Below are 57,671 nucleotides of genomic sequence, written 5' to 3'. Positions count from 1 at the left end.
CGAGGAGCAAGAGCAGAAGGAGACGGTGGGTGCATGGGCGGGCCGGACCCAAAGGGCCGGGTGGCGAGGCCGCCAACGTCCGGCCGCCCCGCCCGCGCCGCAAGGGCGGGGCGGCGAGCGGTCGCGGGGCGTCGGCGGACGGTCACGAGGCGGCGCCGAGCGGGGCGGCGCTACTCGACCTCGAACCGGCCGCCGGGGACCGCGCCGGCGACGGTGATCCGGCTCCACGTGCCGCCGCCCAGCCCGCTCGGCGAGTCGACGCCGCAGGCGCCCTCCAGGGTGAGGCCCGCGTCGCTCGCGTTGAGGTCGACGGCCACGCGGAGCCGGCCCACGCTGACCACCCCGCCCCTCTCGCACGTCGCGCGGAGCCGCCCGCTCTGGTTGGGCGTGAGGCTGGCGTCGCTGAGCCGGTACGTCCCAGACACCGTCGCGCCCGTGCTGAGCGGCTCGTCCAGGCGGAGCCGGCCGGTCGAGACGACCGCCCCGCCCTCGTCGCGGAACGTGACGTCGACCGCCGTCTCGTCGGAGGCTGAGTCGCACCCGGCGGCGAGCGAGACGAGGACGAGACCGGCGAGGAGCGCGCGCATGGGCGGGGCGGGGAGGTGCCGACGGTACCGCCGCCCCGCCCGGGCGACAAGGGCAGATCGCCCGGCCCAGCCGCCGCCCCGCCCCCGGGAGATGCCGAGACGTTGGGGCGGGGCGGCCCGCTACAGGTCGAGGACCACGTCCGACGTGGGGGCCTCGTCGTCGGGAGACGTCTTGGGCGCTCCCGTGAGCGCGGCCGGGTCGGGCTCGGCGGCGGCGGCCTCCTCGGGGTCGTCGCCCGGCACGTCGGGGTCATCGGTGTCGGCCGTGGCGAACTCCTCGGTGAACAGCTCCCACACGGTCAGGAAGAGGCCAGCCACGACCGGGCCGATCACGAGGCCCGAGACCCCGAACGTGCCCAACCCGCCCAGCGTCGAGAGCAGGATGACGTAGTCGGGCATGCCCGCGTCGCGGCCGACGAGGATGGGCCGGAGCGCGTTGTCGACCGTCCCCATGATGCCGGCCCCGACGCCGATCAGGATGAGGCCCTCGACGACCTGTCCGGTCAGGAGGAGGTAGAGCGCGACCGGCCCCCAGACGATCGTGGCGCCGATGGCGGGGATAAACGACAACACCGTCATCACGACGCCCCAGAGCACGGGCGACCCCAGCCCGAGGAGCGCGAACGTGACCCCGCCGATGGCGCCCTGGACCGCCGAGATCACGAACGTGCCCTTGACCGTCGCCCGCGTGACAGCGACGAACTTGGTCAGCAGCCGGCGCTCGCGGGGGTCGCCGAGCGGGAGCGCGCGGATGAGCGTGTTCGTCAGGCGGTCGCCGTCGCGGAGGAAAAAGAACAGGACGTAGAGCGTGACCGCGAGGAGCAGCACGAACTGGAGCGTCTGCTGGCCCACGGAGAGCAGGCGCGTGGCCAGCCCCTGCCCCACCGCGAGGGCCGCCTGCGCCGCGTTCTCGCGGATCCGGTCGAAGTCGACGCCCAGCTCCTCGGCCCGCTGCGTCAGCTCGGGGAGCAGCTGCTCGGCCGTGTGCAGGGGCTCCGTCACGTTGATGTCGCCCGACACGACCCGGTTGTAGAGGCCCAGCGCCTCCTGCGTGACCGCCCCGCCCAGCACCACGAGCGGGACGATGACGAGCACGAACACGATGAGGAGCGTCGTCAGCGCGGCCAGCGAGTTGTGCCCCCGCATCCCCCGCCGCACCCACTGGAACAGCGGCGTAAACAGGATGGCGAGGACCGTCGCCCAGAACACGGGGAGCAGGAACCCCGAGAGCGTCCACACGAGCGCGGCGGTGACGAGGAGGACGAGCGCGATAAACGCCCGGTTCTCGAACGAGCGGAGGAGCATTGAGACGGGGCGGGCGGGGCGGCCCAGCGGGAGGGGGCCGCAATATCGCTGACGGGCGGCAGGGGTTTCACCTGATGCTTCACTCAATATGCGAAGACCCCTTGACGGGACGCGTTCTGATCCCTACGTTCAGGCATCGAGCGAGGTCGAGCCTGGCGATCTGTCCGGGGGGACGACAACCGGCACGACCCGCCCGCTCCGCCCCGACTGGCGTATGCCGGTCGGGGCGTTTTTTGGTCCCGACCGGTGACGCTCTCGCACCCGCACGGGCGGGGCGGCGAGCGAGCGCCCGGCCTCGCCCACGCGCCACCGGGGCGGGGAGGCGTAACCCCGGACCGCCCCGCCCGTCAGAGCCCGCACGCCACCGCCTCGCCCTCGCGGCCGCCCCGCCATGCGCCTCGCCCTGCTCTCTGCCCTCGCGCTCCTCGCCGCCGCCTGCGCGCCGGAGCCGTCCGACGTCACGCCCGACCCGAGCGCCGACGCCGCCCCGCCCCCGGCCGACGCCGCCTTTACCGACGCCCCGCCCCCGGGCACGGAGCAGCTCGTGATCACGAGCACGGACGGGGTCCTGACCCTCGGGCTCACCGACCGCGTCGTCTTTTTCCACCTTTCCGACGCGCAGCGCGCCGAGATCGAAAAGGACCTCGCGGCCGAGCTGGAGACCGAACGGAGCGGGGTGGGCGGGTTCATCGCCGAGACCCTCACCGACGCCGTCGGCGGCGTGCTCGACCGGGCCGTGCAGCTCCCGGTCGACGAGGTCCGCGTGGTCCACGACGGCGACGGCCGCCTCGACATCGAGTCCCTCGACGGCGAGGGGAGCGGGACGTTCCACACCGGCGACGACGGCGGGCCGCCCGCCTTCGACCCCGCCGACGCCGAGCGGTTTGTCGAGGCGTTCGAGCGCGTCCGCGCCGGCCGCTGACCCGCCCCGCCCTACGCCGCGGGCGGGGCGGCCAGGCGGTAGTGGAGGCGGAGGAACACGCGCCCGCCCAGCCGCAGCGTGTGGTCCGTGCGGACCCCGTCGCGGGCGGGGTACACCCGGACCGTCTCGCGGAGCGAGCGGACGGCCCGGCCCCACACGCGGTCGCCGTCGTGGACGGTGAGGTAGAGGCCGGGGTCGCCCCACGCCGCCCCGCTGGAGACGAGCCGGAGCGCGCCGCCCTCGCCCACCTCGGGCCGCAGGAGCACGGTACACGCCCCGTTCGGGAGCGGGAACACCACGCGGACGCACGGGGCGGGGTGGCCGGGCACGCGCGCCGCCGAGTACGCCCCGACATAGAGCGAGCGGCCCGTCGCGCGGAGCGTCCGCACCCACGCCGCCATCGCCACCCCGCCCCCCGGGCGGACCAGGTGGAGCACGCGCGAGGTGGTCCCCCGGCTCGTGTCGAGCGCGCCGAGGGGGAGGTTGAGCTGGTCGAGCCGCCGGCTGAACAGCGTGGCGACGAGGCCGCCGAACGGCCGGAACAAGCCGCTCCACTCGGCCCACGCCTCGACCTCGTACGCCGACGTCCGCCCGTAGAAGTCGCGGACCGACGCGTCGACGGCGCCCGCGTCGAAGCCGGGGCCGGAGAGCGCGTCCAGGGACGGGAGCAGCCTGCGCGCCGCCCCGCCCGCCTCGGCGCCCAGGCCCTCCTCGACGCTTAGGCCGTTCGCGGCCGCCCACGCCTCGAAAAACTCCTCGCCGATCCCCGAGGGCTCGCCCGTTGGCCCGTCCAGCCACGGCGTCTCGGCCAGGTCCACGCGGCGCCCCGTCGCCTTGACCCACTGCTGCGTCGTCCAGTCGACGGCGGCGCCGCGGCGGTCGCCGAGCCAGAGGGCGGGGCGGGGCGGAGACGGCGGTGCCGCCTTTCCCCTCTCCTCTCGGCCGCCCTCCGGGGCGGGGCGGTCGGTCACGGGGCCTTTTTGCGCGCCCGGCTCCGCGGCTCCGGCCCGGCCTCCACCACGAGCGGGGCGGTCTCGGTCCGCCCCGCCAGCGTCACCTCGACGACGTACTCACCGGGGATGAGGGTGAACGCGCCCGTGTCCTCTCCCGGCTCGTGGTCGTCGCCGAGCGCGCGGTCGGCGCGGAGGTCGTAGGCGAGCAGGTTGATCCCGGGCTCGGCCGCGTCGTCCATCTGGCGCACCACCCCGCCCTCGGCGTCGAGAACGCGGACGCGGGCGGTGCCCGTCACCGTCGTGGTGTAGCCGATCTGGACCGACGGCTCGCGCGGGTCGGACCAGGTGTAGCCGCGCGAGCCCCAGCTCTCGTTGTGCGTGAGCGTATCGGGCGCAAACACGTGCAGCGCAGAGGATTGCACCGCCGGCGTCATCTGCTGGACGAGGCCCACGTCGACGATCCAGATCGACCGCCCGTGCGTGCCGACGACGAGGTCGGCCTCGCGCTCCTGGACCACCAGGTCGTGGACCGGCGCGTACGGGAGGGCAGGCGAATCGGCGCCGGAGTCCGGTCCCATGAACGGGCCGCGGTCACCGTCGCCGGGGGCGGGGCGGGCGCGCTGGCCGTGGAAGGCCTGGAACGAGGCGCCTCGGTCGAGCGAGAGGTAGAGCCCGCCGTCGGTGCCCACATAGACGACGTCCGGGTTCCTCGGGTCCTCCGTGGCCACGTTGACCGGCTCGGCGGGGAGGTCGAGCCCGACACGCTGCCACGTCCGCCCGAGGTCGTCGGAGGCGTAGACGTAGCTCTCGAAGTGGTCCCAGCGGTAGCCGTTGAGGGCGACGAGCAGGCGGCCGCGGTCGTGGCCCGAGAGCTCGACACGGCTTACCCAGAGGTCGGGCGAGAGCCCGGCCGAGCGGTCCTGCCACGTCCGCCCGCCGTCCTCGCTCACCCAGACGTGGCCGTCGTCGGTGCCGGCGGCCAGGAGCCCGAACTCGAGCGGCGACTCGTGGAGCGAGGACAGCGTCCCGAACGGGACATCGCCCGGCGTGCCGCCGCCCGTGAGGTCGTCCGAGAGCGCCTCCCACGTGTCGCCGCGGTCGAGCGAGCGGTGGACCTTGTTCGACCCGAAGTAGAGGACGTCCGGGACGTGGCGGCTGAGCCAGATCGGCGCCTGCCAGTTGAACCGGAGCGGCCGCTCGCCCAGCTCGTGCTGCGGCACGACGCGCTCGGCCTCCCCCTCCCCGCTCCGGTCCGTGCGGAAGTAGTTCCCGAACTGGAAGCCCGTGTAGACGGTCCCGTCGCGGTCGTCGACCTGGATCTGCATGCCGTCGCCGCCCATGATCCGGTGGTAGGGGTACTCGCCCTCGGCGAGCCACCCGCGCGACGCCTCGTAGGTGCTCGGGCCGACCCAGACGCCGTTGTCTTGGAGCCCGCCGTAGACGTTGTACGGCTCGGCGTCGTCGACCTGGACGGCGTAGAACTGGCCCACGGCCGGCGCGTTCAGCTTCGACCACGTGGCGCCGCGGTCGTAGCTCACGTTGAGGCCGCCGTCGTTCCCCGAGATCATGTAGCCCGGCCGCGTCCGGTCGAACCACAGCGCGTGGTGATCGACGTGGACCTGCGGCGCGTCGGCGCGCGCCCACGTGGCCCCGCCATCGGACGAAGCCACGAGCGGGACGCCCAGGACGTAGAGCCGGTCGGGGTCGTCGGGCGCCACGCGGAGGACGCCGAAGTAGTAGCCGTAGCTGTAGAACAGGTCGTCGAGGAAGCCCTCGTGCGTCCGCGTCCACGTCCGGCCGTGGTCGTCGGAGCGGTAGACCTCGGCGCCGACGACGGGCGTGTCGAACAACTGGGCGTTGGCGTCTTCGAGGAACCCCACGAGGTCGGCCGGCTCGATCCGCCCCGCCCGCACCATCTCCAGGATGGACTCGGCGGTGTAGCTGTAGGGGACGTTGTTGGCGTCGAGGAACGCGTTGAGGTCGTCCTCGGCGAGCGCGAGAAAGTCCTCGGTCGAGATGGCGCGGAGGAGGTCGCGCGTGACGGCCGGCGCGTCCTCGTCCGGCTCCTCCTCGGGCCGCCGCGCCTGGTTGTCGACGACGGCGAAGAGCGCCCCGCTCGGGTGCGCGTCCAGGCCGATCCGCCCAACGTCGGCGCCGGTCGGGAAGCCGGAGCCCTCGACGTTCAGGCGCGCCCACGTCTGGCCGCCGTCGGTCGAGCCCCAGAGGCCGGACCCCGCCCCGCCCTCGCGAAAGTCCCACGCCCGGCGCGCGCGCGTCCACGTCGCCGCGTAGACGCGGTCGGGATTGGTTGGGTCGAGGACAATGTCGATGGCGCCCGTGTCGTCGTCGAGGGCCAGGACGTGGGTCCACGTCGTCCCGCCGTCCTCGGTCCGGTAGAGGCCGCGCTCGGGGTTCGGCGAGTACAGGTGGCCGACCGCGGCCACGAGCGCCACGTCGGGGTCGGCGGGGTGGACGACGACGCGGCCGACGTGGTGGGTCTCGTCGAGCCCGAGGTGCGCCCACGTCCGGCCGCCGTCGGTCGACTTGTAGAGGCCGCTCCCGGCGTACGACGACCGTGACGAGTTCGACTCGCCGGTGCCCACCCAGACAGTCGGCCCGTCGCCCTCGGGGTCGCGCCAGTCGACGGCGATGTCGCCGATCGTGATCTGGGGCATGTCGTCGAAGAGCGGCTCGAACGAGCCGCCCGCGTTCTGCGTCCGCCACAGGCCGCCGGACGCGTAGGCCACGTAGAAGTCGCTGGGGTCGCCCGGCTTGCCCTCGACGTCGGTCACGCGCCCGCTCATGACCGTCGGCCCGACGGACCGGAAGGGGACTTCGGCGACCGCCGAGCGCCGCGCGAGATCGGCGCGCACGGCCGCGGCCCGCTCCCGCTCGGCGGCCGGCGTCGGCGCGACGGCGTTCACGCCCGGCACACCGGCCGGCGCGAGCCGCACGGGGTCCGTGTTCTGAGCCGCCACGGGCGGGGCGGCGACGACCAGGGCGGCGAGGGCGAGCGCCAGCGGGCGCCCAGTGGAAAGCGAAAACGGCATCGGGGCGGGGCGGGGTGTGCGTGAACGATAACGCCGGGCGGGGTGGCCCCGGCGGCGCTCGTCTTCCCACGGCCTCTCCAGCCCGCCGACGGCGCGAGCGGCCACCCCGCCCCGCCCGGACCCAGCAAAACGCCCCACCCCGCCCGGCGCATGGGGCGGGGTGGGGCGGGGCACCTGGCAGGCGCGGCGGGCTAGTTCCGGCGGAGGCCGAGCGTGAGCGCGAGCGCCGCGCCGAGCGCGAGGCCGGCCGACGCGAGCGGGTGGGCCTGAAGCTGCGCCCACGGGCTCGACTGGAACACGTGGCCGTCGACGGCGCCGTGGACGCGCCCGCTGCCAGGTACGGGCTCCTGGAGCGTCCCCGAACGGTCACCGGTGTATGGGGCGTCGCCCTTCTGCTGGTCGAAGAACGAGGCCTCCATGAGCTTGTCTGTCAGGCGCGGGGCGATCGTCCCCAGCACGGTCAGCGCGCCGTCCTTGGCGCCGACGGTCACGTCGCGGACCGGGCGCTCGGCGGCCGAGAGGATGGCGCGGGCGACGGTCTCGGGCGCGTAGGCCGGCGTGGGCAGGGCGGCCTCGCGGTCCATGTAGTTGGCCGCGTGCTCCGTGTACGGCGTGCCGGTGGCGTTGGGCTTGATGAGCGTCACGCTCACCGCCAGGCCCTCTTTCTCGAGCTCCATGCGGAAGGCGTCGGTGAACCCCTTGACGGCGTGCTTCGAGGCGGAGTAGTGGCCCTGGAGCGGGATGGCCCGGTCGCCCAGCACGCTCCCCACGTTGATGATCGCCCCGCCCGTGCCTCTGCGCGTGCGGAAGTGCTCGGCCGCGACGAGGCTGCCGTGGACGGTCCCCCAGTAGTTCGTCTCGAACAGCTGCCGCGCCGACTCCTCGGGGACGTCCTTGATCTCGCCGTAGATCGAGACGCCGGCGTTGTTGATCCAGGTGTCGAACCCGCCGAACCGCTCGGTCGCCGTCTGGACGATGAGGTCGAGCACGGCGCGGTCGGCCACGTCGGCGGCCATCGTCTCGACGTCGGCGCCGAGCGCGCGGCACCGCTCGGCGGCCTCATTGAGGTCCTCGGGCGCGCGCGCGACGAGGAACAGGTCGGCGCCGCGGCTGGCGGCTTCCAGGGCGGTCGCGAGGCCGATCCCGGACGAGGCGCCGGTGATGACGAGGGTCTGCTGGTCGAGGGGCTTGAGCGAGACGGACATGGGCGAGGGGGAAGGGAGGAGAGGTCGAACACGGTTGGACGGCCCCGCCCCGCCCCACGGTCCGCCCCGCGCGGGTTCTTCAGGGTTCTCCCACCCCGCCCAGGCGCGAGCCGGACGGGCGGGGCGGCATCGGACGGGGCGGCTACGGGCGGGGCGGCGCCTTTCTCTGACCGCCCCGCCCACCCGACAACCACCCCTAGCCCCTCTTGGCTGCGCCGACGCTGCGCGGTGTCCAGGAGGGGAACTACCGACGTCCTTCGTGGGCCTCGACGACTTCCATACCGCCCCGCCCAGATGTGGACGGGGCGGGCGGAACAAACCCGGCACCACCCCGCCCGCGCGCCCATTTCCCATTTCCCATTTCCCATTTCCCATTTCCCATTTCCCATCATCCCGTCGATTGCATGGCCGCCGCGATGCCATTGACCGAGACCAGCAGCGCCCGCCCGATCTCGTCGCCGTGGTCGCCGCCCCGCCAGCGGCGCATGAGGTCGAGTTGGACGAGGTTCAGCACGTCCGTCGCCGGGTTGCGGTAGCGGATGGTCGCCGCGATCGTCTGGCTCTGCGCGAGCAAGGTGTCTTGCCGCGTCACGCGGAGGAAGGCGGCCTCGGCGCGCTCGTACTCCGTCTCGACGTGCTCGAACGGGGCGGGGTGGGCGCCCGCGGCCTCGGCGAGCGCGCTGTAGCGGCGGCCGACCACGAGCCGCGCGCGGGCCAGTTCGCGCATGGCGTTGCCCGAGACGGCCTGGAAAAACGGCCACTCGGCCTGGAGCCGGCGGAGAAGGTCGAGGTCCTGGCCCGAGATGGCCTCGGCGAGCGCCGTGCCCGCCCCGTACCACCCGGGGACCGTGTAGCGCGGCTGGGTCCACGAGAACACCCACGGGATCGCGCGGAGGCCGGCAAAGTCCAGGTCCGCCGCCCCCTTCCGCGAGATGGGGCGCGACGCGATCGAGAGGTCCGCGATGTGCTCGATGGGCGTGGCCGCGACGTACCACGGCCAAAAGTCCGGGGCGTCGATGAGGTCGCGGTAGGCCGTCATCGCGCGGTCGGCGAGGCGCTCCATGAGGTCGCGGGCCGCCCCGCCCTGCGGCCCGTCCCAGACCTCGGCGCCCTCGTCCGGCGCGTCGGCGAGGGCGCCAATCTGGGCGTGGACGATCTGCTCGAGGTGCCGCCGCGCGATGCCCGGGAGCGCGTAGCGGAACGAGATGACCTCGCCCTGCTCGGTAAACCGGATGCGCCCCGTCTGCGCCTCGGGCGGCATGGCGCGGATGGCCTGCCCCGCCCGCCCGCCGCCCCGACCGACGGTCCCACCCCGCCCGTGGAAAAAACGGAGGTCGACGCCGTGCTCGCGGCACGTCCTGGCGAGCGCGCCCTGCGCCTTGTGGAGCGACCAGTTGGCCTGCCAGTAGCCGCCGTCCTTGTTCGAGTCTGAGTAGCCCAGCATGACCTCCTGGAGCCCGCCGCGCGCCGCCAGGTGGGCGGCGTAGACCTCGTTCTCGAACAGGGCCGCGAGGAGCGCCGGCCCCGCCTCCAGGTCGGCCACCGTCTCCAAGAGCGGCACGGCGTCGACGGCCGACTCGACGGTCCCGTCCGCGTGCCGCCGCCACAGGCCGACTTCTTTGGCGAGCAGCAGCACCTCCAGCACGTCGCTTACCGCGTCCGTCATGGACACGATGTAGGAGCCGATCGAGTCGGGCTCCTGGTCCAGCGCCGCCTTCGCCACGCGGAGCGCGCTCAGCACGCGGTCGGCGTCCGGCCCCACCGCCCCGCCCAGGCGGATAAACGGGCGCGGGTTGTTCAGCTCGCGCGTCAGGAGCGCCACGCGGTCGTCCTCGCCCAGCGCCGCGTAGTCCGGCTCGACGTCGGCGCGCCGCAGGAGGTCGGCGACGGCCGCCTCGTGCGTGGCGCTGTGCTGCCGGAGGTCGAGGGCGGCCAGGTGGAACCCGAACGTCTCGGCGCGGACGCGGGCGTCGGCTAGCCCGCCCGTCTCGGCCAGCGCCCCCAGCCCGGCCGCTTCGAGTGAGCGCGCGATGAGGTCGAGGTCGGCCCGGAAGTCGGCGGCGCTGTAGTCGGGCGGGGCGGCGCCCGTCCGCCGTTGCCCCGAGCCGCCCTCGGGTAGCGCGTCGAGGAGGCGGTCGAGCGTCTCGGCCATCTGCATAATCTTCAGGCGGACCGGCTCGTGCGCGTTCTGGCGCCACCGCCGCTCGGGGAGTTGCACGGTCTCGCGCGCGGCCTCGACCGACGCCCACAGCTCGTCCGGGAACTCGGCCTGCTGGTCGCTCACGGACAGGTCCAGGCGGAGCGCGTCGAGCGCGCGGCGGTGGAGGCGCAGGGCGTCCTCGCGGTGCGCGCGGAGCGTCCACGCCGTCACCTCGGCGGTCACGTTGGGGTTGCCGTCGCGGTCGCCGCCGATCCACGAGCGGTAGCGGAGGACGGGCGGGAAGGACAGGCCCTCGGCCCCGTAGACGTCCGCGAACGCCCGCCGCAGGTCGGCGTGGATGCGCGGCACGACGTCCCAAATCGACGTCGCCACGAAGTAGAGCCCGTGGCGGACCTCGTCGCGCACGGTCACGGCGGCGGGGCGGACCTCGTCGGTGGCGAGCAGGAGCCGGAGCCGGCCCAGCGCCTCGGCCTCGGCGGCGTCGGCCTCGGCCGGCGTGAGGGCCTGGCCCGACCCGGCCGACGTGAGCCGGTCGAGCGCAGCGGCCGCCCGGTCCTGGTGGTGGAGCACCGTCCGCCGCCGGGCCTCGGTCGGGTGCGCCGTCAGCGTGGGCTGGATGTCGAGCCGGGCGACGAGCGCCCGCGCCTCGTCGAGCGACCGCCCCGCCCGCTTCAGGTCGGCGACCGCCTCCATCACCGACTCGCCGCGCGGGTCCTCGGCCGTCGCGCCCACCTCGCGCTCGCGGTTGACGCGGACGATCTCGATCTGCTCGGCCTTGTTGACGAGGTGGAAGTAGGCCGTCAGCGTGCGGAGCACGCCGGCCAGCGCCTCGACGGACGTCTCGGCGACGGCCTCGGCCACGCCGTCGAACGCCGCCGCCCCGCCCGCACGGACGCGCGCGAGCCAGTCCTCGACGTGCCCCACGACCGCGTCGCCGTAGCGCTCGCGGGCGACGCGGAGCACGAGCCGCTCGACGAGCGCGACCCGGTGGGCGTGGACGTCGGTGAGCCCGGCGGAGCGGGCGGCGTCGAGGGCGGCGTCGGACATGGGGCGGGGTGGTGTGGGCGGGGTGCAGCGGGCAGCGGGCAGCGGGCAGCGGGCAGCGGGCAGCGCCAAGAACGGGCCGCCCCGCCCGCGGGTCCAGCGAGCGGAGCGGGAATCGGGCGGCTGAAGATCGGGGCTCGGGCGGGGCGGCTCCGAACTCGGGCGCCTCGGAACCCGGGCGGGGCGGGGCGGTGCCCGAGACGTCCACGCCACCCCGCCCTCTCCGCTATGGCCGACGCCCCCGTCCTCCTCGTCACCGTCCCCGAAGACCGGCTGCCGGACGACCGGCTCGCGCTCGTCCGCGAGGCCGCCGCGGGCTACGACGTCCGCCGCGGCGCGCCCGGCGACAGCCTGGCCGGGGTGGAGATCGTGCTCGGCTACGCCGAGCCCGCGCACGTCGCCCAGGCCAGCGACCTCCGGTGGATCCAGTCGTGGAGCGCCGGGCTCGACTGGCTCCTGGAGGGCGGCGCCGACGTCCCCGCCGGGCTCCTCGTGACGAGCGCGTCGGGCGTCCACGCCGTCCCCATCGCCGAGCACGTGTTCGCGCTGCTCCTCGCGCTCGGCCGGCGCCTCCCCGCCCACGTCATCGGCCAGCGGGCGGGGCGGTGGAACCCGGACGCCGCCGAGGGCACGTTCGAGCTGGAGGGCCGCCGCGTGGTGCTCCTCGGGGTGGGCGAGATCGGCGCGCGCGTGGCCCGGCTCGCGTCGGCGTTCGGGATGTTCGTGACCGCCGTCCAGCACCACGCCGACGGCTCGGACGTGCCGGGCGTGGACCGGACGGTGACGAACGACGGCCTGCTCGACGTGCTCCCCGAGACCGACGTGCTCGTGATGTCGCTCCCGCTCACCGACGCGACGCGGGGGATGGTCGGGGCCGGCGCGTTCGCGGCCCTCCCCGCCCGCGCCGTCCTCGTCAACGTGGGGCGGGGCGAGACGGTCGACCAGGGCGCGCTCGTGGCCGCGCTCGAATCGGGGCGCCTCGCGGCGGCCGGGCTCGACGTGTTCGAGGACGAGCCGCTCCCCGACGACTCGCCGCTGTGGGCGATGGAGAACGTGGTCGTCACGCCGCACGTGGCCGGGCAGGCGCCGCACTACGCCGACCGCGCGCTCGCCATCTTCCTCGACAACCTGGGCCGGTACCGGCGCGGGCAGCCGCTCGCGAACGCGGTCGACCTGGAGGCCGGCTACTGACCACCCCGCCCCGCCCGTGCCTTATGCGGCGGCGGGCGGGGCGGCCACGGCGACGGGCGGGGCGGCCGGGACGGCAACGGGCGGGGCGGCCGGGACGGCGACGGGCACGCGGAGGGCGGGGCGGTCGGTCCGGTCGAGCCCCAGCAGCCGCTCCCAGTCGCGGACGACCCGGTGCGTGCGGAACCGGGGCGCGCCGTCGACCTCGGGCCGCCCCTCGTCCCACCATCGCGCGAGCCGCCGCGCGGCGGCCGACGGGTCGCGGGCGTCGACGAGCTGGCGCTGCTCGCCGACCGCCTCGGCCAGCGCCTCGCACGCCGCCGCGTCCGGGTGCGCGACGACCGGCGTGCCGACTGCGTTGGCCTCGGCGAACGCGAGCGCGAGCGGCCCCTCGACCCGGGTCTGCGGGGCGAACACAGCGAACGCCTCGCGGACGTGGCGGAGCACCCCGCGGTGCGGGAGCGGCCCTAGCGCGACGGCGCCTTCGGGCAGGGCGGGGCGGCCGCCCCGCCCGCCCAGGACGACGAGCCGCGCCGTCGGCCGCCGCCGGCGGACGTGGGCGAAGGCGGCGAGCACCTCGTCGAGCGCGCCGCGTGGGCCAGCGAACGCGACGAGCTTGTCCGGGTCGACCGCCGTCCGGTCGGGGCGGAGGTCGTCGTCGACCGGGCTGTAGACGCGGGCGGACGGCGCCGAGGCGGGGCCGTCGCCGGCTTTTCGGAGGAGGAAGTCGTGGAGCGCGGCGCGGTGGGCGTTCGAGGGGCAGACGGCCGTGGCGCGGGCCGCGAGCAGGGCCGGGCCGAGCGCGCGCTGCCGGCTCCCCGGCGTCTCGTGGAGCCACAGCGCGAGGCGCGCGTCCGGGAAGTGCGCCCGCGTCCGGGCCAGCACCTTCGCCTGGCGCACCACGACGACGGCCTCGGCGCGCGGGAGGTGCCCCCAGTCGCCGCCGTAGGCGAACGGGACGTAGGCCACCCCGCCCGGCGAGCGCGACGGCCACGTCCGCCCGCGCTGCGCCACGGTCACGCGGTGGCCCGCCTGCGCCAGCCCCTCGGCCACGCGGACGACGCTGGCCTCGGGGGCGCTGAGCGCGCGGTCGTAGAGCGTCCGCGCCTGGTACGAGTCCGGGGACACGGGGTCGATGAGGAGCACGCGGCGGGTCATGGGCGGGGCGGTAGCGTGCCCTCAAGGTGCGGCTGGAGATGTCTCCGCCCTATCGGGGCGAGCCCGCTCGAACGTGCGCCGCGCCCCCAGATCGCGGCGCTTCTGGCTTCAGGCGGAACCCCAAGCCCCGGGCGGTCATCTCGCCTTGTTCGGAACGGCAGGCGGAGCCCGTTCCAAACGGGCGCCCGGTGGTGCCGCGGGTTGCCACGGAGATCGCCCCGCCCCCGTTCCGCAGCTGGTCCCCGCCGGGGCGGGGTGGCGAGCGGTGGCCCGTACCAACACGCGGAGCGCCCTAGGGCTCCGCCCGGTCGCCCCCGGTGCAGGCGGCGCAGCGGCAGTAGTCGCGGAGCGCCTCCCACCGGAACAGGCCCGACCCGTGCCCGTCGCCCCACACGATCTGGAGCGCGTAGTGGCCCGCCGGCCGGAGCTCCTTCACCTCGTACGTCATGAGGGCGGGGAGGTCGAACACGATGGGATCGACGGGCTCGGCCATGCCCGCGTGGCCGCCGCGGCACTCGGCGCACGGGCAGGCCCGCCGGAGCCCCTCGTACGAGTACGTCGACGTGTGGCCGTCGGTCCACCCGACCGTGAGCGTCTGGGCGTCCACGTCGGCTTCGAGGCGGGCGGGGCGGGGCGGGGCGGCGGGCATGGCGGGACCGGGCGGCGGCGCGCGCAAGATGGGCGCCGCCGCACACCCGGACCGCCAAGATCAGGCGAGTCGGGCCGCCCGGCCGGACGGCACCGCCGTTGCAACGGGGCGGACTCCTTCCCCCCACCCCGCCCCCAATGACCTCGAACGTCTTCCTGACCAACCCCTCCTCCTCGCGGCGCCGCGCCGGCACGCGCGCGCCCTTCGCCGCCCGCCGCGCCTCGGCGGCCCCCCCGCCCCGCCCGCACGCGCAGCCCAAGGCCGCACCCCGGGCCGCCGGCGAGAAGGCCGCCCCCGCCTCCCGCGCGTAGCCGCGTGGACGGCCGCCGCCCGCGGCCGTCCACCTTCCTACCTCCCCGCGTTACAGAAAGAGGTCCGGCATAAAGTCCGTGGTGCCGGGGACGACGGCGTACTCCGAGAGGTCGGTCTTTCCCGCCGTCTTCAAGACCTCGTCGTCGATAAAGAAGTTGCCCGTCGTGGTCGCCGGCTGCGTGAGGACCCAGTGCGCGGCGTCGGCCATGATCTCGGGCGTCCGGCTGGCCTCCATCATCGGCTCGCCGCCGAGCGCGTACTTCACGGCCGCCGTCGCGATCGTCGTGCGGGGCCAGAGCGCGTTGGCGGCGATGCCGTCGTCCTGGAGCTCCTCGCCCCAGCCGAGCACGCACATCGACATGCCGTACTTCGAGATCGTGTAGGCCACATGCGGGCCGAACCACGCCGGGTCCAGGTTCAGCGGCGGGCTGAGCACGAGGACGTGGGGGTGCCGCCCCGCCCGCGCGCTCTCCTTCAGGTGCGGGAGGGCCGCCTGCGTCACGCAGAACGTGGCGCGCGTGTTCACGTCCTGCATGAGGTCGTACCGCTTCATGGGCGTGCTCGCGGTGTCGGCCAGGAAGATGGCGCTCGCGTTGTTGACGACGACGTCGATGCCGCCGAAGCGCTCGGCCGTCTCGGCGACGGCCTCGGCCACGCGGTCCTCGTCGCGGGCGTCGACCTGGAGGGCGAGGGCCTGGCCGCCGGCCTCCTCGATCTCGGCGGCGACAGAGTGGATCGTGCCGGGGAGCTTGGGGTGCGGCTCGGCGGTCTTCGAGGCGATCGCCACGTTCGCGCCGTCGCGGGCGGCCCGGAGCGCGATCGCGCGGCCGATGCCGCGGCTGCCGCCGGTGAGGAAGAGGGTCTTGCCGGAGAGCGTGGCCATGCGGGGCGGGGTGGAGCGGGGCGGGCAGAAGCGGAGTCGGGAGAACGATGGCCCCCCGCGGCGGTTCGCAGGCGGGCGGGGTGGGATCTTGGCGCCGCCCCGCCCTGCTCCGTCGCCACCCCGCCCGCGCCTCCATCGCCCTCGTCCCCCGCTTTCTCGCCACGCCCCGGCTCCGCTCGGCCGCGCTCCCGTTCGCCGCCAACGGCGTGCTCTACGGGACGTGGGCGGCGCGCATCCCCGAGATCCAGGCGCAGGCCGAGCTGAGCGAGGGCGCGCTCGGGCTCGCGCTGCTGGGCTCGGCCGTCGGCCTCGTCGTCTCGGCGTCCGTCGCCGGCGCGCTCGTCGGGCGGTTCGGGGCGCACCGGGTGACGCTGGCCGGCCTGGCCCTGTTCGCGGCCGTCGTCGTCGGCCCCGGGCTGGCGACCAGCTTTGCCGGGCTGGCCTTCGCCCTCGCCCTGGTCGGGCTGACGAGCGGGCTGACCGACGTGGCCATGAACGCGTGGGCGACCGACGTCGAGGCGGCCGAGGGCGCCACCGTCCTGGGCGCGTGCCACGGCATGTTCAGCCTGGGCGGGATGGCCGGGGCCGGGCTCGGCGCGCTCGCCGCCGCCTACGACCTCCCGCTCGCGCTCCACTTCGGGGCGAGCGGCGCCGCGTTCGCGGGCGGGGCACTGGCGCAGGGCTGGGCCGCGCGCTCCACCCCGCCCGACACGTTGAGCGGGGCGCGGGGCGGGGCGGCCGGGCCGGTCGTGGCTCTGCCCGTGGGGCCGGTGGCCGGGCTCGCCGCGCTCGCCTTCTGCGGGCTCATCATCGAGGGCGCCATGGCCGACTGGAGCGCCGTCTACCTCCGCCGCGGGCTGGGCGCGAGCGCCGAGACGGCCGCGCTCGGGTTCGCCGTGTTCTCGGCGTCGATGGCCGCCGCGCGCTTCGCCGCCGACGCCCTGACGGCCCGCGTCGGCAGCCGGCGGCTCGTCCGCGTGGGCGCGTTCGCCGGGGCGGGCGGCCTCGCGCTGTGCGTCGCGGCCCCGGCCGTGGGCGGGGCGGTCGCCGGGTTCACCGTGGTCGGCCTGGGGTTCGCGGCCGTCGTGCCGACCCTGTTCCGGGCCGCCGCACGGGCGCCGGGCCTGGGGGCGGGGCGGGGCATCGCCGCGGTTACGACGACGGGCTACGCCGGCTTCCTGGCCGGGCCGCCCGCGCTCGGGTTCGTCGCCGAGGCGGCCGGGCTGCGCGTGGCGTTCGCGCTCCTGATCGTGCTCGCGCTGGCCGTGGCGCTGGGCGCCGGGCCGGCGTTCCGGGCCGCGGCGCCGGAGCGGTAGCGGGCCGCCCCGCCCGACCGCCCCGCCCCGTCCGCTTTAGGCCGCGACCGCGCGACCGCGCCCCGTCGCCGCGGCGAGACCTCCGAGCAGCGCGTCCACGTCGGCGCCGTCGTTGTAGACGTGGGGCGAGACGCGGACGACGCCGCCGCGCGTCGAGACGGCCACGTTGCGCTCGGCCAGCGCCCGGCGCACGGCGTCCGCCTCGATGCCTGGGGGCGGGGCGAGCCCGAACAGGTGGCCCGCGCGCCACGCGGCGTCCTCGGCCGCGTAGCCCAGCGCGCGGGCGCCGTCCACGATGACGTCGGCGCGCGCCGCGCACGTGGCCTGCACCTCGCCGACGCCCCACGCGCGGAGCTGCTGGAGCCCGGCGATGAGCATGGGGAGCAAGATCCCGTTGGCCCGGCCGCCCATGTCGAAGCGGACCGCGCCGGGGCCATAATCGTCGGCGTAGTCGGTGAGCCCGCTAAAGTCGTCGCTCCCCGCACGCCCCAGCCACGTCTCCTCGAGCGGCCGGCCGTCGGCGAACCGCTCGCCGAGGTAGAGCGTGCCGGTCCCCGCCGGCCCCAGGAGCCACTTGTAGCCCGCGCACACGAGGGCGTCCGGGCGGATCGCGTCGAGGTCGAACGGGAGCGCGCCCACCGACTGCGTCCCGTCGACGACGAGGGCGGCCCCGACCTCGCGCGCCCGCGCCCCGACCGCCTCCAGGTCGAACCGCGTCCCGTCGGCCCAGTGGACGTGGGGGACGGCGATGACGGCTGTGTCGGCGTCGATGGCGTCGAGCAGCCGCTCGGACCACCCCGCCCCGCGGCCCTCGGCCCCGAGCGGGGCGGGCGCCTCGACCGTGCGGACCTCGCCGCCGGTCTCGGCGGCCAGCCGCCGCCACGGGTAGACGTGGCTCGGAAACTGCCCGCCCAGAACCACGACCGACCGGCCCGGCCCGAGCGTTACGTTCTGCGCGACCGTCTCGACGCCGTACGAGGCGGCGGGCACGAGTGCCACGCGGTCGGCGGAGCCGGGCGAGCCGACGAGGTCCGCGAACAGAGCGCGGACGTGGTCCGAGTCGTCGAAAAAGTCGGCGGCCCCGACCTGCGTCGGGTCGCGGAGCACGCGGATGGCAGAGACTCCGGCCGCCTCGACGGCGCGGAGCTGCGGGCTGAGGTACGCCGCGTTGAGGTAGTGGAGGTCCGGCGGGAGCGCGAACAGGTCTTTCTGTGAGCGGAGCACGGGCGGGACGTGTGGTGGGAACGCCTAGTAGGGGTTACCCCTAGGGAAGAGTTGACGCTTTCCTCAGGGTCTCTCAACCTAAAGACTCTGCGGGACCGAATGATCCGGCTCGTCCTGATTTGTCGGGTCGCCGCGCCCTTTATGCCCTCTGTCCTACAAACGTGGAGGTGCAAACGGAGTCCCCTCCCCTCTCCTGCCGCAGACCCAGCCTCCAGACGGGACAGTTCGCTGGCCCCGTGCCCTCTGGTGGACGAGGCTGGGCGCTCTCAGCGGGTGCTCAGGGAGCCGGCCGCCCCGCCCGCCGTTGCCGTCCCGCGGCCAGGGCCTCACGCGGCCGGACTCGGTAGCTTCCAGGCTTCCCCCCGACCGACCATGTCCGACGTGTCTGCACCCCGGCCCGACGGGGCCGCGCTCGACGCCACCGCCGGGGCCGTCTCTGCCCGGCTCCTCGACTCGTTTCCGGCCGACCGATCCCGCGCGCGAGCCGACCTCGACGCGCTCCCCGCCCCCGTTGGCCGCCGGCTCCTCGCCGTGCTGGACCGGCAGGTCGCCCGCGACGCCGCGCTCCCGGCGACGCCGTGGGTGGACGCTGACGCGCCCGAGGTGCAGGCGGCGGCCCAGGCGTGGGAGACCGCCGCGCACGCGGCCGCGCGCGTCCCCGCCGACGCGTGGGCCGAGACGCTCGCCGACGCCGTCCGCGAGGCGCTCGGGCACCTCGTCCGCCCCGCCCCGGCGCTCGCGGCGTGGGCTTTCCGCGACGAGCCCGAGGACGGCGGCGACCTTCCGACGGCGCTCGCGATCCAGCGCTCACGGGCGTTCGGCCCGTTCCCGTACCTCCCCGAGATCGCCTCCCGCTACGCCGACCGCAAGGGCGCCGAGCGGATCGACCGGGCCGGCCTCGAGCGGCTGTTCGACCAGATCGACCGCCGGATGGCAGCCTCGTTCGGGGCGGACGAGTGGGTAGCCCTCCTCGGCCCGCTCTACGACGTCGTCGGCGCGGCCGTCCCCGCCCCGCTCTTGCGCGCGGCGTTCGAGGCCCGCGGCGCCGGCGCCCTCGCCGAACCGTTCACGGGCGACGAGGCCGTCACCGCCGAGGCGCTCCGCGCGCGCCTCGCATCCGCCCTCCCCACTCCGACGGCGGAGCCCACCCCGCCCGAGCCCGCTCCCTCTCATGCCGGCGCGGCGGGCGGGGCGGGCGAGTCAGAGCCCGCGGGCCAAAACGGCGCGGGCTCCGCCCCCGACGAGGGCGGGGTGGACGGCGAGACGGAGGAGGCCGCCCCGCCCGCCCCGGAGCCGGCCCCGCGCGCGGCGCTCGCGCCCGTGATCGGCTCCAAGTGGCGGAGCCTCGCGGACGTGCTCCCCGAAGACTCGGCGGTCCTGGGCGCCCCCCGCCCCGCCCCGCCCAAAGAGGCGCCAGAGGTCTCAGAGGAGCCGCTCGTGTTCCCCGACGACGAGGCGGACGGAGCCGCCCCGCTCCTACCGGCCTCTACCGAGGACGAGCCGCTGTGGCGCCAGATCGCCCGCCAGCAGGGCGTCGAGGTGGTCGAGGCGGCGCCCGACGACGCGCCCGACGAGGGCGGGGCGGTCCCGCTCTGGCAGCGGTTCGCGCAGCCCGCCGCCCCGGACGCGGAGCCGGAGACCGGCGAGGCGCCCCCGGCGGACGCGTTCGACGCCGTCGAGCGCCGCGTGCTCGGCGACGTCTCCGTCGAGCGCCGCGACGCGTTCGTGGCCGACCTCTTCGGCGGCTCCGCCGACGACTACCGCCGGACGCTCGCCGCGCTCGACGGCGCCCGCTCGTGGACCGAGGCCACGCAGACCATCGCGCGCGACGTGTTCCAGAAGCACCAGGTCAACATCTACAGCGACCCGGCGATCGCGTTTACCGACGCCGTCGAGGCCAGCCTCGGCCGCCGGTAGCCGCCCCGCCCACGCACGCCACGAGCACGAACGGGCGGGGCGGGGCGGCCGCCCCTACGCTCGGCGAGCCTGCGCCACACGCCGGCGGACGGCGGCGTCCAACTCGTCGGGCTCGGTCACGGCGTCGGCGCCAAGCTCGCCGCGGGCGACCAGGTCCCGGATCGCGTCGCGCGTAAAGTCTGTGGGCACGGCGAGCACGTCGATGCCGGCGGCGAGCGCGGCGTGGAGACCGGCCGGCGAGTCCTCGACCGCGAGCGCGTCCGACGCGTCGGCGCCCAGGCGCGAGAGCGCGAGGCGGTAGCCCTCGGGGTCCGGCTTCGTCCGCTCGACGTCGTCGGCCGTCACGACCGTGTCAAAGGCGCCGGTCAGCCCGAGCGCGTCGAGGACGGCGTCCGCGTTCTGGCGGTCGCTGGTCGTCACGAGCGCGGTCGTCTCGGCGAGGTCCGGGGCCGCCCGCGCGAGCGCGATGGCCGCGGGGCGGGCGTAGCGGCCGACGAGGGCGTGGTCGGCCAGCATGGCGCGGTAGCGCTCCAGGCGGAGGACGACATAGGCCTCCCACGGCTCGACGGAGCTGTCCCGCGCGCGGGCCGCGTCGGCGAGCGCGAACCGCTCGGTGAGCCCGCGCGAGATCTCCTCCCGCGACCGGCCGACGTAGTCCGGGTAGGCCGCCTCGACGTCGGCCGGGTCGAGGGCGGGGAGCAGCTGGTGGGCGGCCCAGGCGTAGGACTCGGCCTTGAGCTGCTCCGTGTTGGCGAGCGTCCCGTCGAGGTCGAACGAGAGGAGGCGGAGGCGCGGCGCGGGGGGCATGGGCGGGGCGGCGTGCGGGTGGGGGCGGGGTGGCGCAAGGTCGGGACAGAGCGGCCGCCCCGCTCCGTAGCTTTGTGCCTCCGCCCCGCTCCCCCCCAGCCGCCCCGCCCGCATGGCCGACGACGCCACCCCCGACAACCTCTACGCCGACCTCGACCGGCGCCGCGCCGAGAGCCGGGCCGGCGGCGGCGAGGCCCGCGTCCAGCGCCAGCACGACCGCGGCAAGCTGACGGCCCGCGAGCGGATCGACGTCCTGCTCGACGCAGGCTCGTTCGTCGAGACCGGCGCGTTCGTCCGCCACCAGGCCACCGGGTTCGGGCTCGAAGAGTCGCGGCCCTACGGCGACGGCGTCGTCACCGGCTGGGGCACGGTCGACGGGCGGACGGTCTACGTGTTCTCCCAGGACTTTACCGTCTTCGGCGGGTCGCTCGGGCTGGCCCACGCCGAGAAGATCGTGCGCCTCATGCAGCTCGCGCTCGAGAACGGCGCCCCGGTCGTCGGGCTCAACGACTCGGGCGGAGCGCGCATCCAGGAGGGCGTGGCCGCGCTCGGCGGCTACGCCGACATCTTCCTCCAGAACACGCTCGCAAGCGGCGTCGTGCCGCAGATCTCGGCCGTGCTCGGGCCGTGCGCGGGCGGGGCGGTGTACTCGCCGGCCATCACCGACTTCACGTTCATGGCGCGCGGCACGAGCTACATGTTCGTGACCGGCCCCAACGTGGTCAAGACGGTGACCAACGAGGAGGTCACGCAGGAGGAGCTGGGCGGGGCGGACACGCACGCGTCGAAGTCGGGCGTGTGCCACCGGGCGTTCCCGAACGAGGGCGCGCTGCTGCTCGGCGTCCGCGAGCTGTTGGGCTACCTCCCGTCGAACTGCGAGGACCCCGCCCCGCCCCGCCCCACGACGGATCCCGACGACCGGGCCGACGAGGCGCTGGACGCGCTCGTGCCGGCCAACCCGAACAAGCCGTACGACATCCACGAGGTGATCTCGCGGGTCGTCGACGACGGGCAGTTTTTCGAGATCCACCCCGACTTCGGCGCCAACCTCGTGGTCGGGTTCGCGCACCTCGGCGGGCGCAGCGTGGGCGTCGTCGCCAACCAGCCAGCCGTGCTCGCGGGCGTGCTCAACATCGACGCGAGCGTGAAGGGCGCCCGGTTCGTCCGCTTCTGCGACGCCTTCGGGATCCCGCTCGTCGTCTTCGAGGACGTGCCCGGCTTCCTGCCCGGGACCGACCAGGAGTGGCGCGGGATCATCCGCCACGGGGCCAAGCTCCTGTACGCCTTCTGCGAGGCGACCGTGCCCAAGCTGACCGTCATCACGCGCAAGGCCTACGGCGGCGCCTACGACGTCATGAACTCGAAGCACATCCGGGCCGACCTCAACCTGGCCTGGCCGACGGCCGAGATCGCGGTCATGGGGCCGAAGGGGGCCGTCGAGATCATCCGCAAGCGCGAGATCGCCGCGGCCGAGGACCCCGCCGCCGCCGAGGCCGAGTTCACCGAGGAGTACCGCGAGCGGTTCGCCAACCCCTACGTCGCCGCCGAGCGCGGCTACGTCGACGACGTGATCCGCCCGTCCGAAACGCGCGGGCGCCTCATCCAGGCGCTCGACATGCTCCAGAACAAGGTGCAGACGCTGCCCCGGAAAAAGCACGGCAACCTCCCGCTGTAGAGGGAGGACGGCGAAGCCAACCTGCCGCTGTAGCGCCCGCTGGACCGCCCCGCCCACGCCCTCCACCCCGCCCCGCCCCGCCGTCTAGTCCAGACGGGGGCGGGGTGGGCGGCCGTTCAATCGAAGAGCGCGAGGAAGCGGTCCTTGAAGTCGGGTTCGAGGGCCATCACGGTCGAGGCTCCCCACCTGTCGTTCCCCTCGATGATGGACGGCCCGGTCGGCGTCATGGCCACGTCCCACCCGACCGTGTGGACGTACCGGATGTCCTGGTGGAGGCGGCGCACGAGCTCCACGCCCTCGTCGAAGAACGGGAGAGCCAGGCCGTCGAGCTCGACGCCGGTGTCGGGGTGGTGGGTCACCCACCCGGGGGTGCCGGCGCGGACGAGGCCCTTCCCCTTCAGGGCTCCCGCCTCAGGGTCGATGGTGACGGCGAGGCTGCCCAGCCCCCAGCTGTCGATGAGCGCCCCGCCCTGCCCGATGCGGAGGTGCGCCGTAAACACCCGGACCTCGCCCCGATCCATCACCGTCACGATGCGGAGCGTGTTGAGCGAGGCGGGGTGGAGACCAGCGAGCACGGGGTGCTGGTCCACGCGCTCCTGGAGGATGGACCGGCCCCCGAGCCGGGCGCGGAGGTCGTCGAGCGAGGCCGGGCGCCCGTCGACAAAGATGTCCCCGTCCTCAACGCGGAGCATGAACACCCCGCGGCCCAAGGTCCCGTCAAACGGCTTGCAGATCCCGTCGACGTCGTCTTCGAGGAGGGCGTCGAGCGGGGCGGACTCCCGAGTCGAGATCGTCTCCATCGAGTCGGCACTCAGGAACGCGAGGTTCCGAGGCGTCGGGTACCCCAGCGACGAGGCGAACTGGGCAAACACGAACTTGTCCCGGAGCAGGCAGACGTAGTTGTGCCCCTGGTCGAGGAGCGCCTCGTTCGCGCCGTCGCGGAGCGCCCAAAACGTCGGGTAGGGCACGACCGAGTCGGTCCGCGCCCCCTTCCGGTCCATGCCGTAGCTGAAGTAGTACTTGTCGAGCTGGCCGTGCTGGAAGACGTAGCGGACGTTCTCGGCCGCCATCTGCAAGCGGCTCTTCCGCTCGGCCTCGGGGTAGTACGTCCGCGATAGCTCGGGGTCACGGACCCTGCGGACGGCCTCCGGCCAGAGCGTGACCGCTTGGCGGAACCGGCGGGCGGCGCGGACGGCGCCTCGGGCGTAGCCAACGGCTGATGTAAAGAGGGACATTGACGCAGTGCGGAGCAGGACCGCTGTGATGAGGTGGAGAGTGGCTGGTGCTTTGCCGAGCGGCTACTGCCGGGGGTGCGGTCGGCGGGGACGCCGCCCTCCTGGACGCCGCGCAGCATCGGCGCAGCCAGAAGAAGCACACGTGGCGGAGGAGGCCGAGCGCGAGCGCGTCCACAAGAGCTCGACACAGCACTAGCCCCCGCTCTTCGTACAGCGACTGTGACGGCGCTGGAAGGGGATCGAGGCCGGCCGCGCAGGCCGTCGATGGAAAGTACCCGAGCGCCCTGTGGGCGCGCACCCCATTCTCCGACCTCGCTGCTGGGCACACGTCTACCGTCCCATCGTGCGCAGGCGGACGTCTCGCTTTTACGGTTTCGGTGGCCACGGGCGGGGCGGGGCAGGGCGGGGCACAAATGTGCAGGTCTCGCGAACTCTCTCAAGACGCCGCCCCGCCCAGACGATACTTTAGGGACCCACCGGCCCCGGCTCAAGCCGCTGATCGGCCTCTGGCCTTGTTCTCCGGCCCTACGCGCCGTTTCTTGATCCGGCCAAGTCGTTCCGGCCCATCGGGGTCGGCCGCCCGTTCGCTCGACGTCCCCCCGCTCTCCACAGTCCCCCCGCCCATGACACGCCTCACACTCCTGGCGGCGGCGGCCCTCGTCGCGGGTCCGGCCCTCGGACCCGACGCCCTCGCCCAGACGGCGACCACGGACACCGCGCCCGTGCGCCCGGCCACCCCGCTCCCCACGGCGGCCGACGCGCTCCTGCCCGGGTTCGTGCCCGCCGACTCGGTCTCCGACGAGGAGCTCGCCCGCCGCGTCGCCGCGTTCTACACGCGTCAGTCCGCGCTCCTCCAGGCCGACGCCGACGGTGACGCCGCCCGCTACGCCGTCCTCCTGGACGACCTCGTGAGCGACGTCCGTCTTGCGGCCCAGCGGCCGGGCGCGCTCCTGGACGACCGGCTCCGCGCCGTCTACAGCTCCGTGCTCACCGAGTACGAGCGGTTCTACGACCGCCCCGCCCTCGACCGCGGCGACGTGTACGCCGTGCGCACGGCGGGCACCGACGCCGTCGAGCGCGGGTTCGACCAGGGCGTCCCGCTCCTCGACCACGTCACGCTCCCCGACCTCGGCGCCTTCGCCACGCAGGTCCCGATGGACGTGAACCCGCAGGTCGAGCGCTACCTCCAGTTCCTGCTCAAGCGGCCGAGCCACGTGTCCCGCCTCCAGTCGCGGGCCGACACGTACTTCCCGATGGTCGAGCGCGTGCTCGCCGAGGAGGGCGTGCCGGACGAGCTGAAGTACCTGGCGATGGTCGAGAGCGCGCTCAACCCCGTCGCTCAGAGCCACGCCGGCGCCGCCGGCATGTGGCAGTTTATCCGGGCGACCGGCCGGGCCTACGGGCTCCGCTCGGAGAGCGAGGTCGACGACCGGCTCGACCCCGAGGCCGCCACGCGCGCCGCGGCCCGCCACCTCCGCGACCTCTACGACCGCTTCGGCGACTGGCAGCTCGCGCTCGCCGGCTACAACTGCAACCCGGCCGTCATCGCCCGCGGCGTGCGCCGGTTCGAGGACCAGACGGGGCAGCAGGCGACGTTCTGGGACATCGACCACGTGATCCCGCGCGAGACGCGGGCCTACGTGCCCATGTTTATCGCGACGTCGCTGGTCCTCTCCAACCCGTCGGCCTACGGGCTCGGCGCCTACGAGCCGGGGCCGGCCTACGTGTTCGACCGCGTGCCCGTCGCCGGCGGGACGCGGCTGGCGAGCGTGGCCCGCGCGATCGACGTCGACGAGGCCGTGCTCCGCGCCTTGAACCCGTCGCTCAAGCGGGGCGCGGCCCCGGCCGTCCGCCTGCCGCACATGGTCCGCATCCCGGCCGGGTACTACGCCGAGCACGCCGCGGCCCTCGACCGGCTCGCCCCGCCCGAGGCGAACGGGGCGCAGTTCGCGGCGGGGACCGTCCAGTTCGGCCCGCGCGCCGTGCGCCCGCTCGCCCCGCAGGAGCACTCGGACGCCGTCGCGACGCTCGTCGCCCGCCGCGAGACGCGCCGCGCCAGCGAGCCCCGCCCGCAGCGCGTCCGCCGCGCGGTCCCGGTCGAGCGCTACGCCGCCGCCGCCCCGCCCGCCGTGGCCGCCGCCGAAGCGCGCGCTGACCAGACGGCCGCCCAGGTCGCCCAGGCCGATGCGCCGGGCGGGGTGGAGCGCGCGCCGGCGCCGGCGGCCGAGCCCGCCTTCGTCGCCCGCCGCGAGCCCACGCCGGGGTCCGAGGCCGAGCCGGCGGCCGAGCGGGCCCGCCCCGCCCCGCCCGCCGAGGCCGCCGTCCCGGTCCGCGTGGTCTCCGACCGCCAGCCGGAGACGCACCGCGTCCAGCGCGGCGAGTACCTGACCTCGATCGCCCGCGAGCACGGGACGACGGTCGCTCGCCTCCGCGCGCTCAACGGCCTGCGGAGCGACACGGTCCACCCGGGCCAGACGCTCCGCGTCTCGGGCGAGGCGCCGGCCCCCGCGAAGGCGGCCCGCCCCGCCCGCCCGACGACGCACCGCGTCCGCGGCGGCGAGAACCTGACGGGGATCGCCAAGCGCTACGGCGTCACGATCTCCCAGATCCGCGAGTGGAACGGCCTGCGCAGCGACGTCATCCGGCCCGGCCAGCGCCTCCGCGTGTCGGCCGCCGGCTCGCGCGGCTAGGCGTCCTCCCCGCCCCGCTCTGTCGCGCCGCCCCCACGCCGGGAGCGGCGCGCGTCGTTTGAGACACCCAGCCGCCCCGGTGCGAGCTGGGCGGGGTGGCGCCTCTCCCTCCTCTTGCACCACCACCGCGCCCGTGGCCCGGGGGCGGGGTGGCGCAACGGCCGGCGTCAGTACCGCCGGAGGTAGGCCAGGCTGTCGGCGTCGAAGGGCGGCGAGGCCACGTCGAAGTCGGCGAAAAAGGCCGACGCGTCGCACGTGTTGCCCTCGACGAGCATCTCGAACTGGGCCGGCGAGATCGGCAGCACGCCCGCCTTGCCCAGCGTGTTCACGCCCAGCCGCGCGACCGGGATCGGGACCGGCACGGTCGGCTTGGGGTCCACCCCGCCCCCGCGCGCGATCCGCCGGAGGACCTCCTTGTAGGCGACCCGCTCGTGCCCGGCGACGCAGTAGCTCCGGCCGGCCGAGGCGTCGCGCGTGACGGCCTCAGCCATCGCCTCGGCACACGCCTCGACGTGAACGGGCTGGAGCTGGTAGTCGCCGTCGCCGAACACGGGCAGGACGGGGAACGGCTTGACGAGCGTCTCCCACAGCCGCTTGGCGAACTCCGGGTTGTCCGAGCCGGGGTCGCCGAAGAGCGTCGAGGGGCGGAACACGACGAGGTGCTCGAAGCCCGCGCCGCGGACGACCTCCTCGGCCCGCCACTTCGTCGTCTGGTAGGCGCTCCGGCCGTCGGCCCGCGCGCCGTTCGCGCTCATGTGGACGAACCGGCCCACGCCGGCCGCGCGCGCGGCCTCGGCCACGTTCCGCGTCCCGTCGACGTGGACGCGCTCGAACGTGACGCCCTTCGACGGCTGCTCGTCGATGATGCCGACGAGGTGGACGACCGCGTCGACGCCGTCGAACGCCCCGCCCAGCGAGCCGCGGTCGGTCACGTCGCCGCGCGCGGTTTCGACGCCGTCGCGGCCGTCGAGACCCGGCGCCGCGCCCCGCGTGAGCGCGCGGACGGTGTGGCCGCGCGCGAGGAGCGCGTCGAGGACGTAGGAGCCGACGTAGCCGGTGGCGCCGGTGAGGAGGACGAGCATGGGCAGAGCGGGCGGGGTGGACCGACCTACGGAGCGGCGCGCGGCGCGGGTCCGGCGTACCGACCGCCCCGCCCGACCCGTTGCACCGCCCCGCCCGTTCTGCCCCACCCGCCCCACCCCGCCCGCCCGTGCCCGGCTACGACGCCTCCGCCCTCGCCCGCGACCTGAAGGCCGAGGCCCGTCGCGTCGGGTTCGACGGCGTCGGCGTCGCGGTCGCCGAGCGGCTGGACGTCGAGGCCCGCCGCCTCGACGCGTGGCTCGCCAACGGCCGCCACGGCGGGGCCAGCGGCGCGATGACGTGGATGGAGCGGAACTTCGAGAAGCGGATCGACCCGACGGTCCTCGTGCCGGGCGCGCGGAGCGTGGTCTCGGTCTTCGCCAGCTACTGGCAGCCCGACCGGCGGCCCGGCGGGGGCGAGCCCGGCGCGGCCAAGATCAGCCGCTACGCCTGGGGCGACGACTACCACGACGTCCTCAAGGAGAAGCTGGCCGAGCTGTTCGACTGGCTCGACCGGCGCACGGGCGGGGCGGGCGGTCGCGCGTTCGTGGACTCGGCGCCGGTGATGGACAAAGCCTGGGCGCAGCGGGCCGGGCTGGGCTGGCAGGCCAAGAACACCAACCTCATCACGCCCACCCACGGCTCGTTCGTGTTCCTCGGCGAGCTGATCACGGACGTGCCCCTCGCGCCCGACGCCCCGTTCGCGGCCGATCACTGCGGCTCGTGCACGCGCTGCCTCGACGCCTGCCCCACGGGCGCGCTCGACGCGCCCTACCAGATCGACGCCACGCGCTGCATCTCGTACTGGACGATCGAGCACCCCGGGCCGGACCTCCCCGCCCTCGCCGCCGAGTTCGGGGCGTGGGCGTTCGGCTGCGACGTCTGCCAGGACGTGTGCCCGTGGACCAAGTTTTCCCAGCCCACGCGCGACGCCCGGTTCCTCCCGCGCCCGGGCACCGAGGACACGCCGGCGGCCGAGTGGGCCGAGATCGACTTGCCCGCCTTCCGCGAGCGGTTCCGCCGGAGCCCGGTCAAGCGGGCGGGGTGGGAGGGGTTCGTCCGCAACGTGCGCAACGCGGCGCGGGCCGCTGGGGGCGGGGCGGAGCGGCCGTAGGGCGAGGCCGCCCGCGCCGCCGGGCGGGGCGGCGGGGCGTGCCGCACCTGCTCAGCCCTCGTCCCTGGGGAGCGTGAGCGTGAACGTCGAGCCTTCGCCCTCGACGCTCGCCGCCGTCAGGCCCCCGCCCATCTGGTCGGCGAGGCGGCGGGCGACGGCCAAGCCCAGGCCGGTCCCCTCGAACCGGCGGTTGACGCGGGCGTCGCCCTGGACGAACGGCTCGAACACGTCGTCGAGCGCGTCGGCGGCGACGCCGACGCCCGTGTCGGCGACCTCGACGCGGACCGCCCCGCCCTCGGCCCGGACGCGGACGGCGACGGCGCCGCGCTCGGTGAACTTGGCGGCGTTGGCGAGGAGCTGCTCGACCACCTGCTCGACGCGCGCGGGGTCGGCCAGCGCGGCCGCATCGGTGGGCTCGACATGGAGGGCCACGCCGCGGCCGTCGAGGGCGGGGCGGTGGCGCCCGGCGACGGCGGCCAGGAGCGGGCCGAGGGCAACCGGCATGCGCCGCAGGTCGAGGGCCTTGGTCTCGAGCCGCGACAGGTCGAGCAGGTCGGAGACCAGGCGGAGCGCGCGGCCGGCGGCGGTCTGGATCGCGTCCGCGAACTCGGCCACCTCGGGCGGGGCGGCGAGATCGGCCACCTCGTCGGCCAGCAGGTCGGCGAACCCGCGGATGACACCGAGCGGCGTGCGGAGCTCGTGACTCATGGTGCGGAGAAAGGCCATGCGCGCGTGGGCCGCCCGCTCGGCAGCACGCCGGGCGCGCCGGAGCTGGGCCTCGGCCTTGTGCTGGGCCGTCACGTCGGCGAGAAGGCCGCCGGTGGCGACGTTCCCGGCCGCGTCGAGCCCGGGCGTCGCCCGCTCGCGCACCCACGCGACGTCGCCGCCCACGACCAGCCGGACGTCGACCGTCGAGGGCCGCCCCGCCCGGAGCCGGGCGTCGTGGGCCGCGAACGCCGCGCGGTCGCCGTCGACCACGAGGGCGCTCCAGTCGGCGTCGCCGGCGAGGACGGCGTCGGGGTCGAGCCCCGTCAGCGCCTCGGCCTGCGGGCTCACGAACGCGTACCGCCGCCGGCCGTCGGCGTCGTGGGCGACCGTGAACAGGGCGTCGTCGAGGTCGGCCACAGTCCGCTCGAAGCGGTCCTCGGCCTCGGCCCAGCCCCAGAGCGTGGCCACGAGCGCTCCCAGTCGGTCGGCCGCCGCGCGCTCGTCCGGGCGCCACGGCCGCCCGCGCCCGACGACGACGAGGGCGGGGAGGCCGCCGCCGACCGGGAGCGCGAGCGCGTGCGCGGCCCCGAGCGCCGCGAGCACGGGCGGGGCGGACACGTCGCGCGCTCGGCCGGAGCCGTCGCCCGGCGGGACCGCTGCGGTGACGAGGCCGGGCGCGGCGTCGGGCGGCCACACGGCGCACCGGACGTAGTCGTCCGCCCCGCCCACGAGCGCCACGGCGACGTCGGCCGCCAGCGCCTGCCCGACGTGGACGGCGGCGGCTTCGAGCAGCGCGAGGAGGTCCGGGCGGGGCCGGGCGAGCGCGTGGAGCGCGGCCTCGGCCGCCGCGACGCGCGCCCCCAACGGGTCCGCCGCGACGGCGGCGACGACGGCCGCCCCGCCCCCGCCGAGCGCGTGCGCGCGCAGGTCGAGCCGCTCGGCCGCGTGCCCGGGGCGCACCACGTCGGCGGCGTCCGCGCCCGCGACCAGTCGCCCGAGTGCGGCCTGCACCGCGTCGCCCCAGGCGTCCGGCGAACCCAAGAGAGCATCGAACGCGCGGCTCGACCACGCCACCCCGCCACCGGCGTCGAGGACGGCGAGGGCCGCCGGCACTCCGGCGAGGGCGGCCGCGGGGTGAGCCTCGGGGGCAGTCGTCATGGCCGGGGTATCGCCCGCCCCGCCCGGGACTTGAACAGGGCCGGTGGGCCAAGGGGTCATACGGGGTTGCTGAGTTCGCAAGGCCCTCGCCCCCCCGCCCGACCCCTCACCCTCTCCCACGGGGAGAGGGAACTTCGCAGCAGGCGCCAGGGCGGGGCGGGTGCACACCCAGCCTCCAGAGCGCGTATCAGGAGTCGGTAGGTCAGGACGGTCGCTCTAGCCTACGGCGGGGCGGGGCGGCTCCTCCCCCACCCCGCCCCAGCGTACGGCTCTCCCGCGGCGCCTTTCGGGATGCGGGCGGGGCGGTCGACACGGGCGCCAGCGCCTCCCACTGCCCCACGGCTCTCCCGACCCACTGCCCTACTGGCCCACCGTTTCCGCCGCCCGCTCCGCCGGGACGACGGTCACCAGCCACAGCAGCCCCACCCCGCCCTCGACCGCGGCCAGACCGAGGATGACGGTCCCGACGCCCACGCCCGACTCCAGGAGCACGCTCGTCGTCACGATCGACACGCTCTGCACGAGCGTGGCGAGGAGCCAGTCGGTCGCGAACACGCGCCCGCGGTAGCGGTCCTCGGCCCGGTCCTGGAGGAGCGTCGTCGAGAGCACCCAGTTGGTCCCGCTCGCCGCGTGGGCCAGGACCACGAGCGCGACGACGGCCCACCGCACGTCGCCGGCGACCGCCACGCCGGCGTAGGCCACGGCGCTCGCGACCACGCACGCGCCGAGGACCGCCGGCCACCGCCGGGCGTCGCGGAAGAGCGCGCGCGCGAGGATCGGCCCGAGCCCGGTCCCCAGCCCGCGCGCCGCGAACAGGACGCCGATCCCGGTCGTCCCGGCCGACGGGAACAGGCGGTCGCCGATGAGCGCGAGGGCCAGCACGAGCCCGCCGCCGCCGACCGACCACGTGGCCTTGGCGAGCGCGATGCGCCCGACGGCCGGGCGCCGCCGGAGGTAGCGCCAGCCCTCGACGATCTGGCCGAGCCCCTCGCGCACCGCCCCGCCCACGCCGCCCCGCGCGGTCGGCTGGCCGCCCTCCCCCGACGCGTCCGGCGCCCGCGGCGGCACGCGGACGCGGGCGATCAAGGCGGCGCTCACGAGGTACGTCGCCGCGTCGAGCCAGAACACCACGTCGGTCCCGAACATGTCGACGGCCGGCCCGCCGGCCGCGGCCCCGACGGCGAGCATGATCGACCACGTGGCCGAGAGCAGCGCGTTGGCGGTCAGCAGCTCGCCCTTTTTCGTGATCGCCGGGAGGACCGCGTTCTTGGCCGGCGTGAACGCCGCGCTCACCGCGATCTGCGCCGAGGCCAGCACGTAGAGCAGCCACAGGTCGCCCGCGTCGCGGACGAACAGGAACCCGAGCACGATCGCCGCGCGCACGAGGTCGGCCCCGATCATCAGCTTCCGCCGGTCGAGCCGGTCGGCCAACACGCCGGCGACGGGCGAGGCCAGCGCGAGCGGGAGGAGCTTGGTCAGGAACACGCCGCCCAGCGCCGTCTCGGACCCGGTCAGGTCCAGGACGAGCCGGTACAGCGCGAGCGTGTTGAACCAGTCGCCGAAGAGCGACACGACGGTCCCGCCCCACAGCCGCCGGACGTCGGCGTTCGTCCGCAGGAGCGCGCCGAACCCGACCTCGCCGCGGAGGTCGGCGCCCGGGTCCGCCCCGCCCCGCCCACGTCTCCCGATCATGCGTCGCTGCGGCTGCTCATGCCCCGCTCACGACGACCGGACGGCGCGGTTCGCCGCGGCGACCAGATCAGGACCGCCCCGCCCATGCGGGCGGGGCGGGCGCAAGGCGGGCGCAGGGCGGGGCGGGCAGCGGGCAGCGGGCGGGGCGGGCAGCCTGGATCGAGAGCCGTTAGGACCGGACGCGGGCGGCCACGACGGCTCATCCCTATGACGTTTTAGGCGACGGCGGAGCGGGAGCAGGCGCCCGCCGGAGCCACGGCGCCCTGGTTTCAGGGTCGCGGCGAAGCGTCGCCGAGCGGAGCGGCTTGTACGCCCGGTCCGTGCCGGGTTGCTTGAACGGGCCGGACGGCGGGTTCGGCCCCTCTTCTCCATCCGCCTCAGCCACCGATGACCCCACTCGTTACTCCCCGGACGCAGCGTGCCCTTCTAGCCCCGGCGTTGTCGCTGGGGCGGCTCGCCCTCCTCGCCGCCGTCATGACCTCCGCCGCGCGCGCCCAGACGACGGTCCTGTTCGAGGACTTCGAGGACGGCGCTGTCGAATACGTGACGTCGACGCCTGAGTTTACGGACGGGGGCAGCGACTTTTTCACGCGCACGGACGGCTCCGACGTGGACCCGTCGTACGCCGTCACGGGGGCCGGGGGAGCGTTCTACTTTGCGGCCCAGGACATCGACGGCGACGGGGGCAGCGCGACGCAGTCGCTCACGTTCAGCGGGATCGACATCTCGGGCCTCGCCGACCTCTCGTTTTCGGCCCGGTTCGCCGAAGACGACGCCGCCAACGGCGACGAGGACTGGGACGCGTCCGACTACGTCCGCGTCGTCGCGCAGATCGACGGCGGGGCGGCCGTCCGCGTCTTCGCGATCGAAGACCAGGGCGAGACCAACACGGCGCCCCGCGTCGACACGGACCTGGACGGCGTCGGGGACGGCGCCGAGCTGACGCCGGCGTTCGCCGCGTTCTCGGCCGCGATCCCCGGGACCGGGTCCACGCTCGACCTCACGATCACGATCCGGCTCGACGCCGGGGACGAGGACGTCGCCCTCGACGACGTGGCCGTCACGGGCGTCGCCGCCGTGGCGCCCCTCGCCTGCACGCGGGCCGCCCCGCTCTCGTTCGACGTCGACGGGAGCGGCGGCCCGGTCGCGCCCGACGACTTCGACCCGACGGACGACGGCGACGCCCTCGGCGAGTTTGCCGGAGTCCGCCACGAGGGCGCGGGCGGGGCGGCCGTCGACCTTTCGGCGTGCTCGTTCGTCGCGCTCGACGCGTCGGCCGGACAGGTCACGTACGCGGCCCCCGCCTCGGGGGCCGTCGCCGCCGGAGGCGCCTACGTGTTCGCGAACGAAGGCGGCGACCAGGTCCTCCCCGCCCAGACTCTCCCCGACGGGCCGGGCGCGTTCGCGCTCGTCGAGAGGACCGCCGCCGTCGGCGACGACGTGGCCGCCGTGCTCGGCCGCGTCGTCGCGGCCGTGGTCTACGACCGGGACCGGGCGGTGTCCGCGTCGGTCGCGGGCGGGGCCACGGAGGCGGAGAGGCAGGCGTTCGAGCAGGCCCTCGCCGCCGTCTTCGACCAGGCCACGCCCGCGGAAGCGGACGGCGGCCTCGACCTAGCGGTGGCCGCGTGGCCGAACCCGACGCGCGGGGCCGCCACCGTAGCCTTCGGGCTCGCCGCGGGCGGGGCGGCCCGCGTGGCCGTCTACGACGCGCTCGGGCGCGAGGTGGCCGTGGCCGCCGACGGCCCGTTCGGGTCGGGCCGCCACGTGGTCGGCCTCCCCGCCCGAGCGCTCCCGGCCGGCGTCTACGTCGTCCGCGTAACGACCGAGGGCGGGGTGCGGACGGCCCGGCTTACAGTCGTCCGCTGACCCGCCCCGCCCGGAGCCGCCCCGCCCACGCGGGCGGGGCGGGCCACCATGGGCCAGAGCGGAGCCTCACCACCTTCTGGACGGTGGACGTGGCTTCTGGATCCGTAGTAGATAAATGAGCAGACAATGAGCACCAAGTGACCTTGTGCCTCACCCCGACACAGGCTTACTTGTCTGATCCTGATCGTCTTACACGCGAAGCCTGCGCGCCCTCTTTCTCTACCTACGATGCTCACACCTGCTACCACCCCGCCCGCCCACGTGCGGACCGCGTCCCATGGCCTCCTCCTCCTGATGGGGACCGCCCTCATGATGACGGCCAGCCCCGCTGCGTCTGCACAGAGCGTCTTCGTCAACGAGATCCACTACGACAACACGGGCGGAGACGTCGGGGAGTTCGTCGAGGTCGCGGGACCGGCCGGGACGGACCTCTCGGACTGGTCGGTCGAGCTCTACAACGGCGCGGGCGGGAACCGCTACGCCACCGTGCGCCTCTCGGGGACCATCCCCGACCAGCAGGACGGCTTCGGGACGCTCTCCTTCGCTCGCGAAGGCATCCAGAACGGAGACACCGACGGCCTCGCGCTCGTCGGGCCAGGGGCTACGAACGTGCAGTTCCTCTCCTACAGAGGGACGTTCGAGGCGACCGACGGCGCGGCTGAGGGCATGACCAGCACGGACATCGGCGTGTCCGAGGAGCCGCCGCCCCCGGCAGGCCAGTCCCTCCAGCTCGCGGGCGCGGGTACCGCCTACGGCGATTTTGCGTGGACCGGCCCCGGCGAGGACTCGCCCGGCAACGTCAACGCGGGGCAGACGTTCGGCATGGCCTCTGGGAGCGGCGGGATCGTCGTCGACACGGGCGCGGACGAAGACAACGCCGACGGCGACTGCTCGCTCCGCGAGGCGATCCGGGCGGCGAACACGAACGCGGCCGTCGACGGCTGCGCGGCCGGCGCCCCCGACGGCGACACGATCACGTTCGCCGCGAGCTACACGGTCGCCCTCACGCTCGGCGAGCTCCTCGTGAGCGACGACGTGGCCATTGACGCCTCGGCCGTCGGCTCCGTGACGGTCGACGCCCAGGGCGCCAGCCGCGTCTTCGACGTCGACGCGGCGGGCGGGGCGGGCTCGGAGCAGCGCGTGGCCTTTACGTCGCTCCGGCTCCAGAACGGCGACTCCCGCACAGGCTCCTCGGCGCCGGACGCGGGCGGGGCGGTCGACCTCAAGGCGGGGAGCGAGGCGACGTTCACGGACGTCGACGTGACGGACAGCGTAGCCGGGGTCAACGGCGGCGGCATCCACGGCGCCGACGGCACGTCCATCGTCATCACGACGACCAACGGGGGCTCGTCCACGATCCGCGGGAACGAGGCCCGAGGCGCCGAGGCCGGCATGGGCGGCGGCGGCGTGTGGGGCGCGGGCTCGACCACGATCTCGGGCAACGTCGCCGTCGAGGGCAACCGGGCGACGGGCGCGGCCGGCTCCGGCGGCGGCGTGTTCAACAGCGGGGGGACCCTCATGGTCATGACCACGACCGTCTCGGGCAACACGGCCAACCGGGCCGGCGGCGGGGTCGAGGCCGACGGCGAGCGCTCGACCACCATCCTCGTCATGACCAACGTGACGGGGAACGACGCCGGGGCGAACCCCGGCAACGGCGGGGCGGTCCACGGCGGCGGCGGGACGGTCGTCGTCGGCGGCGGGACGTTCGCGGACAACACGGCCGTCGAGGGCGGCGGCCTGTGGTCGAGCGGGTTCCTCATCGTGACGGCCGACGAGGACGACATGGCCGCCCGCGCGGCCGACCGCGTGGGCGGCGCCATGATGACCCAGATGTGGGACATGATGGCGGCGCAGAACGTGAGCATTGAGGCCGCGCTCGTCACGCGGAACGAGGCGACGGGCGACGACGCCGACCAGGGCGGCGGCGGCCTCTACAACCAGGGCGGGTTCGTGCAGATCGCGGGCCTCCCCAACGACGACCTCGGCGACGACGCCGACGGGGGCGTCGTGGTCTCGGAGAACGTCGCGAGCGGCGCGTCCGGCTCGGGCGGCGGCATCCTCAACAACGGGGGTACGCTCCTGATCGACGGCGGCGACATCCTGGGCAACCGGGCCGCCCGCGCCGGAGCCGGGATCGAGGACGCCGGCGGGACCGTCGCGCTCAACGACGTTGCCGTCCGCGGCAACGCGATCGCCGGGGCGAACCCGGGCAACGGCGGCGGCCTCCACTCCGGCGGCGGCAGCGTGACCGTCAACGGGGGGGCGTTCACCGGGAACACGGCCGTCGAGGGCGGCGGCCTGTGGTCGAACGCGGCGCTCGTGGTCCAGCCCGCCCGCGACGTCCCCACCCTGATCGCGGGGAACACCGCGACGGGCGACGACGCCGCGAACGGCGGCGGCGGCCTCTACGCCGAGACCGGCGCCGACGTCACGGTCACCTCGGCGAGGTTCTCGGACAACGGCGCGACGGGCGCGGCGGGCTCGGGCGGGGCGGTGCTCGTGGCCGGCGGCGCGTCGGTGTCGATGACGCTCGGCGAGGTCTCGGGCAACCGGGCCAACCGCGCCGGCGGCGGCGTCGAGGTGGCCGACGGCGGGACCCTCTCGCTCTCGAAGGTGTCGGTCGACGGCAACCGGATCGCCAGCGCCAACCCCGGCAACGGCGGCGGCGTCCACGTGGGCGGGGCGGGCTCGGCGACGCTCTCGCAGACGACGGTCTCGAACAACTCGTCCGCGCAGGGCGGCGGGCTCTGGAACAGCGCCTCGGGCACGCTCGCAGTCTCGAACTCGACCGTCAGCGGGAACGCGGCGTCCGGCGACGGCGGCGGCGTCTACACGCTCCCCGGCGGCGACACGTCGCTCGAGAGCGTGACGGTAGCGCGGAACGCGGCCGGAGCGAACGGCGGCGGGCTCGCCATCAGCTCGCTGGTGGGGTCGGCGACGGTCTCGGTCGACAACGCGATCGTCGGGGACAACACGGCCGCCGGCTCGGGGGACGACTGCTTCGGGCGGTACGCCACCGGCGGGTTCCTCCTCGTCGAGGACCGGGGCGACGACTGCGCCTTCAATGGCGCGGGTGAAAACGCCATTTTCGGCCAGGACCCCGCGCTCGCCCCGCTCGCCGACAACGGCGGGCCGACGCTCACGCACGCGCTCCTGAACGACAGCCCGGCCATCGACGCCGGCCAGACGGCGCTCGCGGTCGACCAGCGCGGGGAGCCCCGCGGCGACGACCAGGACGACCTGGGCGCGTTCGAGCGCGGCGACGGCGACGGCGGCGGCGCCGTGGCCTGCTCGCAGAGCTCGCGGGTCTCGTTCGACGCCGACGGCAACGGCACCCCGACGTCGGTCATGGCCGACGACTTCTCGACGGTCCCCGGCGGCTCGTTCATGAACGCGACCGGCGAGTTTGCCGGCGTCCGCAACGAGGGAGACCTGGCCGTCGACCTCTCGACGTGCTCGTTCGTGACGTTCGACCCGTTCGACGAGACCGTCCGCTACTCGGCCGTCGCCGACGGGACCGTCGCCCCGGGCGACGTCTACGTCCTCGCCTCGGCGGGCGGCGACAAGGCGCTCCCGGACGACGTGTTCTTCGACGACCCGGGCGCGTTCGCGCTCGTCGAGGGGACGGCGGCCGCCGGCGCCCCAGTTGCCTCCGTGCTCGGCCGCGTCGTCGCGGCCGTGGTCTACGACCGGGACCGGGCGGTCTTCGGCTCGGTCGGGGGCGCGGCGACGGAGGCCGAGATGCAGGCGTTCCGCCAGGCGCTCCTCAGCGTGTTCGGCCAAGCGGTCTCGGCCGAGGGGGCGGGAGAGATCGACCTGACGGTGGCCGCGTGGCCGAACCCGACGGCGAGCCAGGCGACGGTGGCCTTTGGGCTCGCCGAGGGCGGGGCGGCGCGCGTGGCCGTCTACGACGCGCTCGGCCGCGAGGTCGTGGTCGCCGCCGACGGCCCGTTCGCCCGGGGCCGCCACGAGGTGTCGCTGCGAGCGGGGTCGCTCCCGGCCGGCGTCTACGTCGTCCGCGTGGCGACCGGGGGCGGGGTCCAGACGGCCCGGCTCACCGTCGCCCGCTGACCCGCTCGGACCGCCCCGCCCGGCGTCTCGGGCGGGGCGGGGTTCCACTCCCTTTACCCCCACCAGTACGCACCATGACCACGCCCCCGACCGACCGCCCCGCCCCGACCGCCCACGGCGCCCCCCGATCCCGCCCGCCCTACGCCCTGCCCACGCTCACACTGCTGGGGACAGTTGCGGCTCGGACAGCGGGGCCGGACGGAGAGAAGACGCTCGATGCGCTCGTCGGCAGCGACGGCGGGTTCCTCCGCGACGACGAGCCCACGTCGTAGGGGCCGCCCCGCGCGCACCGTGACGGCCGGCCTCGTAGCGGGGGCCGGCCGTCGCCGTCTCGTCCCGCGCGCCACGACCAGGACGGGCAGCGTGCGAGCGGCTGGCGTCGGTACACTCCCCCGCCGCCCCGCCCCACCCCATGCGCCTCCCCGCCCTCGCCGCCGTCCTCCTCGTCCTCTCCGCGTCCGCCGCGAGCGCGCAGCGCCAGCTTGCGGCCCCGCTCGCGAGCCCGCACGCGCGCGTCGCGCAGACCATCGGTCTCACCGACCTCGCCGTCGACTACCACCGCCCGGCCGTCGGCGGGCGCACCGTCTGGGGCGAGCTCGTCCCCTACGGCGAGGTGTGGCGGGCCGGCGCCAACGAGAACACCGTCTTCACGACCTCGACCGACATCCAGGTCGAGGGAGCGACGCTGCCAGCCGGCACCTACGGCCTCCACGTGATCCCGACCGACGGGGACTGGACCGTCATCTTCTCGACGGTCTCCGAGGCGTGGGGCTCGTACTCCTACGACCCGAGCGAGGACGCCCTCCGCGTCGCCGTCACGCCCCGGGCCGCCCCGCCCAAGGAGCGGCTGGCGTACCGCTTCGACGCGCCCGACGACGACTCCGCCACCCTCGTCCTCCACTGGGCGGGGCGGGAGGTCCCGGTCCGCATCGGGGCCGACACGCCGGCCGTCGTCCTCGCCTCGATGGAGCGCGAGCTGCGGGGCGTGGGCGGGTTCTTCCCCGAGGGCTGGGACCAGATCGCCGCCTACGCGCTCGACGCCGGCCGCCGCCTGGACGACGCCCTCGCCTGGGCCGACCGCTCGGTCGAGCTCCGGCCGGGGTTCGGCAACCGGATGACGCGGGCCGGACTGCTCGACGCGCTGGGGCGCTCGGACGAGGCAGCCGAGGCCCGCGACGCCGCCTACGCCGACGCCTCCGAGGAGGACGTGCGGACCTACGCGCGAGCACGCCGACGGGCCGGCGACGCCGCTGGAGCAGACGCGGCACTCGGACGGTTGGGCGGACGCCCATAGAGCCGAAGCCGTGTGACACGCGGCTGTCACCCAAGGGTACGAGGTTGGATGCAGGTCCCTCCCCCACCCCGATGACCGTACGCGACCGCCCCGCCCCGCCCGTCGAGGCCGCGCCGACGTCCCGGCACGCCGAGCACCTTGCCGAGTACTCGTTCCAGTTCGACGTCGAGGCGGCCCGCCCGCCCCACCCCGTCCGGCGCCCGGCCGAGGGCGAGCGGTGGACGCTGGCCCAGACGCTCCAGGAGGTGCGCCTGCGGTCGGTCGACGTCGTCGAGGCCGTCGGTGGCCTCCGCGTCCGCCACGCGCACCGCCTGCCCGCCCTCGCCGCCGCCGTCCGCGAGCACCAGCGGGCCGTCCGGCTCTGGCTCCGGCTGGGGGCCGGGGCGCCCGCGCGCGGGTGGGACGACGAGACATGGCTCCGGTGGACGTGGCTCCGCTCCGCCCCGCCCCTGCCCCACCCGGCCGCCCTGCGGCCCGGCGTCTCGGTGACCGACTGGAGCCAGTTCATGATCTCCGTCGCCGACCAGATCGCCGCCGGCCCCGAGGCCCCCACCGCCGCCGGGCTCCGCCGCGACCTGGCCGACCTGTTCGCGGCCCACGCCGTCCTCGACGTGCCGGCCCCGACGGTGTGGCGGCGGGCGCGGGCCGCCTAGCGGACGCGCGGGAGGCTCCGCGCACGGCACCGGCCGCCCCGCCCCGCCCGCCTCTCTTCGTGCGGGATGAAGTGGCCTTTTGCTTGATCCGCGTCTACACCGGGCGGGGCGGAGCGGCAGAGTCGTCGCCCGCGGCGCCTGCCGGGGCGGACCCAAAGGGCGGGTACCTTCCGCGCTCCCACCCCGCCCTTTGACTCCGCCCCGCCCGTGCGCTTCCGCCTCGCCCCGCTCGCCGTCCTCCTCGTCGCCGGCCCCGCGCTGGCCCAGGTGCCCACGCCCGAGGCGTTCCTCGGGTACGACCTGGGCGAGCGGTTCACGCCGCACCACCGGGTCGTCGACTACGTCGAGGCCGTGGCCGCCGCGTCGCCGCGCGTGGCGCTCTCGCCGTACGGCGAGACGCCCGAAGGCCGCCCGCTCGTCACGCTCGTCGTCGCCGCCGAGGGGACCGACGTCGACGCCGTCCGCCGGAGCTCGCTCCGCGCGACCGAGGGCGGGGCGGCGCCCGAGAAGCTCGTGGTCTGGCTGAGCTACAACGTCCACGGCAACGAGGCCGTCAGCACCGAGGCCGCCCTGCGGACGCTCTACGAGCTGACCACGCCGCGCGCCGACGCCTGGCTCCGCGACGTGGTCGTGGTCCTCGACCCGTGCCTCAACCCCGACGGCCGCGAGCGCTACGTGAGCGGCTACCGCCAGCGCCGCGGCGACGCGCCCGACCCCAGCCCCGAGGCGTGGGAGCACGACGAGCCGTGGCCCGGCGGCCGGTTCAACCACTACCTCTTCGACCTCAACCGCGACTGGGCGTGGGGCACGCAGCCCGAGACGCGCGCGCGGCTCGCCGTCTACAACGCCTGGATGCCGGCCGTCCACGTCGACTTCCACGAGCAGGGCGTCGACAGCCCGTACTACTTCGCCCCGGCCGCCGAGCCGTTCCACCCGCGCGTGCTGCCGTGGCAGCGCGCGGTCCAGACCGAGATCGGCCGCGCGAACGCCCGCGTGTTCGACCGCGAGGGCTGGCTCTACTTCACGCGCGAGGTGTTCGACTTGCTCTACCCGGGCTACGGCGACACCTGGCCCACGTTCAACGGCGCCGTGGGCATGACGTACGAGCAGGGCGGGAGCGGCCGGGCCGGGCTCGCGATCCGCACAACAGAGGGCGACACGCTGACGCTGGCCGACCGCATTCGAAACCACGTCGCGACCGGGCTCGAAACGGTCGCCACCGTCGCCGGCGACGCCGACCGCGTGGGCCGCGCGTTCGCCGCCGGGTTCGCCACCCCGCCCGCCGGCCCGGCCGTCGCGTTCGCCGCGCGCGGCGACGCCGGGCGGCTGGAGGCGCTGGCCGCGCTCCTCGACCTGCAGGGCATCCGGTACGGGTGGGCGGGGCGGGAGCAGACGGCGCGCGGCGTCCGCTACGCCGGCGGCCTCGACCGCCCCGCCCCGCCCGAGCGCCTGACGGTGCAGCCGGGCGACCTCGTCGTTTCCCTCGACCAGCCGAAGGGGCGGCTCGCGGCCGTCCTGTTCGAGCCCGAGCCGGCGCTCGTCGACTCCGTCACCTACGACGTGACGGCGTGGGCGCTGCCCTACGTGTACGGCGTCGAGGGGCTGGCGCTGGAGTCGGCCGTCGACGCGGGCGGGGCGGCGCCGTCGGCCCCGCTCGCGCCCGCGGCGGCGCGGCCCTACGCCTACGTCCTGCCGTGGGAGAGCCCGCAGGACGCCCGCGTGCTGGCCGAGCTGCTCCGCGAGGAGGTGGGCGTGCGCGTGGTGCCGGAGCCGTTCGAGGCCGAGGGCCGCCGCTTCCGGCGCGGCTCGGTCGTCGCCACGCGCGCGGGCAACGGGCGCCTGGGCGAGCGGTTCGACGCCGTCGTCCGCGAGGCGGCGGCGCGGGCGGGGCGGCCGGCCGTGGCGCTGGGGACCGGGTTCGCCACGAGCGGGGCGGACCTGGGCTCGAACCGCGTCGGCTTCGCGCGCGGCCCGCGCGTGGCGGTCCTCACCGACGAGCCCGTCGCGCCGACGGCGCTCGGCGAGGTGTGGCACTGGTTCGACCGCGTGGTCGACTACCCGGCCACGCTCCTCCGCGCCGACGGCTTCTCGCGCGCCGACCTCGACGACGCCGACGTGCTCGTGCTCCCGGACGGCCGCTACGGCGCGTGGCTGACCGACGACCGGGCCGAGGCGCTCCGCGGCTGGGTCCGCGCCGGCGGCCGGCTGGTGGCGATGGAGGGCGCGGCGCGGGCGTTCGCGGGCAAGGACGGGTTCGGGATCGCCACGCGCGAGGCGCCGGCGCCCGACTCGACGGCCGACGGCCGCCTCCGCCGCTACGGCGACCGCGAGCGCGAGGGCGTATCGGGCGGCGTCCCCGGCGCCGTCTACCGCGTGGCGCTCGACGAGACGCACCCGCTCGCCTACGGCTACCCCGACCACACCTACGTCGTCAAGCAGGGCACGAGCCCGGTCGACTTCCTGGCCGACGGGTGGAACGTGGGCGTGCTCCGCAGCGGCACGCCGGCGGCCGGGTTCGCCGGGCGCCGCGCGCAGGACCGGCTCACGGACTCGCTCGTGTTCGGCGTCGAAGACCTGGGCGACGGCGAGGTGGTCTACCTCCTCGACACCCCGATCTTCCGCGGCTTCTGGGCCGACGGCCAGCTCTTGTTCGCGAACGCCGTCTTCGGGCTGGGGGCGGAGTAGAACAGACCGCCGCCCCGCCCGACCCGGAGCGGGGTGGTGGGAGGCCGCTTCGACCGCGAAGAGGCTGCTTGGTCGGGGGCGGGGCGGCATGTCCGTGGCAGGGACTTTGCGGGTGAGGCGCCGAGACCGCTCGCCCGCCCCGCCATGCCGTTTTCCCCGCCCCGCCCCGCCCGCGCGTCCACCGTCTGGGCCGCCGCCCTCGCCCTCGCCGCGCTGCCCGGGTGCGCGACGATGGTAGACGACGCGGTCGCCGACGCCATCTCGGCCCCGACCGCCGACGTCCGCGCTCTGGGCGGGGCGGACCCGATGCCGGGCGACCCGCACGCGTCGATGACGCGGCTCACGCGGACCCAGCCGGGCGACCGCGCGCGCGCCGACCGGCTCCTCGCCGAGACGCGCCGGTCGATCGCCCGCTACCGCGACGTCGAGGACGCCGTGGCCGACGGCTACCGGCCGTTCCCGCCCGAGCCCACGCCGGGCCTCCAGATCATCCACTACATCCACCAGCAGCGGTCGGCCGCCGAGCAGGACGTCATCAACCCCGACGCGCCGGGCGCGCTCCTCTACGAGCGCGACGGGCGGGGCGGCCTCCGCCTGCTCGGGGCCATGTACACGGCGCCCGCCGACGCCCCGCTCGCCGAGCTCGACGCCCGCGTGCCGCTCTCGGTCACGCAGTGGCACCTCCACCAGAACGTGTGCGTGCCCCGCCCGATCTGGGACGAGGCGGCGTGGGCGCGCACGCTCGCCGGCGGCGAGGCCGCGTTCGGGCCGGAGAGCCCGACGGCGACCCCGTCCGCCTGCGACCAACTCGGCGGCCGGTTCCTCCCGACCGCCTTCGGGTGGATGGCCCACCTCAACGTCTACGCCGACGACCCCGCCGACGTCTGGAACGCGATGTACGGCCACGACAGCCACGACGGGATGGACCACGGCTCGGGCGCGCACGACGCCCACTGATCCGCGGGCGGGGCGGGCGACCTCGGGACCGATTTCAGGAAGGGACCGAATACGTGGAAGGCCTACCGAGGAGCCGTACCCTGTGCCGAGACCACAGGCCGCCCCGCCCGCGCCATGCCCGCCGCCCCGCCCCGCGTCGTCGTTCACGGAGCGCCCCGCGCGTTCCTCGACCGCGCCAGGCCGTGGCTCCTCCGCGCCGAGGCCGAGTACTCGCTCATGCTGGGGATCGCCGCCGGCCTCGCCGCGAGCGACCGCCCCGCCCCCGCCCTCCTCGCCACGGTCGAAGACGAGAGCGGGGTGGTCGGCGCCGCGCTGCGGACGCCGCCGCACAAGCTGGTGCTCACGCGGATGCCGCCCGCCGCGCTCCCGCTCGTGGCCGACGCCGCCGAGCCGTTCGGCGATCTCCCCGCCGTGCTCGGTCCGCCCGACCTCGCCGAAGCGTTCGGGCGCGTGTGGGCGGGGCGGCACGGCGTCCACGCCCGCCCTGGCATGCGCCAGCGCGTGTTCGAGCTGACGCGCCTCGTGCCGCCGAACCGCCCCGCCGCAGGGCGCGCCCGCCCCGCCCAACCCGACGACGTGGGCACGGTGGCCGCGTGGCTCGGCGCGTTCGACGCCGAAACGGGGGCGGCGCCGTCCGACGCCCGCGCCCTGGCCGAGCGGTGGGTGGCCGCCGGCGACGTCTGGCTGTGGGACGAGGGCGGGGCGGCGGCGATGGCGGCCGTCGTCGCGCGGTCGCCCCACGGCGCCCGCGTCGGCGCCGTCTACACGCCCGCCCCGCTCCGCGGGCGCGGGTACGCGACGGGCGTCGTCGCCGCGCTCAGCCGGCACCTGCTCGGCGGCGGCGCCCGGTTCTGCTCGCTCTACACCGACCTCGCGAACCCGACCTCGAACGCCATCTACCGCCGCCTGGGCTACGCGCCCGTCGCGGACGCGCTCGACGTCGAGTTCGGGCCGTGAGGGCGGGGCGGGCGCGCTACGACGCGGACGCCGCGCGGCCGGCGAGGCTCTTCTCCACGAACGAGACCACCGCGCCGGCCACGTCCTTGCCCGTCGACGTCTCGATCCCCTCCAGGCCCGGCGACGAGTTGACCTCCAGCACCAGCGGCCCGCGCTCGGACTGGAGCACGTCGACGCCGGCCACCTTGAGCCCCAGCGCCTTGCACGCGGCCACGGCCGTCTTGCGCTCCTCCGGGCTGATCTTGATCTGCGACGCGCTCCCGCCGCGGTGGAGGTTCGAGCGGAACTCGCCCTCGGCCCCCTGCCGCTTCATGCCCGCGATCACGCGGTCGCCGACCACGAACAGGCGGACGTCCGCCCCGCCCGCCTCTTTGATGAACTCCTGGACGAGGAGGTAGGCCTTCATGCCGCGGAACGCCTGGATCACGCTCTCGGCCGCCTTCTTGGTCTCGCACAGCACCACGCCCACGCCCTGCGTCCCTTCGAGGAGCTTGACGATGACCGGCGGCCCGCCGACCGACGTGATGAGGTCGGCCGCGTCGTCGGCCTTGTGGGCGAACGCCGTGCGCGGGAGCGCGATGCCCTTGCGGGCGAGGAACTGGTGGGCACGGAGCTTGTCGCGCGAGCGCGTGATGCCGACAGCCCCGTTCAGCGTCCACACGCCCATGGCCTCGAACTGGCGCACGATGGACAGCCCGTAGAACGTGATCGAGGCGCCCACACGCGGGATGATGGCGTCGGGCGGGTCGAGCCGCGCGCCCTCGTAGTGGACCTCGGGGCCGCGCGCTGTGAGGTGCGCCGTGCACCGGAGCGTGTCGAGGATCTGGACCTCGTGGCCCCGCGCCTCGGCGGCCTCGACGAGGCGACGCGTCGAGTACAGGTCGGGGTTCCGGGAGAGGACGGCGATGCGCATAGGTCGGTGGGTCAGTCGGTCGGTGGGGTCAGTGAGTCGGTTCGGGGTCAGCGGGCGGGGCGGCCCGGCGAACGGCCGGAAGCGAACCCTCGCCCATCGACCCGCCGGCTCACTCGTACAGCGAGGCGGGGTGGTCGGGGCGGCCGAGGAGGAACGAGGCGCCGGAGTCGACGAGCACCCGCCCCGCCATGGCCTCGCGGCCGAGGAGCATGGGGAAGCGCATCCGCCGGCGGTCGGTGAGCGTGACCTCGACGGGCCACTCGGGCGCGTCGGACGTGGTCCCGAGCCGGAGCGTGACGCCGACCACCACGCGCGTCTCGGTGTGCCCGCTCGACGACGTCACCGACCGCTCGTCGATGACCGGCGCCTCGCAGGCGACCGACAGCCGCTCGGTGCGGAAGAACGGGTGGACCACGAACCGCGCCCACGGCTCGCCGTCGCGGACGAACGTCTCGCGGTTGTGGGCGTGGAGCGCCGACGTGGCCGCGCCGGTGTCGACCTTCGCGCGCACCGCGAGCAGGCCCACGTCGGGGAACGCTACCCACTCGCGCCAGCCGACGACGACGGGGGACTCGGTCATGGGCGGGGCGGGCAGCGTGGGCGAGGGGGGGCGGAAGGTCCCCACCCCGCCCCGCCCGCGCAATGGGCCGCGGCGAAAAACGGGCGGAAGGTCGGCGAGCGGCGAGCGGCGAGCGGCGAGCGGCGAGCGGCGAGCGGCGAGCGGCGAGCGGAAGGTGCCCGCCCCGCCCCTCGACCGCCCCGCCCTCGGAGTTCGCCCCGCCCAGGGCGGGGTGGCTCCAGACCGCACCTCGACCCGTGCCGAGGGCGGGGCGGTCCGGGCCGCGCCTCTGCCCATCCCCCATCCCGAGCGCGCGGAGCGCGCATCCCCCATCCCTCTGCAACAAAAAGCGCCCCCGCCCGGGCGGGGCGGGGGCGCTCGTCGCACCGGGTGAACGGGGCGGGGCGGCTAGCGCACGACCGTGACCCGCTCCGTCAGGCGCTGGCCCGCGACGTCGGCGACGACCACGTAGACGCCGGCCGGGAGCCCAGCCGTGTCCAGCGCGATCTGCCGACGACCAGCCTCGACCGCGCCGTCGAGGACCGAGGCCACCTCGCGGCCCAGCAGGTCGACCACGACGACGCGCGCCGAGCCGGCCTCGGGCACGTCGAGCGCGAGCGTCGCCTGCGCGTGGGCCGGGTTCGGGTACACCCGCAGGGCGAGCACGTCGACCGCGGCCTCGGCCGCGACGAGCGCCGCGGGCTCGGCGGCGAGGACGCCGTTGAACGAGCGCCCCTCGACGAACGCCCACCGCTTGTCGCGGGCCTTGCCGCGGTTCACGTCGACCGGGCTGCGGTTCCCGTCCGTGTCGAGCCGGTACCGCTTGCACGCCTTGCTCTCGAGGTAGTAGTGGTCGCCGCCGGCGTCGACCAGCTTCCACCGCTGGGCGTCGGACGTCCCGCCGGTCGTGAGCACGTCGCTCTTGCACCCGTTGGTGCTGAGGCGCTTGCCGGTCCGCCGGTTCTCGATAAACCAGTACGAGCCGCCGGCGCTCTCGAACCGCCACTGCTTGTCAGTCGCCGTGCCGCGGTCGACGTCGACCCGGCGGTCGCCGTCGGTGTCGAGCCGCTCCGCCGTGGCCAGGTTCTCGAGGTAGTACCACACGGTCGTGCGGGGGAACGAGGGCGCCGTGGGCGGGGCGGTGGGCGGGGCGGCCTCCGAGGCCTCGCCCACGCCGACGGCCGCCCACGCGTCGGCGACCGCGCGGTACTGCTTCGAGCCCGAGCCGTACAGGTCGGCCGTGGCCTGGAGCGTCCCCTCGCGGGCGCCGGCAAAGTCGGTCGACGCCGTGAAGTAGCGCGTGAGCGCCCGGTACCAGATCCGCTCGGTCGCCTTGCGCCCGATGGACTCCACCGACTGCCCGCGGAACGAGCCCCCGGCCATCGTGAGGTACGCCTGCTTGTTGGCGATGCCCGAGTTCCGGTGGACGCCGCCGTTGTCCTCGGACCCCGTGTAGCGGTCGTCGTAGTGGGCGGGCTGGTCGCCGCGCTCCGGGTTATCGAGGTAGCGGAGCGCGTCGCCCGAGCGGCCCGGCGTGTACGAGTCCTCGCCGACGCGGTAGTCCTCGCGGTCGACCATGACGGCGAAGATGTCGGAGACCGCCTCGTTCAGCGCGCCCGACTCGTTCTCGTAGATGAGCCCGGCCGTCGAGCGCGTCACGGCGTGCGTGAGCTCGTGGGCCACGATGTCGAGGTCCACGAGCGGCGAGAACGTCTCGCCGTCGCCGTCGCCGTAGATCATCTGCTCGCCGCTCCAGAACGCGCCGTTAAAGCCGACGCCGCCCGGGAAAAAGTCGAAGTTGACCGTCGACGTGATCGAGCCGTCCTTGCCGTCGTAGCTGCTCCGGCCGTGCGTGTCCTGGTAGTAGTCGATGGTGCGCGCGGCCGCGGCGTGGACGCTGACCGCCGCGCGGTGCGCGGCGCGCGTGAACTGGTTGTCGCGGTCGGTCACCTCCCCGCCCGGCGCCCAGTTCAGGCCCTGGGCCGAGAGCGTGCGGATGTACTTCGGCCCGCGCGTCTTGTCGCGGAGCCGGTACGTGCCGCCCTTCCGCTCGGTCGCGAGCGGGACGGTCCCGTCGTAGAGCGACCGCCCCGACCCAGACGCCGGGGCGCCCACGAACACGGGCGAGGACGACGGTGCACGGCCCGCCGAGGGCACGCCGACCGGCGCGGGCCGCCCCGCCCGCGGGTCGATCGTGTGGATGGAGTTGAAGCGGTGGAGGACGGCCCCCGTCTGGGCGTCGACGAACACCTCCCAGTTGGCCGGCCACGGCCGGTCCACGAACAGGCGGACGTGGTACGCGAGCACGTAGGCGCCGTCGTGGGGGTAGACCACGAGCGACGCCGTCGGCGTCCAGTCGATGGCGTCGGCGTCGTCCTCGGCCGGGACCGACGCCCGCTCCTCGATCGGCCCGAGCGCCGCGCGGGCCTCGGCCAGCGCACGGTCGCCGCGGAAGGCCGGGCGGATCTGGACGTCTTCGGCGCCGGGGTGGAGCGCGCCGCCCCAGGCGTAGGCCCGGCCGTCGGCGTCGATGTGGAGCGAGCTCTCGGCCCCCCACACCGGAACGCCGCCGACCTCCTGCTGGACGACGACGTGCTCCAGGCCCAGGTCGTCGCGCTCGGCGCGCACGAGGCGGACGTCGGGGGCGGCCTCGAACCCGAACGTGGCCGCGTTGGCCGTCAGGAACTCGCGGGCCGCGGTCTCGGGCGCCGCGGTGAACACGCCGAGGTCACCGGCGAGAAACTGGGGCGAGCCGCGGTCCTCGTCCCACGCGGCGCGCGTGAGGGCGTCCGCGTCGAACGTGACCGCGGGAGGCGAAGGAGACGGCTGGGCCGAGGCGGTGGAGCCGAGGGCGGCGACGGAGAGAGTGAGTAACGCCCGACGGAGGGCGGGGCGGGGGGACAAAAAACCGAAGGTCACAGAGAGAGGGTGTGGTGGGAGGCGGGCAGGAGACGTCCGGCCCGGAGGTGCGCCAGGGCACAGCGCTTTGCACCAGGGTATCCCCTACCGCCCCGTACGTGCCAGGGCTGCAACCGCGTATCGGCCGCCTCAGGGCATTCCTCAAGTAATCCGAACCTTTCCGCAAGCCGTCCCCCACCCCGCCCCGACGCCTGCACGTCTCTCTCACGTTCCCATGCCGACGAGCACAGAGCGCGCCGCCGTTCGCCCCGCCCCGGCCGCGAACGATGGGGCGGGGTGGCCGCCGCCCCGATGCCGCTCGTCCCGCCCCGCCCCGTCGGCGATCGGCGCCTGGAGCCACGTCCTGAGAGGCCTGCGCCCCGAAGGGCGGGGTGGCCGCTGCGCGTCTCCCCTGGCCCTCCCCGGTGGGGAGGAGGCACGAGGCCGGCAACCGCACCGTCTCTCCGTGCTGCGTCAAGCGGCTACTGCGGGGCGGGGTGGTCGCTGTAGCTGGTTAGGGAGTCCGTCTCCTCGGAGGAGCTTAGGATGATGGACGAGGCCAGGACGAACCCTGTCAGCAAGAGCTGAACACAGCGATAGAAACCGTACCCCGTACCAACCCGGAAGGAGCCTAGAACGCCCCGCGCGCCTTGATCTGGATGTAGCGGTTGACGGCGTCGACCGTCAGCGACTCCGGCGAGGTCAGGAGCGCGCCGATGCCGTGGCGTTCGAGCGTCCGCGCGACCTCGCGCTTTTCCAGGGCCAGCCCCTCGGCGACCGCCTTCGTGTAGACGTCCTCCAGCCGCTCCGCCCGGTCGTCGAGGAGGCCGCGGATGCCCGTGTTCTCGAACAGGACCACGACCAGCCGGTGGAGCCGCGCGATCCGCCGGAGGACCGGGAGCCGCCGCTCCAGGCCGGCCCGCGTGTCGACGTTCGTGAACAGGAGGACCAGCGACCGCTGACGGAGCCGGCCCCGCAGCGCCGCGTAGAGCGCCTCGAAGCTGGGGTCGGTAAAGCCCGGGTCCAGCCGGTAGAGCGCGTCGAGGAGCGCCGGGAGCTGCCCCCGCCGCCGCCCCGCCGGCACGACCACGCGGACCTCGCGGTCGAACGCGACCAGTCCCGCCTGGTCGTCCTTGCCCAGCGCTGTGTTCAGGAGCACGAGCGCCGCGTTCACCGAGTGGTCGAGGAGCGTGAGGCCGTCGAACGGCGACCGCATGGCGCGGCCCATGTCGAGCGCGGCCACGACCGGCTGCGCCCGCTCCTCCTGGTACTGGTTCACCATGAGCCGCGCCACCCCGCCCGTGCCCGCCCCGCCCGTGCTCCGCCGCGCCGTGGCCTTCCAGTTCACGAGGCGGCGGTCGTCGCCGGCCACGTACTCGCGGACCTGGTCGAACTCGAGCGTCTGGCCCAGCCGGCGGACCCGCTTCACGCCGACCTCTTCGAGCCGGTCCGACGCCGCGAGGAACGCGTACCGCTGCATCTGGAGGATCGACGGGTAGACGGCGACCGTCTCGGCCGCGGCCGTGCGGAACCGGCGGAGCACGAGGCCCAGCGGCGTCGCCGCGAACAGGTTGAGCGTCCCGAACGCGTACTCGCCGCGCGCCGTCGGGCGCAGCGTGTACGTCAGCCGCGCCTCGCCGCGCGCCTCGACCGGGACCACGGCGCCGGCGTCGCGCTTCTGGAACTGGACGGGGACCTCGTCGAGCACGCGGACGCGCGCGGCGAACGGGTACCCGCTCCGCACCACGAGGCGCACCTCGTTCTGGTCGCCCAGCGACAGCTTGTCGTCGAGCGCCCGCGCGCCGTCCAGCCCGCCCCCGGGCGTCCGCCACAGGAGGAGCGCGTCGGCGAGGACCAGGACGCCGAACGCCGACACGGCGACGACCGCGACGGGCAGCAGCGGCGCCCACACGGCCGCCGCCACGAACAGGGCGACCAGCGACCACAGGACGGCGAAAAAGCGCCGGGGGAGGAAAAGGTCGCGGAAGGGATTGGGGACTCGAGACGGGGGACGGGCAGACGCGGAACCCGTCGGGGCGCGCTTCGCCCCCGGCCGCCCCGCCCGTCGGCGTGGGCCGCCCCGCCCCGACGCGCGGCGTGGTCGGGGCGGGGCGGTTGAGCCCTCCTCCCCCCCCGTCCCTAGTCCCCGGTCCCCCGTCCCGCTCACCGCGGCACCTCGACCTCGGCCACGATCCGCTGGAGGACCGTCTCGGGGCGGACGCCCTCGATCTCGCGCTCGGGCGTGAGCAGCACGCGGTGGCGCAGGGCCGGGGCGGCGACCGCGGCGACGTCGTCGGGCGTGGCGAAGTCGCGGCCCGACATGGCGGCGACGGCCTTGGCGCCCGTCACGAGCGCGAGCGAGGCGCGCGGGCTGGCGCCCAGCGACAGGGCGGGGTGGCTCCGCGTGGCCGCCACGATCTCGGCCGCGTAGCGGAGCACGGGCGGCGCCACGCGGACGGCGCGGACGGCCGCGCGCGCGGCCTCGACCTCGTCGGCCGTCAGGACCGGGCGGACGCGCTCCAGGTCGACGCGGCCGCCGTGGTCCTGGAACTGGCGCAGGATCTCGGCCTCCTCGTCCAGCGACGGGTAGCCCACGAGGACCTTGAACAGGAAGCGGTCGAGCTGGGCCTCGGGCAACCGGTACGTCCCCTCGTGCTCGATCGGGTTCTGCGTCGCGAGCACCACGAACGGCGACGGCATCGGGTAGGTCGTCCCGTCGACCGTCGCCTGCCGCTCCTCCATGGTCTCGAACAGGGCCGCCTGCGTCTTGGCCGGCGCCCGGTTGATCTCGTCGATCAGGACCACCTGGGCGAAGATCGGCCCGCGGTGGAACGAGAACTCGCCCGACTTGGGGCTGAACACGGACGTCCCCAGCACGTCGGCCGGCATGAGGTCGGGCGTGAACTGGATGCGGCTGTAGTCGAGACCGCTGGCGCGCGCGACGAGCTTGGCCGTGAGCGTCTTGGCCACGCCGGGGACGCCCTCGATCAGCACGTGGCCGCCGGCGAGGATGGCCGCGACGACCTCGTCCACGAATGCGCCCTGCCCGACGATCAGCTTGCCGACTTCGGCGCGGAGGCGGTCGACGGCGTCGGCGAGCGGGCCGAGGTCGGTCTGCGGCGTCAGGTCGTCGACCACCCCGCCCGTCCCGTTCGGCGGGGCGACACGGGGCGGGGTGGCGGGCGCCGCCCCGCCCTCGGCGGGCGGCGCGTCGGGCGGTGTGTCGAGCGGGGCGGGGCGGGCGTCCGGATCGGTAGGCGTCATACGGGCGCGGCGGGTGCGCGAGCGGGTCGGATGAGCGGGGCGGCGCGGTCGACGTGGGCGGGGCGGCCCGAAGCTACCGGCCCCGCCCCGCCCGTGCCGCCCCGCTTCGGGCCGCCCCGCTTCGGGCCGCGCCCAGGTCGGCGCGGGCCAGGAAGTCTTGGACGTCGCGGTCGGCGCGGAGGAGGCGGGCGGGCTCCGGCGAGGGGTCGGCGCGGAGGGTGCGGAGGCGGGCGAACAGGGCGAGCGCGTCGGCCTCGTCCACGCCCGCGCGGGCGGCGGCGCGGCGGGCCGTGCCGTCCGAGAGGTCGGCGTCGGCGATCCCGAGCCGCGTGCGGAGCGCGTCCTCGAAGGCCAGTGCCTTGCGCCGCGCCAGCCACTGCGTGTCGCCGTCCTCGAAGTGGAGCCGCCCGAGCACGCGGGCGAACTCGCGCTGCGCGTTCGGCGGCGGCGCCACGACCGGGATCGCCCGCTGCCAGCGGCGCCCGCGGAAGGCGACGAGCAAAAAGGCGCCGAGGAGCGCGAGCGCGAGCGCCCAGCGGAGCCCGGGCACGCGCGTGGCCACGCCCAGCCGCGAGCCAGCCCGGCTGCGGAGCGGCTTGTAGAACCCGTCCCACAGCACGCGCTCCGGCGCCGGTGCGGCCCCCAGCACGCCGCCCACCCAGGCCGCCGCGTCTCCCTCGCCGGCCAGCGCCGCGTTCGTGAACGCGAGCGGAGCCGACGACAGGACCACCCGCCCCGCCCCGACGCGGACGACCACGGCGACGGGCTCGCCGAGCTCGTTCGTCGCCACGAGCGACGTCGTCGACGAGTCGATGCCGACGAGCGGGGCGGCCGCGACGGCCGTCGGGAACGCGTAGGCGCGGCCGCGGGCGACGGACGGGAGGTAGAGCACGTCGGTCGCCGCCAGGTCGCCGAATCCGAACAAGTCGGCGTAGGCCGTGTCCAGGCCGTCGACCGCCGTCGAGTCCTCGCCGCTGAGGGCGAACGAGAACGGGCCACCAAAGTCCTGGGCCACGGCGAGGACCGTGTTGCCGCGCCGGGCGAACGCGAGGAGCCGGTCGGACTCGGCCTCGTCGGGCTCGAACGAGTCGGTGAGGAACAGGTAGAGCGTGCCCGTCAGCGTCGTGTCCGCCAGCCGCTCGAACGGCGGGCGGTCGACGGGCTCGACCGGCGCGCCCAGCCACGCGGGGAGCAGCCGGTAGAACACCTCGGCGTCGAACGGCTCCACCCCGCTCCGCTCGGCGCGGAGCCGACTGTCGTAGGGCCGCGCCCGGAACGCCTCGATGAGGACGAGGGCCAGGACCACGCCGCCGATGACGAGCCAGGGGAGCGCGCGCCTCACGACGCGGCCTCCGCTGGCGGCGCCTCCGCCGGGGGCGGGGCGGCGGTCCGGCCCGCGGGCCGGGCGGGGCGGCCGAGCGCGGCGTCGAGCCGGTCGAACCGGGCCTCGAACCGGCCGTAGCGGTCGGCGTCGACGGCGAGGCCGCCGTACCACACCCAGTCGAACACGCGCGTGGCCTCGGCGAACGCCCCGCCCACGGCGGCGTCGGCACGGCGGGCCTCGGCCACGTAGGTCCGGTTCGTCTTTTCCCTCGACCACACCACGAGGCCCGCGTCCTCCATCTCCTGCAGCGCCAGCAGGTACCGGAGCCGCACGGCCGCCCGGTGGTCGCCGCCCGCGAGCGCCTGCCGGAGCCGCCCCGCCAAGTCCACGCCCTGCAGGTCGTCGACGTCGAGGAGCGGGTCGGACGCGCCGGGCGCGAGGTCGCGGCGGCCGAAGACGCGGGAGCCCTCGCCGCGCACGAGCCGGAGCACCACCCACACGGCGGCGAGCGCCGCGAGCGCCATGAGGAGGGCCGCCACGGGCCGCGAGACGAGGCCGTCGAGGGCCGGGCTCAGGAACGTCTCGGCAAACCACCGCCAAAAGCGGTCCCACAGCGACGGCTGCTCAGCGACCGGGCGGTCGTACTGGAACGCGGGGTCGGCCGCGAGCGCGCCGAGCAGCGAGTCGGGCACCGCCCGCGGCCGGACGCGCGCCGTGTGGAGCTCGGGCGGGGCGGCCTCGGCCGGCGGCGGCGGCGGCCCCGCCTCCTGCGCCCGCCCCGCCCCGCCCGCGAGGAGTAGCGCGACCAAGACGACGGCTGCCCTCACGAGCCCGCCCGGAACCCGCCGCCGCGGAACCCGCCCGCCCTGCCCGGCGGCCCGTCGTCGGGGGACGCGTCGTCGGCGGGCGCGTCGTCGGGGCGGGGCGGCTCGGGGTGCGCGAGGTCGGGGCGGGGCGGCTCGGAGCGGGCCGCCCCGCCCGCCCCGCCCAGGCCGGTCGCGGCGGCGATCGCCTCGATGCCCTCGCCGAGCTCGGTCCCCTCGACGCGCGCGCTCAGGCTCTCGTAGAGGAACGCCGAGGCCACGTAGTAGAACACGCTGAACGGGAGCACGACGAGCGAGGCCAGCCCCGTCAGCACGCCGGCCCAGAGCGGGACCGAGCCTTCGAGGGCATACGGGAACGTGAGTCCGGCCACCATCCCCGCAATCACGAAGGTCCCTAACCCGACGATAAACAGGAGCACGACGGACGTCCCCAGCGCGAACCCCCGCTCCTCGCGGATTAGCCCGTGGACGCGGCGGACGGCGTCGGAGAAAGCGTCCTCGTCGAGCAGCCGCGCCGCCTGCCCGGCGAGGTAGTACGGGTAGAGGACGAGGAGGGCGGCGAGCAGGACCAGCACGCCCACGACGCCGACCGTGGCCGCCGCGGCCACTCCGCCCCCGGCCCCGGCCAGCCCGGCGAGGATCAGGACGGGCAGCATGAGCAGGAGGAAGACGCCGCCGCAGCACAGCGTGAACGTGAATGTCGGCCAGAACAGCCCCTTCGCCTCGTCCCACACGTCGGCCGTCTCGACCGCCTCGGCGCCCTCGCGGTAGAGGCGGACGTAGCCGAACGCGCCGGCGGCGACGAGGAGGCCCGCGGACGCGCTCACCACGCTCCCCCAACCGGGCGCGAACGACTCCAGCGCCCCGCCGATCACGTAGAGCGGGCCGGCGATGAGGGCCAGCGCCGGGAGCCACTCGCGCCACGTCTCGCGGCAGAACCGGACGGACGCGTTGATCACGTCGCCCAGGTCGCGCTCGCGGCGGAAGCGGATGGGGCCGTCGTCGGGGAAGCGGTACGGGGAGATCATCGCGCGGCGGGCGGGGCGGCGGGCGGGGCGGGCGCCCGCGGGCCGGCGGGGCGGGCGGCCACGCGGCGGGCGACGCGCCGGGGGAGCCACACGTAGTAGAACAGGACGAACGCGAACGAGCCGCCGATGACGAGCGCGGCCAGGGCCAGCGGCATCTCGGTGCGCCGCGTCATGAACCCTTCGAGCGCCGCCGCGGCCAGGAACACGGGCACCAGCCCGACGACGATCTTCGCGCCCTGCCTCGCGCCGCGCCGGAAGCTCGCCAGGCGCGGGTAGGTGTCGGGGAACAGGAGCGCGTTGCCCATCACGAACCCCGCGCCGCCCGCGACCACGATCGCCGAGAGTTCGAGGGCGCCGTGGATGAACACGACGCGGAACCACTCGCCTGCCAGCCCCTCGCCGACGAAGAGGTGCGCGAACGCCCCGACCATCACCCCGTTCTGGACCAGGACCGTCGCGGTCCCCAGCGAGAACCCGGGCAGGACCACCCCGCCCACGGGGAAAAAGCCGGCGAAGGCCAGGAACGACACGATCACGTTGTTGAGCGCGATCCCGACCGTCATGTCGAGCGGCTGGGCGCTCTTGTAGACCGCGAGCGGGTCGCCGGCCTCGATGTTCGCCCGCGTCATGTTGACGTAGCCGTCGCCCAGGATGAGGCGCACGAAGTCGGCGTCGGTCGCCGACGACCACGCGCCGACGGCGACGGCGGCCAGGAACAGCCCGAGCGAGAGCAGCAGCGCCCGCCGCCCCGCCCACACGGCGAGCGGGACCTCCTCGGCGAAAAACCGCCCGAGCCGCCCGCGCTCCTCGCGCCGGTTCCGGTAGATGCGCCCGTGGACCTGCGCCGAGAGGTCGTTGAGGTAGGCGGCCGTCGCCGAGCCCGGGTAGAACGTCTGCGCGTAGGCCAGGTCGTCGCCCAGGCGGACGTAGCCGTCGGCGAGCGCGTCGGGGTCGCCGCCGTCCTTCAAGCGGTCCTCGAACGCCTCCCAGTCCGGGGCGTGGCGGCGGACGAACACGGCTTCGCGCATGGGCGGGGCGGACCCGGAGGGTAAAACCGAGGGGCGGGGCGGCCTGGAACCTACCGACGACGTAGGACGGCCGCCCCGCCCAAGGCGCGCGGGCGGGGCGGGGCGCCAATACAGAGGCGGGGGCGCCCCATGACAGGGCGCCCCCGCTCAGCGGACGCGGGGCGTCTACTGGCCGAGCGCGTCGGCGTCCGGCTCGCCCGGCTCGTCGATGATCTCGCCGTCGCCGATCACGTCGGCGCGGTCTCCGGGAGGCGCACCGTCCTCGATCCGCTCGTCGACTCGGTCGGCGGCGTCGTCGTACTGCTCCTCGATCGCGTCGCCGCGCTCCTCGTAGGCCTCTTCGATGGCCTCGCCGCGCTCGTCGATGGCCTCGGCCTGCTCGGACTCGCAGCCGGTGAGCCCGAACGAGACCGCGACGGCCAGGGCAAGAAGGGTGGTTTTCATGGGACTGGGGGGTGGGTGATGAAGACGGTCCGGCGTCGTGCCAGACCGAGGTCAGGGGGCCAAGCTACCGCCCCACGCGTACGAGGTCGCTCGGGCGGAGCGGCGGGCGCCACCCCGCCCCGCCCGCGTAGCTTCCCCGCGTGGACGACCGGCTCCAGATCCAGACCGCGCAGAACGTCGCGCTCGCCGTGGCCCCGGCCGGGCTCGGCGAGCGGATCCTCGCGTGGGCCGCCGACACGGCGCTCTGGGTCGGCTACGCCCTCCTCCTCTTCTGGCTGCTCGGCCGGGCCGGGGCCGATGCCGAGTGGCTGGTCGTGCTCCTCGTGGCCGTCCCCGTCCTCCTCTACCACCTCCTGTTCGAGGTGTTCTTCGACGGGCAGACGCCGGGGAAGCGGCTGCTCAAGGTCCGCGTGGCCCGGCTCGACGGCGCGCAGCCCACGCTGGGCCAGTACCTCGTGCGGTGGCTGCTCCGGTTCGTCGACGTCACGATGACGTCGGGGACGGTCGCCGTCGTGGCCGTCGGCGTCACGCGGCGGGCGCAGCGGCTGGGCGACCTCGCGGCGGGGACGACCGTGATCCGCCAGCGGCGGCGCGTCCGGCTCGCCGAGGTCCTCTACCCGCCCACCCCGCCCGAGTACGTCCCCGCCGTGCCCGAGGCCGAGGCGCTCTCCGACGCCGACGTGCAGACGCTCCGCGCGGTGCTCGTCCGGCTCCGGCTCTCGCGGCGCGACCGGCGCTCGTCGGCGCTGGCGGACCGGGCCAAGCAGGCGATCGAGGCCAAGCTCTCGCTCGGCCCGTCGCCGCTGCCGGCGCCCGAGTTCCTCGAGACGGTCGTCCGCGACCACACGGCGCTCGTGGACCGCTACGGGG

42 protein-coding genes (1 of these 42 running past the window's edge) are annotated in these 57,671 nt (G+C 75.5%); 16 read left to right on the top strand and 26 right to left on the bottom strand.

The annotated features are described in order from the left end of the window. From RM540_RS01710 to RM540_RS01700, 3 genes are all read right to left on the bottom strand, one after another. A protein-coding gene (locus RM540_RS01710; RefSeq protein ID WP_311661556.1) for a hypothetical protein crosses the window boundary here: on the bottom strand, positions 1-10 show its 5' portion. Its footprint begins 389 nt before the window's first position; the window shows 10 of its 399 coding nt (coding positions 1-10); its start codon is at positions 8-10; its stop codon lies beyond the left edge, outside the window. A 160-nt stretch (positions 11-170) separates the two neighbouring features. Next, entirely contained in the window at positions 171-587 is a 417-nt protein-coding gene (locus RM540_RS01705) for a hypothetical protein (protein ID WP_311661554.1), read from the bottom strand. 120 nt (positions 588-707) lie between these two features. Continuing rightward, the gene (locus RM540_RS01700) at positions 708-1,892 is read right to left on the bottom strand and encodes an AI-2E family transporter (protein ID WP_311661552.1); all 1,185 of its coding nucleotides are present in this window, start codon (positions 1,890-1,892) and stop codon (positions 708-710) included. Positions 1,893-2,283: 391 nt separating this feature from the next. Here RM540_RS01700 and RM540_RS01695 point away from each other — a divergent pair, with 391 nt between their 5' ends. Further along, on the top strand, positions 2,284-2,814 hold the full coding sequence (locus tag RM540_RS01695; protein ID WP_311661551.1) for a hypothetical protein: 531 nt from the start codon (positions 2,284-2,286) through the stop codon (positions 2,812-2,814). 11 nt (positions 2,815-2,825) lie between these two features. Here the strand turns inward: RM540_RS01695 and RM540_RS01690 are convergent, their stop codons facing one another. From RM540_RS01690 to RM540_RS01675, 4 genes are all read right to left on the bottom strand, one after another. Next, positions 2,826-3,785, bottom strand: coding sequence for a hypothetical protein (locus RM540_RS01690; protein WP_311661550.1), 960 nt, complete (start codon positions 3,783-3,785; stop codon positions 2,826-2,828). Then, complete coding sequence (locus tag RM540_RS01685) at positions 3,782-6,817, bottom strand: WD40/YVTN/BNR-like repeat-containing protein (RefSeq protein ID WP_311661548.1); 3,036 nt, start codon at positions 6,815-6,817, stop codon at positions 3,782-3,784. Before RM540_RS01685 ends, RM540_RS01690 begins: the two co-directional genes overlap by 4 nt. A gap of 191 nt (positions 6,818-7,008) precedes the next feature. After that, positions 7,009-8,022 (bottom strand): SDR family oxidoreductase, encoded by a 1,014-nt coding sequence (locus RM540_RS01680; protein ID WP_311661546.1) that lies wholly within the window; start codon positions 8,020-8,022, stop codon positions 7,009-7,011. Between the two features lie 388 nt (positions 8,023-8,410). Then, positions 8,411-11,230, bottom strand: a complete 2,820-nt coding sequence (locus tag RM540_RS01675; protein WP_311661544.1) for a phosphoenolpyruvate carboxylase — start codon at positions 11,228-11,230, stop codon at positions 8,411-8,413. Positions 11,231-11,455: 225 nt separating this feature from the next. Here RM540_RS01675 and RM540_RS01670 point away from each other — a divergent pair, with 225 nt between their 5' ends. Beyond that, complete coding sequence (locus RM540_RS01670) at positions 11,456-12,418, top strand: D-2-hydroxyacid dehydrogenase (RefSeq protein ID WP_311661543.1); 963 nt, start codon at positions 11,456-11,458, stop codon at positions 12,416-12,418. A gap of 21 nt (positions 12,419-12,439) precedes the next feature. Here the strand turns inward: RM540_RS01670 and RM540_RS01665 are convergent, their stop codons facing one another. From RM540_RS01665 to RM540_RS01655, 3 genes are all read right to left on the bottom strand, one after another. Continuing rightward, positions 12,440-13,573: a glycosyltransferase gene (locus tag RM540_RS01665; RefSeq protein ID WP_311661541.1), complete on the bottom strand. Its 1,134-nt coding sequence runs from the start codon at positions 13,571-13,573 to the stop codon at positions 12,440-12,442. Positions 13,574-13,865: 292 nt separating this feature from the next. Next, positions 13,866-14,222 (bottom strand): gamma-butyrobetaine hydroxylase-like domain-containing protein, encoded by a 357-nt coding sequence (locus RM540_RS01660; protein ID WP_311661540.1) that lies wholly within the window; start codon positions 14,220-14,222, stop codon positions 13,866-13,868. Positions 14,223-14,583: 361 nt separating this feature from the next. Continuing rightward, entirely contained in the window at positions 14,584-15,417 is an 834-nt protein-coding gene (locus RM540_RS01655; RefSeq protein WP_311661539.1) for an SDR family oxidoreductase, read from the bottom strand. Positions 15,418-15,464: 47 nt separating this feature from the next. On the opposite strand from RM540_RS01655, the gene RM540_RS01650 reads away from it, so the two are divergent. Next, entirely contained in the window at positions 15,465-16,733 is a 1,269-nt protein-coding gene (locus RM540_RS01650) for an MFS transporter (protein WP_311661537.1), read from the top strand. A gap of 36 nt (positions 16,734-16,769) precedes the next feature. Here the strand turns inward: RM540_RS01650 and RM540_RS01645 are convergent, their stop codons facing one another. Next, a complete protein-coding gene (locus RM540_RS01645) occupies positions 16,770-17,957 on the bottom strand; it encodes an aminotransferase class V-fold PLP-dependent enzyme (RefSeq protein ID WP_311661536.1) in 1,188 nt (395 codons plus the stop codon). Positions 17,958-18,329: 372 nt separating this feature from the next. On the opposite strand from RM540_RS01645, the gene RM540_RS01640 reads away from it, so the two are divergent. Then, complete coding sequence (locus RM540_RS01640) at positions 18,330-19,874, top strand: DUF8457 domain-containing protein (RefSeq protein WP_311661534.1); 1,545 nt, start codon at positions 18,330-18,332, stop codon at positions 19,872-19,874. Positions 19,875-19,928: 54 nt separating this feature from the next. Here the strand turns inward: RM540_RS01640 and RM540_RS01635 are convergent, their stop codons facing one another. Next, positions 19,929-20,681, bottom strand: coding sequence for an HAD family hydrolase (locus tag RM540_RS01635; RefSeq protein WP_311661533.1), 753 nt, complete (start codon positions 20,679-20,681; stop codon positions 19,929-19,931). 112 nt (positions 20,682-20,793) lie between these two features. On the opposite strand from RM540_RS01635, the gene RM540_RS01630 reads away from it, so the two are divergent. Further along, the gene (locus tag RM540_RS01630; protein ID WP_311661532.1) at positions 20,794-22,356 is read left to right on the top strand and encodes an acyl-CoA carboxylase subunit beta; all 1,563 of its coding nucleotides are present in this window, start codon (positions 20,794-20,796) and stop codon (positions 22,354-22,356) included. A gap of 116 nt (positions 22,357-22,472) precedes the next feature. On the opposite strand, the gene RM540_RS01625 is transcribed toward RM540_RS01630, so the two are convergent. Next, positions 22,473-23,591 (bottom strand): sugar-transfer associated ATP-grasp domain-containing protein, encoded by a 1,119-nt coding sequence (locus tag RM540_RS01625; protein ID WP_311661531.1) that lies wholly within the window; start codon positions 23,589-23,591, stop codon positions 22,473-22,475. Between the two features lie 623 nt (positions 23,592-24,214). Here RM540_RS01625 and RM540_RS01620 point away from each other — a divergent pair. Continuing rightward, positions 24,215-26,281: a lytic transglycosylase domain-containing protein gene (locus tag RM540_RS01620; RefSeq protein WP_311661529.1), complete on the top strand. Its 2,067-nt coding sequence runs from the start codon at positions 24,215-24,217 to the stop codon at positions 26,279-26,281. A gap of 167 nt (positions 26,282-26,448) precedes the next feature. Here RM540_RS01620 and RM540_RS01615 read toward each other — a convergent pair whose 3' ends face one another. Further along, positions 26,449-27,363 carry an NAD-dependent epimerase/dehydratase family protein gene (locus tag RM540_RS01615; protein ID WP_311661527.1) on the bottom strand — a complete coding sequence of 305 codons (915 nt, stop codon included), beginning with the start codon at positions 27,361-27,363 and terminating at the stop codon, positions 26,449-26,451. A 128-nt stretch (positions 27,364-27,491) separates the two neighbouring features. On the opposite strand from RM540_RS01615, the gene queG reads away from it, so the two are divergent. After that, a complete protein-coding gene (gene queG, locus RM540_RS01610; protein WP_311661524.1) occupies positions 27,492-28,475 on the top strand; it encodes a tRNA epoxyqueuosine(34) reductase QueG in 984 nt (327 codons plus the stop codon). A gap of 51 nt (positions 28,476-28,526) precedes the next feature. Here queG and RM540_RS01605 read toward each other — a convergent pair whose 3' ends face one another. Both RM540_RS01605 and RM540_RS01600 read right to left on the bottom strand, forming a co-directional pair. Next, positions 28,527-30,341: a sensor histidine kinase gene (locus RM540_RS01605; RefSeq protein WP_311661523.1), complete on the bottom strand. Its 1,815-nt coding sequence runs from the start codon at positions 30,339-30,341 to the stop codon at positions 28,527-28,529. Between the two features lie 360 nt (positions 30,342-30,701). After that, entirely contained in the window at positions 30,702-32,033 is a 1,332-nt protein-coding gene (locus RM540_RS01600) for an MFS transporter (RefSeq protein ID WP_311661522.1), read from the bottom strand. A gap of 387 nt (positions 32,034-32,420) precedes the next feature. On the opposite strand from RM540_RS01600, the gene RM540_RS01595 reads away from it, so the two are divergent. The 8 genes from RM540_RS01595 to RM540_RS01560 all read left to right on the top strand — a co-directional run bounded on the left by RM540_RS01595 (position 32,421) and on the right by RM540_RS01560 (position 44,519). Further along, complete coding sequence (locus RM540_RS01595; protein ID WP_311661521.1) at positions 32,421-33,899, top strand: T9SS type A sorting domain-containing protein; 1,479 nt, start codon at positions 32,421-32,423, stop codon at positions 33,897-33,899. A gap of 228 nt (positions 33,900-34,127) precedes the next feature. Further along, a complete protein-coding gene (locus RM540_RS01590; RefSeq protein ID WP_311661520.1) occupies positions 34,128-37,973 on the top strand; it encodes a choice-of-anchor Q domain-containing protein in 3,846 nt (1,281 codons plus the stop codon). Between the two features lie 74 nt (positions 37,974-38,047). Then, complete coding sequence (locus RM540_RS01585) at positions 38,048-38,245, top strand: hypothetical protein (RefSeq protein ID WP_311661519.1); 198 nt, start codon at positions 38,048-38,050, stop codon at positions 38,243-38,245. 140 nt (positions 38,246-38,385) lie between these two features. Beyond that, positions 38,386-39,267 carry a DUF2911 domain-containing protein gene (locus RM540_RS01580; protein WP_311661518.1) on the top strand — a complete coding sequence of 294 codons (882 nt, stop codon included), beginning with the start codon at positions 38,386-38,388 and terminating at the stop codon, positions 39,265-39,267. A gap of 71 nt (positions 39,268-39,338) precedes the next feature. Continuing rightward, a complete protein-coding gene (locus tag RM540_RS01575; protein ID WP_311661516.1) occupies positions 39,339-39,920 on the top strand; it encodes a hypothetical protein in 582 nt (193 codons plus the stop codon). Between the two features lie 207 nt (positions 39,921-40,127). Beyond that, entirely contained in the window at positions 40,128-42,605 is a 2,478-nt protein-coding gene (locus RM540_RS01570; RefSeq protein WP_311661514.1) for a M14 family zinc carboxypeptidase, read from the top strand. Between the two features lie 144 nt (positions 42,606-42,749). Continuing rightward, positions 42,750-43,562, top strand: a complete 813-nt coding sequence (locus RM540_RS01565) for a hypothetical protein (RefSeq protein ID WP_311661513.1) — start codon at positions 42,750-42,752, stop codon at positions 43,560-43,562. 114 nt (positions 43,563-43,676) lie between these two features. Then, entirely contained in the window at positions 43,677-44,519 is an 843-nt protein-coding gene (locus RM540_RS01560) for a GNAT family N-acetyltransferase (protein WP_311661511.1), read from the top strand. A gap of 16 nt (positions 44,520-44,535) precedes the next feature. On the opposite strand, the gene rimK is transcribed toward RM540_RS01560, so the two are convergent. The 10 genes from rimK to RM540_RS01510 form a co-directional block, all read right to left on the bottom strand. After that, a complete protein-coding gene (gene rimK / locus RM540_RS01555; RefSeq protein WP_311661510.1) occupies positions 44,536-45,432 on the bottom strand; it encodes a 30S ribosomal protein S6--L-glutamate ligase in 897 nt (298 codons plus the stop codon). Between the two features lie 109 nt (positions 45,433-45,541). Continuing rightward, positions 45,542-46,012, bottom strand: a complete 471-nt coding sequence (locus RM540_RS01550) for an ATP-dependent zinc protease family protein (protein WP_311661508.1) — start codon at positions 46,010-46,012, stop codon at positions 45,542-45,544. 387 nt (positions 46,013-46,399) lie between these two features. Then, on the bottom strand, positions 46,400-48,895 hold the full coding sequence (locus RM540_RS01545; protein ID WP_311661507.1) for a M4 family metallopeptidase: 2,496 nt from the start codon (positions 48,893-48,895) through the stop codon (positions 46,400-46,402). A gap of 625 nt (positions 48,896-49,520) precedes the next feature. Beyond that, positions 49,521-50,801, bottom strand: a complete 1,281-nt coding sequence (locus RM540_RS01540) for a DUF58 domain-containing protein (RefSeq protein ID WP_311661505.1) — start codon at positions 50,799-50,801, stop codon at positions 49,521-49,523. Between the two features lie 251 nt (positions 50,802-51,052). Beyond that, on the bottom strand, positions 51,053-52,153 hold the full coding sequence (locus tag RM540_RS01535; RefSeq protein WP_311661503.1) for an AAA family ATPase: 1,101 nt from the start codon (positions 52,151-52,153) through the stop codon (positions 51,053-51,055). 73 nt (positions 52,154-52,226) lie between these two features. After that, positions 52,227-53,495 carry a DUF4350 domain-containing protein gene (locus RM540_RS01530; RefSeq protein ID WP_311661501.1) on the bottom strand — a complete coding sequence of 423 codons (1,269 nt, stop codon included), beginning with the start codon at positions 53,493-53,495 and terminating at the stop codon, positions 52,227-52,229. Continuing rightward, positions 53,492-54,304, bottom strand: coding sequence for a DUF4129 domain-containing protein (locus tag RM540_RS01525; RefSeq protein WP_311661499.1), 813 nt, complete (start codon positions 54,302-54,304; stop codon positions 53,492-53,494). The genes RM540_RS01530 and RM540_RS01525 overlap by 4 nt, the downstream gene beginning before the upstream one ends. Next, on the bottom strand, positions 54,301-55,329 hold the full coding sequence (locus RM540_RS01520) for a hypothetical protein (RefSeq protein ID WP_311661497.1): 1,029 nt from the start codon (positions 55,327-55,329) through the stop codon (positions 54,301-54,303). The genes RM540_RS01525 and RM540_RS01520 overlap by 4 nt, the downstream gene beginning before the upstream one ends. After that, on the bottom strand, positions 55,326-56,357 hold the full coding sequence (locus RM540_RS01515; protein WP_311661495.1) for a stage II sporulation protein M: 1,032 nt from the start codon (positions 56,355-56,357) through the stop codon (positions 55,326-55,328). Before RM540_RS01515 ends, RM540_RS01520 begins: the two co-directional genes overlap by 4 nt. Before the next feature lie 165 nt (positions 56,358-56,522). Beyond that, positions 56,523-56,801 carry a hypothetical protein gene (locus RM540_RS01510; RefSeq protein WP_311661494.1) on the bottom strand — a complete coding sequence of 93 codons (279 nt, stop codon included), beginning with the start codon at positions 56,799-56,801 and terminating at the stop codon, positions 56,523-56,525. A 140-nt stretch (positions 56,802-56,941) separates the two neighbouring features. Between RM540_RS01510 and RM540_RS01505 the strand changes: the two genes are divergently transcribed. Beyond that, a partial coding sequence (locus RM540_RS01505; RefSeq protein WP_311661493.1) for an RDD family protein occupies positions 56,942-57,671 on the top strand: 730 nt, incomplete at its 3' end.

Origin of the sequence: Rubrivirga litoralis, assembly GCF_031846415.1 — a bacterium.
Taxonomy (GTDB): domain Bacteria; phylum Bacteroidota; class Rhodothermia; order Rhodothermales; family Rubricoccaceae; genus Rubrivirga; species Rubrivirga litoralis.
This window is presented reverse-complemented; position numbering and strand designations above follow the sequence as displayed.

What these genes read in the sequence shown, in the direction of transcription:
- RM540_RS01705 (WP_311661554.1), bottom strand. Translation starts at nt 587, where the DNA reads ATGCGCGCGCTCCTCGCCGGTCTCGTCCTCGTCTCGCTCGCCGCCGGG.
- RM540_RS01700 (WP_311661552.1), bottom strand. Translation starts at nt 1,892, where the DNA reads ATGCTCCTCCGCTCGTTCGAGAACCGGGCGTTTATCGCGCTCGTCCTC.
- RM540_RS01695 (WP_311661551.1), top strand. Translation starts at nt 2,284, where the DNA reads ATGCGCCTCGCCCTGCTCTCTGCCCTCGCGCTCCTCGCCGCCGCCTGC.
- RM540_RS01685 (WP_311661548.1), bottom strand. Translation starts at nt 6,817, where the DNA reads ATGCCGTTTTCGCTTTCCACTGGGCGCCCGCTGGCGCTCGCCCTCGCC.
- RM540_RS01680 (WP_311661546.1), bottom strand. Translation starts at nt 8,022, where the DNA reads ATGTCCGTCTCGCTCAAGCCCCTCGACCAGCAGACCCTCGTCATCACC.
- RM540_RS01675 (WP_311661544.1), bottom strand. Translation starts at nt 11,230, where the DNA reads ATGTCCGACGCCGCCCTCGACGCCGCCCGCTCCGCCGGGCTCACCGAC.
- RM540_RS01670 (WP_311661543.1), top strand. Translation starts at nt 11,456, where the DNA reads ATGGCCGACGCCCCCGTCCTCCTCGTCACCGTCCCCGAAGACCGGCTG.
- RM540_RS01665 (WP_311661541.1), bottom strand. Translation starts at nt 13,573, where the DNA reads ATGACCCGCCGCGTGCTCCTCATCGACCCCGTGTCCCCGGACTCGTAC.
- RM540_RS01660 (WP_311661540.1), bottom strand. Translation starts at nt 14,222, where the DNA reads ATGCCCGCCGCCCCGCCCCGCCCCGCCCGCCTCGAAGCCGACGTGGAC.
- RM540_RS01655 (WP_311661539.1), bottom strand. Translation starts at nt 15,417, where the DNA reads ATGGCCACGCTCTCCGGCAAGACCCTCTTCCTCACCGGCGGCAGCCGC.
- RM540_RS01650 (WP_311661537.1), top strand. Translation starts at nt 15,465, where the DNA reads ATGGCCCCCCGCGGCGGTTCGCAGGCGGGCGGGGTGGGATCTTGGCGC.
- RM540_RS01640 (WP_311661534.1), top strand. Translation starts at nt 18,330, where the DNA reads ATGTCCGACGTGTCTGCACCCCGGCCCGACGGGGCCGCGCTCGACGCC.
- RM540_RS01635 (WP_311661533.1), bottom strand. Translation starts at nt 20,681, where the DNA reads ATGCCCCCCGCGCCGCGCCTCCGCCTCCTCTCGTTCGACCTCGACGGG.
- RM540_RS01630 (WP_311661532.1), top strand. Translation starts at nt 20,794, where the DNA reads ATGGCCGACGACGCCACCCCCGACAACCTCTACGCCGACCTCGACCGG.
- RM540_RS01625 (WP_311661531.1), bottom strand. Translation starts at nt 23,591, where the DNA reads ATGTCCCTCTTTACATCAGCCGTTGGCTACGCCCGAGGCGCCGTCCGC.
- RM540_RS01620 (WP_311661529.1), top strand. Translation starts at nt 24,215, where the DNA reads ATGACACGCCTCACACTCCTGGCGGCGGCGGCCCTCGTCGCGGGTCCG.
- RM540_RS01615 (WP_311661527.1), bottom strand. Translation starts at nt 27,363, where the DNA reads ATGCTCGTCCTCCTCACCGGCGCCACCGGCTACGTCGGCTCCTACGTC.
- RM540_RS01605 (WP_311661523.1), bottom strand. Translation starts at nt 30,341, where the DNA reads ATGACGACTGCCCCCGAGGCTCACCCCGCGGCCGCCCTCGCCGGAGTG.
- RM540_RS01600 (WP_311661522.1), bottom strand. Translation starts at nt 32,033, where the DNA reads ATGATCGGGAGACGTGGGCGGGGCGGGGCGGACCCGGGCGCCGACCTC.
- RM540_RS01595 (WP_311661521.1), top strand. Translation starts at nt 32,421, where the DNA reads ATGACCCCACTCGTTACTCCCCGGACGCAGCGTGCCCTTCTAGCCCCG.
- RM540_RS01590 (WP_311661520.1), top strand. Translation starts at nt 34,128, where the DNA reads ATGCTCACACCTGCTACCACCCCGCCCGCCCACGTGCGGACCGCGTCC.
- RM540_RS01585 (WP_311661519.1), top strand. Translation starts at nt 38,048, where the DNA reads ATGACCACGCCCCCGACCGACCGCCCCGCCCCGACCGCCCACGGCGCC.
- RM540_RS01580 (WP_311661518.1), top strand. Translation starts at nt 38,386, where the DNA reads ATGCGCCTCCCCGCCCTCGCCGCCGTCCTCCTCGTCCTCTCCGCGTCC.
- RM540_RS01575 (WP_311661516.1), top strand. Translation starts at nt 39,339, where the DNA reads ATGACCGTACGCGACCGCCCCGCCCCGCCCGTCGAGGCCGCGCCGACG.
- RM540_RS01565 (WP_311661513.1), top strand. Translation starts at nt 42,750, where the DNA reads ATGCCGTTTTCCCCGCCCCGCCCCGCCCGCGCGTCCACCGTCTGGGCC.
- RM540_RS01560 (WP_311661511.1), top strand. Translation starts at nt 43,677, where the DNA reads ATGCCCGCCGCCCCGCCCCGCGTCGTCGTTCACGGAGCGCCCCGCGCG.
- rimK (WP_311661510.1), bottom strand. Translation starts at nt 45,432, where the DNA reads ATGCGCATCGCCGTCCTCTCCCGGAACCCCGACCTGTACTCGACGCGT.
- RM540_RS01550 (WP_311661508.1), bottom strand. Translation starts at nt 46,012, where the DNA reads ATGACCGAGTCCCCCGTCGTCGTCGGCTGGCGCGAGTGGGTAGCGTTC.
- RM540_RS01535 (WP_311661503.1), bottom strand. Translation starts at nt 52,153, where the DNA reads ATGACGCCTACCGATCCGGACGCCCGCCCCGCCCCGCTCGACACACCG.
- RM540_RS01520 (WP_311661497.1), bottom strand. Translation starts at nt 55,329, where the DNA reads ATGATCTCCCCGTACCGCTTCCCCGACGACGGCCCCATCCGCTTCCGC.
- RM540_RS01515 (WP_311661495.1), bottom strand. Translation starts at nt 56,357, where the DNA reads ATGCGCGAAGCCGTGTTCGTCCGCCGCCACGCCCCGGACTGGGAGGCG.
- RM540_RS01510 (WP_311661494.1), bottom strand. Translation starts at nt 56,801, where the DNA reads ATGAAAACCACCCTTCTTGCCCTGGCCGTCGCGGTCTCGTTCGGGCTC.